The sequence below is a fragment of the Leptothoe sp. EHU-05/26/07-4 genome (assembly GCF_043421015.1).
Classification (GTDB): Bacteria; Cyanobacteriota; Cyanobacteriia; order Phormidesmidales; family Phormidesmidaceae; genus Leptothoe; species Leptothoe turfae.
This window is the reverse complement of sequence record NZ_JAXSQV010000005.1, coordinates 518337-576007: the sequence shown is the minus strand read 5'-3', so window position 1 is coordinate 576007 and position 57671 is coordinate 518337. Positions and strand designations below refer to the sequence as shown.

Here is a 57671-nt window from a genome sequence, read left to right as displayed (position 1 = left end):
CTTGACATAGCCAGTCACCTGGGTAAGCCGAGCGGCCATCTCTGGCGTTCTGAGATCGTCAGCGTCTTCTTCACCGACAATGGGATCGTTGGGGAAGGCGTCTTTAAGCATTTTGCATACAATCGCCTGGGCACCAAAGTCGGCGACAGTTACCGGGCTTTTATCAGATTTTTCAATCGCTTCAGGTACCATTTCAGCCCGTACTTTTTCACATATAGTGGCCGCAGCTTGTACTGCTGCGATCGCAATTTCTTTTTCCTTTTCGTAGGCCATAATAATAACGCTAAAGATTTAACAAAAAGTTAGACGACTCCCTGTACAGTTTACCGAACCATACTGATGCCCTCAGTAGAGAATCTATGAATTTGTCTGGATTGACTCACCATAATCACGAATCCATGTGCGGGTACCAAAGGTTCGACAGCTAAAGCTAGCCACCCGAGTCGCCTCTGCCAAAGCCCTTGGGAAATCGCCTGCCCAAGCATAGCAAAATGCCCCATGGAAAATATCCCCTGTCCCCAAGGTATCCACCACGGTTGTCGTCGGCACCGGTAGCTCGCCCACCCGCCCCTGCTCGCTGAAGACAATGGGTCGCTCACCATGGGTAATGGCAATATGGGGTATCCCTAGTCCTTGTAGGTAAGTCAACGCATCTTGGTCACCCGGCGGTTTAAAGTTTGCCGACGCAATCACCACCGTGGCCAGGGCAAGCACCTGGTCAAACCCCGGCTTCCAACTACCTGCATCCACAACAACAGGAATACCTAACGGCTGAGCAGCTTTGGCAATTTGTTGCCCCAATGCCATTTGATGACCATCCAACAGCACAACATCTATACCTGTCAGATCCACTAGATCCACGGTTTGAGGGTCGACCTGCAATCCCACCGCATTCCGGGAGATAACAGCACGTTCCCCTGAGGCTTTAGAAACAACAATGGAAGACATCGGTGGCGGTTCTTGTCGCTCAGGCGTCAAATCCTGAATGTTCACCCCCACCTGAGCCATATCCTCCCGCAGCAGCGTTGTGACGGGGTGTTGCCCCACTGAAACCATTACCTTGGCCTGACCGCCTAAGGCTGAAAACGCCACCGCCGCATTCGTTGCCGGGCCACCTGCTGCCATCACTGCGGACGCAGCCACCAGCTTTTCATTCGCCTGGGGTGGTCGCTGCGCTTGATAGATGCAGTCGAGGGTCATGAGCCCAACAAATAGTCCACGCATATGGAAATAATCAGTCAATCGCTGGCATATCTTGCAGCAAGCTATCCAAACTCATCAAAAGTGCAGGTAAGGTGTTCTGAATAATCATCCAAAGTAATTTGTAATTTACCCGCTCATAGCGATGGGCAATAATATTCCTCAATGCAACCGTATTGCGCCAATCGATTTCAGGATGTGCCTGTTGAAACTCTACCGATACTCGTCGACAAGCTTCTCCTAAAATTTCAAAATTACGTTCTACCACCCTTTTTATCCAGAGTGTTTCCAAGAAACTGTCTTCAGAAAAATCAGCTGTAAATTCCTGGATTTCTCGAATCGCTCGGGCCATATCCCAAATGGCAGCAGCATCTCGATTAAGATCGCTCATAGATAATACGATTTGTCTTTAGAATTTCTGCCCGTCGATAAGGATTCTCCAGAAGGTGTTTTTGTACTAAATCAACTTTGCGTTTAAAAAGTTTTTCAGATGTTTCCTGTAAATCTAACCATATGGGCCAAGTTAGCTTTTGTTCCGGAGCAAATTCTATTAAAAGATCTACATCGCTGGGATTTTCCCCATCTGGTCGGAAATCATCCCGTAAGACTGACCCAAACACCCCTAGTTCAACGATGTCAAACTGCTCGCAGAATTTGACTATTTGGTCATAGTCCACCTGCAAACGTTTTTTGAGAATGTCCAATACTGAACTTTCTGATATTGAGCTTTCAGAACCAGTGCTTTGCATGGCAAATTCGAGAAAGTTGCAGTCAGGATATACGTTTAGGCGGCAATGAACCTGTATTTCAATTGTATGGTTAAGGAAGACTTGTAACCAATACTGACGTTGTCTACTGCTGGTACGCTTTACCTGGTTGCCACCCCCATTGGCAACCTTGAGGATATTACTTTTCGGGCTGTTCGTATCCTGCAGGAAGCGGATCTAATCGCAGCGGAAGATACCCGGCACACGGGTAAGCTGCTACATCATTATCAGATCGAGACGCCGCAGATCAGCTATCACGAGCATAATGCTCAGGCGCGAATACCTCAGCTAATTGAAAAACTGCAAGCAGGCCAAACCATTGCCCTGGTAAGCGATGCGGGTATGCCAGGGATTTCGGATCCAGGCTATGAACTGGTGTGTGCCTGCACTGAAGCCGGAATCGTTGTCAGTCCAATTCCAGGGCCTGTGGCGGTGGTGAGTGCGATCGCAGCCTCAGCATTACCCTCAGATCGCTTTACCTTCGAAGGATTTCTGCCAGTTAAAGGGAAATCAAGAGCTGAACGACTGACGCAATTAGCAACAGAACCACGCACCATGGTGCTTTACGAAAGCCCCCATCGGTTGATCAAAACCCTGGCCGATTTGCAAACCCATTTGGGGGGCGAACGTCGGGTCACCCTAGCCAGGGAATTAACCAAGCGTTATGAGGAATTTTGGCGCGGCACTGTCGATGAAGCGCTTGCGCATTTTACCGTCAACGAGCCGAGGGGAGAGTTTACGGTGGCGATCGCAGGTCACATACACACCCCGAAACCGATCTCTGAAGCCGATCTCATCCAACAGCTAGAAACCCTTATCTCCCAGGGACTTTCTCCTTCTAAAGCCAGCCGCCAGCTCGCCCAGGCAACCGGTCTTTCCAAACGAGAGATTTATCAACTCAGCCTCACAATGAAACAGGAATAGGAATAAATTTTGAAATCAATTTTTAGGGGCTCCATAAAACGCCTCTACAAATTGATTTTATGGAGTTTTACCGTTTTGGCAAAGCGAACCAATTGTCCCAACTCAAATCCCGCCCCGGAAAACCGACCGATGCAAACGGCCATGCATCGTCTAACCATTGACGCACAGTAGCCAACAAACGATCTTCTAGGCCACTAACCAATTCACTTTGCCGTGCCCACAGCAGAGCATAGGCATCATAGCCCTGGCGATCTGAGGGATAAAAATACACACAGCCCAGGCAGCGGCTTTCATCCGGACTCATCATTGTATAAGCAAAAGAGGTGCGCCGCTGAAATTCTTTTTGATGCCAGCCCAGGTCAATTAAATCCTGCTCTAAGGTCAAACCATCTGGCCAAGTACTGGGGGGCGGAAAAATCCCCTTCAGATGGTCAGCACTGGTGATAACTGCCTCAAAGTCTTTCACCACATCATTAACCGTCAGCATTCGTAGACGATACTCATCGGTTTCCAGCACCGCTGGCACATCAAAATCTGACGGAACAAAGGAAGAAGTCGAAGTACCCACGTTAAAACTGCTGTTTTAGTACTTTTAGAATTTTTAGCACGCTGTAGAGCTGATTGCAGGCCCAATTAAAAATTACAACTGCTATCTCAAGCGTTGTTCAATGGATTGGAAATCGCGGTTAATTTCAACCCAGAGAGATTTATTTAAAGGGTCCGTTTTTAGAGCTTTATCTAAATAAATGCGGGCTTTTCCTAACTGGCCTTGGGTGATCAGCTGACGGCCCCAACGTTGGTAGGTGATGGCCTGCCACTGACGAACTTCTGGGTCTTGGGTGATGCGCTGAGCAAGGCCCTCCACAAGTGCGATCGCACGCGGATACTTCTGCTGTTTGAACAACATCTGCAATTGCCGATAGGAATCTTGCTTCAGCTTTTGCTCATGATCCGATAATCCTGGATTCGTTTGAACCGGACTAGGTTCTTCTTCTACCGGAGTCTTTGCCACCACAGCGTCCTCTTCTTGAGGTTCCTCATCAGGCTGCAATATCTCCAGCAATGCGTCGTAGGCTTTAGTCACCTTGATGAAACGATCTTGAGCCCCTTGATCATCAGGATTAACATCTGGATGATACTTACGCGCCAACTTACGATAGGCGGCCTTGACATCATCAAATGATGCCCCCGTTCGTAACCCTAATGTGCGGTAATGATCAGCTAGCCCCATTTCACCCAATAACTGCTTCAGATTCTGCCATTAAAACGCAGAACATGACGAATATTACGCCACGCTTGGAAATTTAGGTGAGAACCTAAATTTTTAGGCGTGGCCCATGAGTGTGGTGTGCAAAATGAAAATTAAGAGGCGCATCTATTACACACGCTCTTCAATTACCCGATCAATCAGACCATAGGCTTTTGCCTCTTCCGCCGACATAAAATTATCCCGGTCTGTATCCCTTTCAATTTGCTCAATCGTTTGGTTAGTATGCTCAGCCATCAAGCTATTTAAGCGACGCTTAATCTGAACAATGTGATTAGCCTCAATTTCAATGTCTGTTGCCTGACGCTGACCAACACCGCCCAATGGCTGGTGAATCATGATACGAGAATGCGGCAGCGCTAGACGCTTACCGGGAGACCCGGCACATAACAAAAATGAGCCCATGGAAGCAGCCAGCCCCACACAGATCGTAACGACCTCTGACTTGATATAGCGCATGGTGTCGTAAATTGCCATGCCAGCTGTAACCGAGCCACCTGGAGAATTGATATAGAGGTAAATCGGCTTGCTGGGATCATCAGAATCCAGATACAGCATATAAGCCACGATGGCATTAGCGATACCGTCTGTAACTTCTTCAGTTAAGAAAATGATGCGCTCACGAAACAGACGCTCGTATATGCTGATCCATTGTTCATAGGTGCTACCAGGAAGGCGATATGGAACGCTGGGAATACCGATAGGCATGGGGTTATAGGGGGTAAGGGGTTATTTCAAAAATTAAGCAGGTTTCTCAATCACCCGGTCGATCAAGCCATACTCAATGGCTTCTTGGGGGGTGAGGTAAAAAATCCGCTCCATGTCCTTATGGATCTTTTCTTCAGGCTGACCAGTGTTCTCACTTAGCAGCTGAGTGATCAATGCTGATTTACTCAGGACCTCGTCAGCATTGAGTTCAATATCCGTGGCTTGACCGCGGGTACCACTATAGGGATGCACTAGCGCGATAGACGAATTTGGCAGACTGGAGCGCTTGCCTTTGGCTCCGCAAGATAGCAATACAGCAGACATGCCAATGGCTTGGCCCATGCAGATAGTAATCACATCAGACTTAATATGACGCATGGTGTCGTAGATAGCCAGCCCCGAGGTAATGGACATCATGCCCGCTGAGCCGTCGGCCATTCCAGCCATAACGGGATCACCGAGGGAGTTTATATATAGATAGATAGGCTTACCAGGGTCTTCAGAATCCAGGTATAGAAAAGCCGATATCAGCGAATTTGCCACACCGTCAGTCAAAGGCTGATTTAAAAACAAGATGCGTTCTTGACTCATGCGGGTGTAAATGTTCACCCAAGTCCAACGTTGACTGCCAGGCAGGTTGTAGGGTACTCGAATAGGACGTTCTACAGACATGGCTACCCAATACCCGCTGGAATTTGTGTTGGCAAATCTTTCGTACTTTCTAGGACCCGATCAATGAGGCCATACTCCTTAGCTTCCGCAGGAGTCAGGTAGAACATACGATCCGTATCTTTCTGCAATTTTTCGGGCGTTTGTCCAGTGGAACGGGACAGAATATCGAGGGTTGCCTCACGGTTAGCCAGGACTTCCTTTGCACGAATTTGAATATCGGTAGCCTGGCCACGGGCACCCGTACGGGGCTGGTTTAGAACAATGGTTGCATTCGGCAAACTCGCTCGAAATCCTTTGGTACCCGCCGCCAAAATCATGGATGCTGTACCCATGGCTTGACCGATACAAATGGTATGGACCGGTGGGCGAATATAGCGCATGGTGTCACAGATGGCGAAGGCTTCGGTTTCAAAGCCAAGGGCATCACCGGTATACCAGGATGTTCCAGTGGAATTGATATAGAAATAGATAGGTTTATCGGGATCGTCAAATTCTAAATAGAGCAGCTGGGCAATGATCAGTCTGGTGACGTCCATACCCATTTGACGCTTGTAATCGTCTGACGACACTAGGGGCGTACCCAAGTAGACAATCCGCTCTTTCAGAAGAAGCGATTGTAGATCGGGAGGGGGAGTACGAAACGCGGCATCCCCGCCATAGTAAGGAGCCTGTACGGCTTTAATATTAGAACTCATAGACCCAGTTAGCCCTCTGCGGTGTCAGCTGTTCACCGTTCAACGTTTTAATTCAATGGGTGCGATGTCACGTCCCATTGACGTCTACATAGTGTAACTCGCTCTGAACAAGCTAGCAGGCTAGGAATTTGGGGGATATCCGCCCATGGAATGGGTCTTTTTAAGGAATTTTGCGTCAAGTTATGTAGCCCTATCTGCACGTTCCCCACATCTTGCCATCACACTATGTTTATCCCGACGGGAACATTAGCGTTTGAGATTGACTAGAGCGTTGTCTTTGGCAGTAATTTTTCGGCAAATTACGTCAATGCTTTAAGCACATTAGGGTGATGTATTTAGGGTGAATCTCCAGAACCATATCGATAGCACCATTGGTAGGGAAACGAATGTATGAAAGCTAACGTGCAGTGGTCCATTAGCGATCGCAACCTAGACACCGCTCAAACCAATAGCCAGCGCCACTTAGCCATTTCCGTCCAGGCCGCATCCAGTGGTGACCGTCCCCCCTTAAACCTATGTCTCATCCTCGATCAAAGCGGCTCCATGGGCGGCACTCCCATCAAAACCGTCCGCGCTGCTGCCAAGAAAATTGTCGATAACCTATCTCCCCAAGACCGCATTTCGGTGGTGTCGTTTGATCACGAAGCGCAGCTAATTGTCGCCAACCAGCCCACAACGAATCCGGATGCCATCAAACAAGCCATCGAAAGCATTCGCGCCGGTGGTGGCACCGCCATCGACGAAGGCCTGAAACTCGGCATCCAAGAAATCTCCAAAGGTAAAAGCGGCACCGTTTCTCAAATTTTTCTGCTCACCGACGGTGAAAACGAGCACGGCAGCAATGATCGCTGTCTCAAACTAGCCCAGATTGCCGTTAGCTATAGCTTTACCGTCAGCACCTTGGGCTTCGGTGACCATTGGAACCAGGATGTGCTGGAACAACTGGCCGATGCAGGAAACGGTAGCCTGACTTACATCCAAAATCCTGACACCGCCATTCAAGAGTTCAGCCGTCTCTTTAACCGTGTTCAGGCCGTCAGCCTTACGAATGCGTACCTGGTGCTGACATTACAACCTCAAGTACGGTTAGCAGAACTCAAACCCATTGCCCAGGTATTGCCAGAAACGATTGAATTAGACGTCCGTCGAGAAGGCGAGCAAGCCATCGTCCGTCTCGGAGATTTGATGGACAATACCCCCCGCGTTATTCTGGCGAACATCTACATTTCCCAACTACCCGCAGGCACCCATACCATTGCCTATGCTGCCATCCAGTATGATGATCCCACCTTAGGCAGCTCTCTATCCACTGATAAAGCCACTATCAATGTCACCGCTCAAACCGTTTATCAGCCCCAGAGCGATCCTCAGGTGCAGCAATACATCTTGGCCCTAGCCAAATATCGCCAAACCCAGATTGCAGAAACTAAGCTACAGGCAGGCGATCGCAGCGGAGCCATCACGATGCTTCAGTCTGCAACCCAAACTGCCCTGCAAATGGGCGACCAAAACGCCGCTACGGTCCTGCAAGAAAACGTCACTCAGCTCCAGACAGGTCAAGACCTGTCAGAGCAGGCCAAAAAGAAAACACGCATTGCCTCTAAAACCATTTTGCAATAGTCAACGAAATACACGTGAGGTTTAGTTTGCCAGCAGGGGAGATCGGTTGGGAGATTAAGTTTAGCGGCTCTATTTGTCGGGTAATGGCAAAATCAACTGCTCAGGGCTTGCCCCCCTGAAACCCCTTATCTGGGGAACTCAACTTCCCCAGGCCCCTTGCACAGGAGTTGGGCTGGTAAGTAGTATCTTATGGTGATTGCACTAGTGGCCGGTCAGGTAGTTACGCTGCTCCGCATTCGCTCCACACCGTAAAAGAAAAGTCATCCCCTTTCCCTTCAGAACCTTTCAACTAGAAAAATTCGACAAGGAAAAAACTATTTGAGGTAAAGCATAGATACCCCATGCTTTTTTAATTTTTCTGTGGCATGCCACAGAAAAATTAAAATCCACTCTACCGACCACTCCCTTTTCACGCATATCGGGACAACGTAATTATTTTTACGAGGGTTGTAGGGCGGCGTCCCGCCCTGCCCATAGGGGTGTGGGGAACTCGGAGGAGCCCCACGCAGGATCTAACACCTTTCGAGATACCCTAAAATCCCAACCCTTCAAATACCCCTTCAAAACCCACCTATGCACATCACCTACCACCCCATCACCCTCCACAAAAAAGTCCCCCTCACCATCAGCCGCGGCACCCGTTCCCAATCCACCAATCTCTTCATTCAACTCACCGACGACAACATCACTGGCTACGGCGAAGCCACTCCCTTCTCCATCGGCGACCAAACCCAAACCCCTGAAACCATCACCCACTCCCTCGACCAAATCATCGAAGGCATTTCCTTGTACCATCCCCTCGACCGACAAATCATCGAAGAAAGCCTCGACCAAATCGCCCCCTGCTCAGCCGCCCGCGCCGCCATCGACGTCGCCCTCTGGGACTGGCTTGGCAAAAAGGTCGGTCTACCACTATGGCAACTATGGGGATTAGATCCACAAAGAATTGGGCCAACCGCTGTCACCGTGGGCATTAATACCCCAGAAGGAGCATGCGATCGCATCCGCCGCTGGCATGCCGACTATCCTGATCTCCGCTCCATCAAAATCAAGCTGGGCAGCCCTGCTGGTATTGAAGCCGACCAAGCCATGCTCAGCGCCCTACAATCCGAATTTCATCCCCACGACAAAATCAGCGTTGATGCCAACGGCGGCTGGACTCTCGACAACGCCAAAACCATGGCCACCTGGCTCGCCGAGCGTAACATCACCTATCTGGAGCAACCCCTCCCCGTCAGCGCCAACCACCAGCTAGCCGAGCTAAAACAGCACTCACCATTACCCATTTTTGTCGACGAAAGCTGCTTCACCAGCCAAGACATCATGCCCTTAGCGCAGCATATCGACGGCATCAACATTAAACTAATGAAATCCGGTGGCCTCACCGAAGCCCATCGCATGATCCACACTGCCCGCGCCTGTGGCCTCAGCGTCATGTTTGGCTGCTATTCCGACAGCACTCTCTCCAATACAGCCTTAGCTCAGCTATCGCCCCTCGCCCATCACCTCGATCTCGACAGTCATCTTAATCTCAAGGATAATCCCTGCTGCGGAGCCACCTTGGAATTAGGTCGCCTCATGCCGAATAACCAGCCAGGCTTAGGAGTCACACACCTGGTTACTTAATCACCACACGCATGGAATAAACCGCATCCGCCCAGGTTGGCCGCACATGGATACGATAACGCCCCGTACTACTCTTAGGCAAAGGGCCAGACCAATCTGTTGATGTCGCTCCAACATAATCACCGATCAGATGTAGCCAGTAGTCAGCTTCTTCAGAATAAATCTGGAAAACAGCATTCTCATCCCCGGCTTGTAACGAAACAGACAGCTCTTGTCCCGCATCTGCAAAAAAGAAATATTCATGCTGAGAGCCTTGGGTCACAGTTTTCTCCCAAATCACCGCCTCATTGGTTCCTGGAGCAAACTGAAGCGTTTCACTACTGCTAACTGGCGCATCGACATAGGTTATGCCAATGTCTGCAGCTGTATCAATATCGGACCGATCAATCTCGATCACATCATCTCGGACCCAACCCTCTACCCCAGACTGAGTGAACTGTACAAAATACCAAACATGTCCCTGGTACCTGGCTGTGGCTTCCAACACCGTCACCTCATCTCCTGGAAGCCCATAGTGAGGAGACGCTGATGCTGTGGTTGGCTGTGTTCGAATATTGATGCGGCTATGATCATCCTGACTGCGTAGAACCCCTTGACGCTGGGGGACCATCACATAAACTTTGATGCCAGGATCTTGAACAGACAGCTGTTTTGCGATCTCTGTGACGCCAGGATCTTGAACAGATGACTGTTTTGCGATCGCTGTCTGGGCTGCTGACTCAGTTGGTGGGTCTTGAGTCTTAACGCTAACGGGTAGTTGCTGACTGGTAGCTTGTACCGTTGCTGCCACTGAAGCCTCTTGATCAGCCGTTGTTGAACGACTGGCAGCTACCTGGGTTGACGCGTTTCCCTCAGATAGATGGGTCTGACAACTGACAACACTCAAACAACAAAATAAACAGCCTACCCCTTTGATAACGCCCATCAAAACACTCGTAGTATGCGACTGTCTCAAAGTGCCCAATGGGGGCTGCTGGCTATAGGATAAAGACTGTCTCAAGGTGCCGGAGGGCTGCTGACTATAGGATGAAGACTAGCCAGCAAAGACCCCAATTAATGTGATCACTCCCCCCATGACCATCAGCCCAGCAGGCATAAACTTTTTAGTTTTTACCAATCGAATAATAAACACGATTAAGAGCAACAGGGTGACAATCTTGACCACCCAAAGACCGCTGGCAATGCCTTGCGCGGCTCGCAGTGCCCCGATCAGTAAAAGTAGCCCACTGACAATGCCAGAAATTAACGACGGCAAACTACGAGCCTTAAGGTAGCCAACAATACCACCCACTACAGCAAGGATTCCATAGATCAATGCGATGATAAGTCCTAATGACATAGTGCAAAGGGATTGAGGATGAAGGAATTTGGGGCAGCAACCATCGCTCAGTACCGACAGCAGACGGCCTCGCTCTTACTGTATCAGGCTGTTCTCAACGATACCGTAGGTCAAACATTCTTATCGTTGTTAGAAGCCCTCAGCACCAGCAAAGGTCTGACCAACGAACGAGCCCAGTGCCTCACTGCCTATGGCAAATGGTTTCAAGCATTGGCCAACACAGGCAAAAGCTGGGGAGGCCATCTAGTTGAGCGGATGTTGATTGCCGATAATGCGTTTACTCAAGCGGCACAGCGCTTAACGATGGCGAAACTACCCGTACCTCTCATAGCAGCAGCCCGCCACGATCTAAACATTCTCCAAAATCTATACGGCCTATCTCCCAGCTATGTCAGCCAGTGTGTGCAAACCGCCTGTCAGCTTCCCCAAGCACCGGTTGTATGGTCTTTAATGCCCGAACCGTTGCCAGTGGACTTGTCACCAGATTGGTCAGCAGGCATCGACAATCTCGTGACTTATTATCAACATCAAGGCACAGGCAAGTTTGGTCAGTTCCGTGGCTTTCGTTGGCAGCAAGGTCAACTCCTGGGCATCACTGAGCCAGATCCCATTCGCTTGGAGGATTTGGCTGCCTATGACGGCCCTAAAGATGCTCTAGTGAAAAATACCGAATTTTTGCTGGCCGGGTTTAACGCCCTCAATGTATTACTATACGGCAGTCGAGGAGCCGGTAAGTCATCCTTAGTCAAAGCATTGCTCACTGAGTATGGTGACCGTGGCTTGCGTCTGATTGAGGTTGCCAAAGCAGACCTGTATGACCTGCCGACGATTGTGGAATCCCTGAGACCCCAACCGCAAAAGTTCATTATTTTTGTCGACGATCTTTCCTTTGAAGAAGACGATGATGCATTCAAAGCACTCAAGGTTGTACTAGAAGGTGGTCTGACTCGACGTCCCCAAAATGTAGTGGTTTATGCCACCTCAAATCGACGCCATCTCGTGCGAGAGTTCTTTGCTGATCGGCCCCGTCCTCGGGATGCAGATGAGCTCAAATCTTGGGATACAGTCCAAGAAAAGCTCTCCTTTAGTGATCGTTTTGGCCTTACCCTGACGTTTGAAGCCGCTGACCAACCGATGTATCTAGACATTGTGCATCACTTAGCAAAACAGGTTGGGCTAGACCTATCGCTGGAGGATTTGGACTATCGAGCGAGACAATGGGCCACCCGTCACAACGGACGTTCCGGACGTAGTGCTCGACAGTTTATAGACTTTCTATCGGCAGAACTCGCGTTGGATACGGAGAAATAGAGGCATGGGTAAGTGGGGATGCTGGGGGTTAGGTCTCGTGGTTTTGGTGAGTGTAGGGGTTGCGATCGCATCCATCACCAAACTCATCCAAGAACAGAACCGTATCTACACCATTCGCCTGGCCACAGGCAGCCCTACCGGTGAATACTACGCCTTTGGTCAAGCCATTGCCCAAGTCACTGAAGCGAACGAACCTAAGATCCGCGTTGAAGTCGTCGCATCTCCAGGGTCAAATCAAAATATGGACGATGTCCACACCCATACCGTTGATCTCGCCCTGGTACAAAATGACACCCCCACCCAACGCAATGTGCGCGCCATTGCCCAGCTGTACCCTGAGATGTTTCATCTCATTGCCAACAAAGATGCCAACATCAACAATCTGACCGACCTAAAGGGCAGACGTATTGCCCTAATGCCTGAAGGCAGTGGTTCCTACAATCTTTTCTGGCCCCTCAGTCAACACTATGGCCTCACCAAAAACGATTTTCAATTTCAACCCATGGGCGTCACTGAAGCCCACACCGCCCTGCAAAACGGGACCGTCGACGCCTTGTTCCGTATTATTGGTCTGGGCAACAGCAGCGTTGCTCAACTACTGTCCAATGAACAGTTCAAGCTAGTCCCTATAGACCAAATCGGCGCGCTACAGCTAACTCAACCCTACCTAGAATCCACCATCATTCCTAAAGGTAGCTACGATGGCGGCACTCCTATCCCGTCTGAAGATTTACCTGTCGTTTCTGTCAGCGCATTACTCATTGCCAATGTGGATGCCCATCCTGATGTTGTTAAAACCATCACTCGCATTCTCTACGAACATCGCAGTGAGCTAATCCGCATCAATCCGCGGACGGCTAATATTCAATCTCCAGAAAACAGCCAAAACCTTGGATTTCCACTCCATGAAGGTGCTCGCGCCTATTACACCCAAGACAATCCTAGTTTTTTAGTCACCTATGCTGAATCCATTGGCCTGTTAATGTCTATTAGCATCTTAATCTGCTCTAGCCTGTGGCAAGGTCGACAATGGTTCATCAGCAATCAAAAGGATCGCGCCGACCGCTACAACCTAGAAATTCTGGACCTGATTGAAAAAATAGAACAGGCCCAAGATTTTGATGAACTACAAAACCTACGACAACAACTCCTAGAAATCCTTAGAAAAGTTGTCGTCGATCTCGACATTGACAAAATCTCTCCAGAATCCTTCCAATCCTTTACGTTTCCCTGGGAAGTAGCTAATACAGCCATTCGCCACCAAGAAATCATCTTAAGTGGGCGTACTGCCCACAACTCCAAGAATTAAGTGACAGATATTAACCTACAGCCATCTAATCTCCATAGGAGTCAGCCGTTAGTTCTTTAAGTTCATTATCAACCATTGCCTCAACTAATTTAGAAAAAGAGTAATTGGGCTGCCATTGAATTTCGCGTTTAATCTTATCAATGGCACCAGCCAGCACAACGGGCTCATCTGGTCGATAAAAAGCAGGATCAATGGAAACGTAATCTTGCCAATTTAAACCAACGTAAGAAAAGGCACAGTCTACAAGTTCTTTAACCGAGTGGGTCTCACCACTAGCAATAATATAGTCGTCCGGCTTCTCCTGCTGCAGCATCATCCACATGGCATTAACCACATCTTCCGCATGGCACCAGTCACGCCGAGCCTCCAGGTTGCCCAGCCGCAATTCATTCGCCAAACCTAACTTAATCTTTACTGCACCGCGAGTAATCTTACGAAACACAAACTCTGCCCCCCGCCTGGGTGACTCATGGGTATATGTAATGCCACAGCAAGCATAGAGATCGTATTTCTGACGATAGTTAATCGTCATCCAGTGGGCATAGGCTTTAGCTACACCGTAGGGATTACGGGGTCGAAATGCCGTACGTTCGGTCTGTGGAGACTCATCCGGCTGCCCAAATACCTCACTACTGGAGGCTTGGTAAAACCTTGCATCCGGCTTACAACGGCGGATCGCCTCTAACAACCGAGACACACCAATAGCTGTATATTCTGCTGTCAGCGCAGGTTGTGTCCAAGACAGCGGTACATAGCTCTGGGATGCAAGGTTATAAATCTCATCTGGCTGCGCCTCATCAATGGCGTCCATCAACGAAAACTGATCGAGCAGATCACCTGAAATAATTCGGACCTTATCAGCAAAGTGACTAATACGTCCAAAACTACTAGAACTGGAACGACGCACCATTCCGTATACGTTGTATCCCTTACTAAGCAGTAGCTCTGCCAGGTAAGAGCCATCTTGTCCCGTCAATCCGGTAATCAGCGCTGTTTTAGCCACTACATCTCCCATGCACAAAAATTGCAACTATAAAAGCATGGCTAGGTTGCCCACAACCATGCCCATATTGTACGCAGGCATGCCCTTAGGATTCTGATTGCTCTACTCGGTCTCCATATAGGGCTGCATAAAAGAATGTTGATACATATTAAGTCGAAACGCTTCCAGCAGGGTAAACGTACCCACTACATTAGTTTACACAAACGCTACAGGCCCAGGTATGGAAGGAACTACATGGGATTCAGCGGCAAAGTGCACAACAGTATCGATTTCATGAGTAGTTAGGAGATCGTCTACTAGCTGCTGGTTACAGATATCTTCCTGAGTCAGCTGAAAATTCGCCTGACTCTCAAAGTCTTTTGGTGTGGAACGATTACCTGTATAAGTCAAGGCATCTAAAACTATTATTTTCCCAGATTCGCCATGGAAATGATGCACAAAGTTAGAATCAATAAACCCTGCACCACCGGTAATGAGTATTTTTTTGTTCCACAGACTCCATTATTGGACTGATTATTTTGCTATCTGAGCCTGATATATCTCATTAAATATTGCCTTTAAGTCATATTGATACCCCCAATCAGGGTAGTGTTTTTTGAACTTACCCACATCAGAGATATACCAAATATGATCACCAATTCGGTTTTTTTTCGAATAGGAGTAAACCATTTTATTACCTGAGATTTCTTCGCAAAGCTCTATGGCTTCTAACATGGAGCAGTTGCTATGGCGCGAGCCACCAATGTTATAGACGTCCCCACACCTAGGGCTTTTATAAAAATGATAAAAGGCATTCACGAGATCATAACTATGCATATTATCTCGCACTTGTTTGCCCTTGTAACCAAAAACTGTATAAGGCTCCTTAGTGATGGCACATTTCATCAAATACGCTAAAAATCCATGCAATTTAGCTCCTGAGTGTAATGGCCCCGTCAAGCATCCTCCCCGAAAACTAACAGTTTGCATATCAAAATAGCGGCCATATTCTTGAACTAGAATATCAGCAGCTACCTTGGATACACCAAAGAGTGAATGCTTGGAGTTGTCAATGCTCATGGACTCATCAATTCCATTGGCAAAAGCATGATCAGATGCAATTTCCCAGCGCTTTTCAGTTTCTTCTAAAGGCAGATAGTTGGGCGTATCACCATAGACTTTGTTGGTAGAGGTAAAGATAAATGCGGCTTTTGGGCAAAACTGTCGCGTTGCTTCTAATAAAACCAGGGTGCCGTTGGCATTGACTGTAAAGTCTGTATGGGGATCTTGAGCGGCCCAATCATGGGAGGGTTGAGCGGCAGTATGAATGATTAGAGCAATGTCAGTAGAATACTCTTGAAATAAGGATTCAATTTGGTTGCGATCGCGAATATCAATGTTTCTGTGAGAGTAGCGCTCACCATAATTATCAACTAACAGTTGACGATTCCAGTCTGTTGATGCCCCATCTCCAAAGAAAACAGAGCGCATATCATTGTCAATGCCAACGACGTTAAATCCTTTTTCTATAAAAAAGTGAACCGACTGAGAACCAATCAGACCCGCAGAACCAGTTATAACAACAACACTCATATATGTCCCCTTAATCACTTAGGTTTAGAGGCTTTTAGAAACATCTGCCCACCGAAAAAATTCCATAAAAATGGAACCTTAAGATATAGCCGAAGCATCCAAACTGAAGCAGGTCTACCTTTAGTTGAAAAAGGTAGAAACCTAGGTATCACTTCATCAATTTTGAAGTTTAATGCCTTTAAAGCCTCTGAAAGTGATAGGTGAGTAATAGGTAAGTAGTGATCAATAAAGTCATAGTACTCCTTATATGAATATTTATAGTTTGGTTGAATTACTAGCAAACTACCACCAGGTTTCAGCTTTAAATAGCAAAAGCGAAGTACTTCAAAAAGCTCATCTTGGTCTTTTAAATGTTCAAAAAAATTCGATACGAATATTCGGTCAAAATGATGATGGGGAATACGTTCATACTGACCCTTATCAAGAATATTCAAGCGAAAAACACTCACATCAGGATTTGCAAATGTTTGAGCATCAGGATTTAAGTCAATCAAACACTTAGAAGCAGCAGAAATTTGATTAATGAATTCACAATAGCCTCCACCGATATCTAGAACTATACTGTCAACGGGTATGTACTTCTGAAGGAAATCCCTAATCAAAGCTTGCCATAAAGCACGTTTTGCCATCTGCTGCTCATGACTGAACCGGTTCTCATACAGCTGCCTGAGATATTCTGACTTATCAAGTAATTTATTCAAAGCAGGTTCATTCACGGCAAAAGTATTGTTTATCCTATAAAGTAATTCAACATAAAACAAGTAATTGAACGCTTATACCTAAGCAAGCCAGGGTAGAAAAGCTAATTTAAGTTTCGAAATATAAATAAAATACGATTAAATCCTACGTGAGACCAGGTTTTCAACTGAGTTAACAAAGGAAACCTTAATTAATCGTTTTAAGTCTGCCCTACTTAGATTTAAAAGATGATTCTCATCTCTGAGTCATCCGTTCGTCAAGCCAGTATAGATAAAAGCATAGACTCATTGTCTACAAGCCATTGATAAATATCTGAAATGATAGTTTCTGGATTGTACTCAGGGCTCCAGCCAATCTTACGCTGTATGCACGAGGAGTCCATAATAAATAAGGGGACATCTCCTGGGCGTTCTGCTGGAACGGGAGTGATGTCTATGGTTTTACCTGTTACAGCACGACAAAGCTCTGTTGTCTCTAAAAGCGACAGGCTACAAGCGGAGCCACCGCCAACGTTCAGGACACTTCCATCTAGGATATCAAAATGCGTGACTTGATACTCAATCAACTGGAGTAAATCTTGAATATGGAGTAAGTCACGCACTTGTTTACCACTACCTCCATATCCAATGTATTTAAGCGATTTCTCAAAGTAATGAGCCGCCACCCACAATACAAACACACCCTGATCGACTTTACCCATTTGCCAGGGACCCGTTACAACTCCGCAGCGATTGACAACAGCCTGTAGACCATAAGCATGACGATATTCTTCAATTAGTAGTTCAGAGGCTAGCTTAGTGGTCCCATAGAGAGAGCGATAGCCCTCTAAAGAGAACTTTTCCGATACTCCTAAATTGGACAATCCTACTAGTGTTTGTTCAGGCGCTATTTTATATCTAGTATCTGCCTCCACCAGACCAATAGCCTTGAGTTTTTCAATGGGGTAAACCCGACTAGTGGACAAAAATAACAGTTTGGCTTGGAGTTGACGTGCCAACTCCAAAATATTGATGGTACCCACCAAATTGGTTTGCAAAACATAGTCAGGGGATGAAAACCCTGCTAACACTGATGGTTCCGCAGAGCAATCGATGATGGTAGTCACTTCAAATGCACTGGGATCCAGATCACTAGAACAGCGAATATCTCCATGAACAAAATCGATACCTGCTTCGCGTAATCGAGAGAGATTCAGCTCTGACCCTCTTCGCTTGAGATTATCTAGGCAGATTACTTGCCAGTCAGAATGATGAGACCTAAGCCCTATTGCCAGGGAACTGCCAATAAACCCTGCACCACCACATACTAAAACTCTCTCAGCCATTGACCTTAGCTCTCTGTTTAAGATTACTGCGGTGATAGTCACCCCTAGAAAGATATTTTTCTAGCCAGATATAGAGAACTATAAACAAGTAACGACTCCCCATCTCCTTAATTTTGAGCTTCGAAACCCCTGTTTGACGGTTACGCCAGGTGATCGGGATAGCCGCGTAGGAATAACCACGTACAATGGCCTTCAACGGAATCTCAACCGTTAGGTTGAAGTGATGAGAGATGAGGGGCATAATCCCCTCAATAACTTCTCTTCTGTAGATCTTAAAGGCGTTAGTGACATCGTTAAAACCGAGACCAAAGGCTATCTGGATAAACAGATTAGCTAAACGATTGACTAGTAGTTTATGGATCGGATAGTCAACGACTCTGCCACCCTTTATAAACCGTGAACCGAGGACACAGTCATACCCTTCTTGCAACTTGTAGTAATATCTCACAATGTCTTCAGGGTTATCAGAGCTGTCGGCCATGACAATGGCAACGGCATCGCCCTTAAAGTTTTCCAAACCGCAACGAACAGCAAAACCAAAGCCATTTGGGTAATAGTTGTTAATGTAGCGAACATTACTGTTATTTATAATTAACCCCTTTAAGAGATCTTCGGTACGGTCGTGGCTGTTGTCATTGACAACTAAAACTTCACAGTTAATATTTTCAGCAGCCATTTTTTCAGTAATGGCCGTGACTGTAGAAACGATACAACCTTCCTCGTTATAGGCGGGAATAACCAAGGACAGTAGTCCGTGACTCTTGCCCCAATAATACTGAGTTCTAGTCGAACTACATGACTTTTCCACAACAGGACCTAGACCTTCTGGTGGATAAAAATCCTCCTGCTCTGGGGTGGCTCTATCGCTTTTTTTAAATACGATACTATCACTGACGATGTAGTTTATCGCAGCACTCGTTAACACACCTACTAATGTATTAATCAAATAGTTTACACCCAGCCAATCAAGAACAGGAAAAATGACTAAAGTTCTCAATAGGATCGATAAACCAGCAGACAGATGATAGAGGGGTAACTGATTGAAGAGTATCCGCTTAATTTTCCAGGAACCACCAGGCCAAACCCAGATTCTATAGATAAAGAAGCTAGCAACAAGCGAAATCTCCATAGAGATGATGTTAGCTAGATTTCGCAGCACAGCAGAATCAAAGCCAACATTATCTACAAGGATAAATATTAGCACCAGGTTGAGAGCTGCAGCTAAGCCACCACCAAGCAAAAACCTAGTTATTTTAAGAGATAAAAAAGCAGGCATCATTAACTTTTTGTTGCTAACTTTTTTTCTGATTTTTATGTCCCTAGCGTAGTTAAACGTGACTAACTATTAGTTTTGTCAAGGGAGTAATTATTAAACTCCAATGCCAAACTCTTTTTATAAAGAAGCGAGTTGGAATTAGAGAATTCAAGCGTCCTAACTTTATTGCTATTGGAGTATGATTCTGTTTCAAAAAATGTCAAATCAAACATCTCACTAGATGAAGGTAGAGGATTGATAACTAAACCACCTTGAGCATTTTCAGGAATGAATCTGTACCGACTTGTTGAACCATTATAATATTGAACTTCTATATATGTAGGGGGAGCTCTAAAAAGTAGCTTGTATAACTTACCCAGTAACGTGTAACCAACTTTCACCTTTACAGTAGTGAAGCCGGAATCCATCTCGTCAATTGAAATTGGCACATTCCATTCTTTAGCTTGAGATATTGGTAAGCCATCAGTTGCACATCGACTATCGAGCGAACGGTTCTGTAAAATTAAAGAGCTACTCGATTGTTTATCTAAACTTACCTTGTCATAATTACATAATACATACCTTAGTGTTTTAGGCTCATCAAAAAATGGATGCCTTCCATCGATGGATTTAAAATCGTAGAGCAGATACTTGCGAGGATTAAGTTGAAAGCTCTCTAAATTTTTAGTATCTAAAAAGTCTGTATAAACAGCATATGACTGAAAAATTGGGCGCGGCTGCCAGTTTAAATTATTTTTTTCAGCTCTAACGATATCCCATGGAATAATATCTACACTTTCAGAACCAAGAATATTCCGCACAGAATCCCCTAAATCCTCCGGCTCTAAGTTTCGTTGAGATTGTTTTTGCCCAATCAAATATTTGCCATAAATATCACTTGTATATTGAACTCGTCTAATGACTGAAAGTGGACTTAATGAGGTTAAGTTTACTTGACCGAACTCTCGACCAAATAAACTTGGATTAATAAGATAGAAGACTGTAAGGAATGCCATAATCCAAAGGACAAACGGTCTTCTATAAGGTCTTTTGATTGGAGGCGTATTGCCAGAAGTTTGTAATGAATTTCGATGCACCATCAGAATAGTACATATGACTATTAGAAGGGTGTGAAAGAATAGAAACATATGTCCATCTTGACGAACAAAACCATGTTTAAAAGAAAACCAAGAAAACAAGAATACTGATAGGAAGTAAGCTATGAGTCGAGGGTTTTGCAGAGATAATCGTGCTTGCTCTAGGCAGTAAAACAAAATCGAAACCAGACAAACTAATCCGAATAATAGTTCTGGCATAGGGCCAATGACGCTCATGGCACTTGAGTATCCTGAGGTTATCTCTAGTGCCGTGTGAAGGTACCGATAGATATCTCGATTAAGTAGCGAGAGTAATAGGGTAGATATGGCAAATGAAATAACCAGAAGACTATGCCAAGCTGGCCAAAACCCTCTAGATTCTCTTTTCTTACTTTGTTTACTAAACTCTTCTATGATTTTTAAGAAATTGAAACCGTATGTACGGTTTAAACCTAGAGGATTATTTGCCTTGAAGAAAGTTACAATAATTGTTAGTAATAGAGATACTAAGACAAAGAACAGCGAAAATCTTATACTTTTCTGAAATAACTCCGCAGGATAAACGAATAACTCACCAGCTAATAGGAAAGCACTTATAAAAACAATTAAAAAGCTAATGTTAGGAATGAATCTAGCAAGGTAACTCGTTTTTGGACTTTCACCATTAGCAAGCTTAGGGTATAATAATGGGAGAAATAAAAGAAATGCTTTTATACCAAGAGAGAGCTTGGTTAAGCTTAAAAAACCTGCTAATCCCCCTAACAAAAGTATCCAGAAAGAATTTAATTTTTTGTGCAATAGCAGAGTAACCAAAGCTAACAAAGTATACGCTAATTCATAATCATGTGATAGACCTCTGCAATAGATTAAGCCAATAGAAAAAATAGCCAGGTACTTATATAGAATGTGAGATTTGTCCGTGGTAAGTATGAAACGTGTAAAAACCACCCAAAACATTAGGTGAACTATCGTGCGAAATAGCCAGATCTGCCACCAGACAATCTCCATCGAAACACCATGGGTCAAGAATCCCCAAGGACCAAAGGTAAATATAATGTCCTTGCCAAACTGCATTCCAGATTGAGCAGCACGGGTTATACCATATGACCAAGATGGATCTAGACCAATGTTAATGGGCCAGTGTAAGGGAAGAAATGCTAAAAATAGATAACCACAGCCAATCATAAAAATAGCTCTTGAATTAGCTATTTTAGCTATGAATTGTTTCATTTCTAAACAAGCCCCACAAAACAATCACCACCAATCATAAATCAATATTCTAGTTCAAGACCTCCAATAGGCTAATGCATAATATAGGTCTTGCTGAATAGTCAGAAACATCAACATTAAGACTTTGTTCAGTGTACATCTAACATTGAATATAGATAATCTCCTGTCCAAGTCTAGGAGTTTGTCTCAACCCTTACTCAACGCTAGAAATGCTAGATCATTAAACTGAGATGCACCATCCCATACCTAATAAAAGCTCTGCCAGGTAAGACCCATCTTGTCCGGTCAATCCGGTAATCAATGTTGTTTTAACCACCACATCTCCCAGGCACAAAATTACAACGAAATACGGTTAGGTTGCCCACAACCGTCATCATATTGTACGCAGGGATGCCACGAAGATTACGATTGCTTTACGCGATCACCATAGAGAGCTGCATAATAACGCTGATAATCCTGTGATAATAGCGGTTGCCACCAACCAAGATGGGTCAGATACCACTGCACCGTTTGCCTTAAACCGGTAGCGAAGTCATACTCAGGCTGCCAATCCAGATCGCGTTGAATTTTAGAAATATCCATCGCATAGCGTCGGTCATGCCCAGGTCGATCCTTCACAAAGGTGATTAATTGCTTAGCCGGTCGAGTGGGCAAGTCTCCACCCAACTCATCCATAAGCTCACAAAGCTGTTCAACAATGTCAATATTTTTGACTTGGTTGTTACCACCAATATTATAAGTTTCTCCAGGTTTAGCCTTCAACAAAACCGTTTCAATAGCCCGACAATGATCCTCCACATGCAGCCAATCACGAATGTTTTGGCCATCTCCATACACTGGCAACGATTTACCTAAAAGAATGTTGACACACATCAGTGGAATCAACTTTTCAGGAAACTGATATGGTCCATAGTTGTTAGAACAGTTGGTAATCAGCGTAGGTAAACCATAGGTGTGAAAGTAAGCCCTGACTAAATGATCGCTACCGGCCTTTGAAGCTGAATAAGGGCTGTTGGGTGCATAGGGTGTTGTTTCACTAAATGCTGGATCGTCCACACGTAAACTACCAAACACCTCATCCGTCGACACATGAAGAAAGCGAAAATGGTCGGGTTTTCCTTGGGCTTCCCAATGCTGACGAAAGGCTTCTAGCAGAGTAAACGTACCTACCAGGTTGGTTTGCACAAAAGCAGCAGGCCCAGAAATAGAACGGTCTACATGGGACTCAGCCGCAAAATGAACAATAGTGTCAATGCAATGATCAACTAGAAGTTGAGACACTAGATGCGTATCACAGATATCACCAGTAACAAGAATAAAGTTATCTTGAGATTCCAAGTCCTTTAAAGTGGCACGATTACCAGCATAGGTAAGGGCGTCAAGAACAATGATGTTGACCGAGCTCTTGTAGCATTGGCGAACAAAATTTGAGCCAATAAACCCGGCACCACCTGTGATGAGTATATTTTTATTGTTCAATTCTTGCTCCTTAAACTAACTCAATCTGGCAATCATCCCCAATCATAAAGCGGGAAGCTTTGGGACGCTTAGGACTATGCACTAACTTGGCTCGCCGACCAATTAAACTGTCAACAATTCGTTGATGTAGCTGCTGGATAACAGCATCTTCTAGCACCACGCTATGATCCATCTCCACATCAATTAGCTTCACACCATTGGCAATACTGCTATAAGAACCGATAAAACAGTTTTCAAGATGGCAATTCTCTCCTATCACGACAGGGCCACGAATAGTGCAGTTGGAAATTTTGGTACCTCGACCAATACGGACTCGCCCGCTAATTTTAGTCGTGTCGTCCATATCACCTAAAATCTCACTCGACAGGGTGGCATCTAAGATAATTTGGTTAGCTTCTAACAGGTCATCCTTTTTACCTGTATCTAACCACCACCCTTGCAACTGTTGAGCGGTTACAGTTTTACCGCTATCTACCAGGGATTGAATAGCATCAGTAATTTCTAATTCGCCTCGGGCAGAGGGCTGTAGCGTAGCAATAATCTCGTGTACAGCTGATGCAAATAAATATACCCCCACGAGGGCAAAATCAGATGGTGGTTTTTGGGGCTTCTCTACTAGTTTGATCACCCCTCCCTGTTCATCTAATTCTGCAACACCAAAGGCTGTTGGATTCGGGACTTGCTTGAGCAGAATCATGGCATCAAGCTGTTGCTGATGAAAATCTTTGACAAATCTCATCAGACTGTCTTGAATCAAGTTATCACCCAGATACATTAAAAAGGATGAGTCACCAAGAAACGGACGGGCAATTTTAACAGCATGGGCAAGTCCATCTGGGCTGCTTTGTGGAATGTAGGTGATCTTGCAGTTAAATCGCTCACCATTACCGGTGACAGCCCGAATTTCATCGCCAGTTTCTGGGCTAATAACAATACCAATATCGGTAATGCCTGCTGCAACAATTTGTTCAATACCGTACCAGAGGATGGGTTTATTAACTACGGGCACTAGCTGCTTAGCCCCGGTGTGGGTCAATGGACGTAGGCGGGTTCCTTTACCGCCTGATAGAATGAGTGCCTTCATACCCCAAACCTATGATATTCTTTGAGCATTTTTCGTAAACTAGTACGCCAGTGGGGGGCAGTCTGATTAATAACCTTGGCTATTTTTTCACCTGCCAACACCGAGTAGGCAGGTCTTTGTGAAGGGGTTGGATACTGCTCACTGGTAATCGGTTGCACATGGCTCAGTTGAATAGGATAGCCTAATGTTCTAGCTTCTTCAAAGATAGCAACGGCGAAATCATACCAGCTGACAGCACCACTATTGGTGTAATGATAAACACCAAAGTTGTTTTTTTGGAGATGCGGTATTAGGGTTGCGATCGCTTGGGCAATATCATAGGCCCATGTAGGGGTCCCTACTTGATCATAGACAACGCCCAACTCATCTCGTTCTGCTCCCAAACGCAGCATCGTCTTAACAAAATTACCCTTGCCTTTTGCTCCGTAAACCCAAGCTGTACGAAAAATTACAGATTGCGCTGTGATGGCTTGAACGGCTAGTTCTCCATCACGTTTGGAGTGACCATATACCCCCAGAGGATTAGTCTCTGTGTCTGGCTGATAGGGACGGTTTTGCTGACCATCAAATACGTAGTCTGTGGAAATGTGGACTAGACTCGCTCCACACGCTACTGCTGCCTGAGCCAGCTTTTCTGGAGCCGCTGCATTGATGCGATGGGCTAAGTCAGGTTCACTTTCGGCTTTATCGACTGCTGTATAGGCGGCGGCATTAACAATGACGTCAGGCTGTTGGTTAACGACAGCGGGGACAATACTTTCCAAGTTAGTCAGGTCAAGATTAGTTCTGTTCCAGGCTATGACTGCCCCTAAGCTAGGTAATGTTAGCTTTAGCTCTTGTCCTACCTGTCCCTCACAGCCCAACAGTAAAATTTTCATCAGTCAAACACCTCAGCGATCGCAAATTGAACAGCTTGCTGATCTTTTTCTGATAGCACTGGAGTCGGACTAACTAATGGCCACTGAATGGCTAAATCGGTATCGTTCCATAGAATGCTGCGCTCATGCTGTGGCGCATAATAGTCAGTGGTTTTGTAAAGCACATCGGCTGAATCTGAGAGTACATAGAACCCATGGGCAAACCCAGGAGGTACCCATAGCTGTCGTTTATTCTCAGCACTGAGGGTAGCTCCTACCCAATGCCCAAAAGTATCTGAACTACGCCGGATATCGACTACCACGTCATAGATTTCACCCAGCACAACGCGAACTAACTTGCCCTGCACTTGCTGAACCTGGTAGTGCAAGCCCCGTAATATATTTTGCCTGGAGCGTGAATGATTATCTTGGACAAATTGACAATTCAAACCGGTTTCATCAGAAAATTTTTTTTGGTTAAAGCTTTCCAAAAAAAAACCGCGCTCATCGCCAAATACTTGAGGCTCAATTATGAGAACGTCTGGGATATCAGTGGGAATAACGTTCACAGTAAACCGCTCAAAAAACCTATCTCTTGAAGCACTGTATCATTCACTAGGGCTAAAGATAATGCCGATGGTAAAGCGGATAGGGTGCGATCGCACACCTGATAGGTCGTACTTTAATAGAATGGGATGATACAACGCAAAGGCTCAACCAGCTATTTGCATTTTACAGACTGGATTACGACTGACTCTTGATGGATGAACAAAGGTAGATAGCTATGGCTTATTTTTTATCCATCAATTACTATTCCACTGCCCTGTTACGTCATCTATTACGGTCTATAACAGAGTTATCGTCTTGTTCGTTACCCTATCAAGTCATTATTGTCAATAACTCTCCTGATGACGATTCTGTTTATGACTTACAGCAAGAATTTGAAAATATAACTATCATCACAGCGACCGATAACTTAGGGTTTGGTGGTGGTTGCAATTTAGGATTGGAACATGTTTACAAGCACAACCCAAATGCTTGGGTGTGGCTGATTAATCCAGATGCTTTGTTGATGCCCCAGGCGCTTAGCTACATCGAAGACTGCTTTAGATTGCACCCCAGCCTCAGCATTCTTGGCACCCGTATTCGGGCTAGCAAAGACGATTTATGGTTTGCCCAAGGTCGCTTTAATTGGTGGACAGGCTCTCTCAAGCATCGTTTACCAGATGCCGACACCACAGAACAACCGGTCAAAGTATTACCTAGCCGCTGGGTATCGGGGTGCAGCATGATTTTTAATTTGCAACGGTTTGAGAGCTGTCCTCTATTTGATCTCAATTTTTTCTTAGACTACGAAGATATTGAAATCTGTGAGCGATATTATCGTCAAGGGCACACCATCGGTGTAACCCAGGCAGTGTTGGTAAACCACGAAGTGTCAGCGATTACGCATCGCAACCGCCGAGCCAAATTTCGCCATGCCACCTTTAGCAAACTGTATTTTCTGCACAAACATGGTTCTCTACTAGCCCTGACATTAAACCTGGTTTACATGCTGGTGTGGAGCATAAAGCTTCTGCTGAGCGATATAGAAGTGGGGATTGGTCGTTTGCTGGGCTGGACTGATTTTCTGGGCTGGCAGGCTAAACGTTTGACTAAACAGCTCTCGTCAGAGCCGTTCCGTCCATCCACGGCGTTCACCCAATCGCAACAGACGTCTAGCTAGGGAGAAAATTGTTTGCGGATAGGTATACCAGGGACAATAGCGCCAAAGAATGTAAAGAATTGCTGGTGCAAACAGATGAGACCTGGGATGAAAGAAGGCGTATTTTAGCCCCGCTAAACTCTTGAAATTTTGTTTTTTTTGGTCTGCGGAAAAATCGTCTTGTAGAACAATTTTGGGAGCAACGTAGGCCTGGAAACCATGATTTTTGGCTCTGAGAACAAGTTCTGAATCAGCATGGTAATGGGGTAAAAACTTAGCCTGATATAGACCAACTTGTTCAAACACACTGCGATGAATGAGTACACCATCTCCGGGTAGCGTGTCTACTGGTAGGATGTCTTGGTCCATAATACTGGCGGGCAGATGCTCAACGGCTGTCGCGTGGTACCGTAGGCGCAAAAAGCTCGGTGTCCCCCAGGTGAGCTGAGTGCCTAAGGCCCAGACTTTGCCCGGTGAGTCTAGATAATCAATGCGATTGCCTAAGAGCTGGATATTATAGCGTTGAGCTAAGACAACCAGCCTGTGGACATGCTCAGGGGGCACAACTGCATCATCGTTGATGGTGAAAATATAGTCATAATCATGAGCTAAAGCATAGCGAACACCTGTATTGGTTGCCCCTGCCCAATACTGATGATTATCAACTCGCAACAACACAACATCAGGATAGTATTGCTGTACCTTAGTAGCGGTGTCATCTGGAGAATTGGCATCCACCAAAACAACAGTGAGATTGGTATACGTCTGGTGGCTAAACTGTGCTAAAAAACGCTGGGTTTTTGGCCAACGGTTATAGGTAGGGATAACTGCAGCAACGCGAACATGAGCACTAGCGTTGGTTTCCATGGCCAAGAAAAACGTTTTCTATTGACTAAAATTGTGTTTGCTAGCTAATGTTTTGCGCCGTCTCCGTCGCTCGCTGGGCCATGCTAGTTGAAAGAACGGTTTTTTGACAGATAAGTTGGGGTTGTAGTAAGGATCATCCACCATGTATCCGCTATTTGCAAATTTTGCATGAAGACGTTCTAACTCCCCTGGTTTGAGCCCACTGCCTCTACTGATAGATTCATAGTGAATGAGTTCAGCATAGGGGGTAAAAACATTGCGGTAACCGGCTTGATGGACGCGCAGACATAGGTCAACGTCGTTGTAGTTTAGCGGAAAACTTTCGTCAAATCCTTGGAGGTCATTAAAGACACTCCGACGGATCATCATGCAGGCTCCGGTGACTCCAAGATAATTGCGATGGACGATATTAGAGCAATAGTAACCGTCGTATTTGCCTGGGGTATTGTGAAATGCGTGGCTTGGATTACCAGCCAAAATGAGGACACCTGCATGTTGTAAACGACCATTGGGATAAAACAGTTTGGCTCCAACAGCTCCAATCTCCTTTTGTTGGGCTAGTTCTAACATCGCCTCTATCCAACCAGGCGTGATCACTTCTGTGTCATCATTGAGCATCAACAGAATATCACCCTTGGCAGCTTGTGCCCCCAGGTTCATACGCTGGGAAAAGTTGAATGGCTGGTTACAACGCACGAGAGTGAGCTTAGGTCCCCTAACGGCTTGTAGTGTGGCCTCTGGAATATCGTAGCCGTCTACCAGAACAATTTCATAATTTTCATAGGTACTAAGGCAAAGAATGCTGGCAATACATTGCTCTAGCAAACATATGGATTTCCCTTTGATTTTTAATCGAGTAGCAGCACTAGGGATAATAATACTAATCAGTGGATTGCCTTGAATATGGCGACGGACTCGAAAGAAACCAGACTTGTTCGGTAAAGGCTCTGCAATGCCAGGATAAGGACTACGGTCTATGAAGGCCTGCAAAGCGTTGTGGGCAGATTTTAAAGTTTGATTATGACAGTCAAGCTGACTCCTTGAAGCTTTAGTATTAGGCAAGCGTCGCTTATGATAAAGGACTTTAGGAATATGGCAAATGCGACTGTTCTTCTCAGCTAGACGCAGCACCAGTTCCCATGCTTGGGCCCTCCCATATTGGCTACAAAATCCCCCAATCTCCTGGACAAGACTGGTACGATAAGCCCCAAGATGACAGGCATACATACAAGCTTGGTAATAGTCTGGAGACCAGTCAGGCTTAAAAAAGGGGGTTTTTCTTTTGCCTTCCAGCGTAATTTTATCCTCGTCAGTATAAATAAAATCGGTATCTGGATATTGCTGAATATACCTTGCAACCTCATAAAGGGCCCTATTAGATAGCTCATCTCCTGGTTCGACAAGAACAAAAAAATCTTCTTTTACATTCCTTAAAGCAATGTTGTAGTCATCATCATCTGTCTCACAACGAACAACGTTAATACGAAAGTCTTCTTTTACGTAGCAATCTAGCGTTGAAGAAAAGCGATAAAAATCATTAATGCTAGTCAAAATCAACAATTTCCAACGAACATGATGTTGAGCTAAAAGTGAATGTATTGATTTCCTTAGCAAACCTGGCTCAGTATTACTGAAGACACGTAATATAACAGCAATCAAAATTTGAGGAGCGTTTTCATCGCTGATGATCTGCTGTGTATCAAGATCATGCTCTTTGCAGAGTATATTTTGATACTTTGGTGAAGTTACAGCGATTCTTAGCAACTGAAACTCAACAGCAAAAGTTTCAGCAATCCAAGCAAGAGAAGATTTGATTATTTGCCACCATGCCATAAGACTTTATGTCAACAAACCAATATAACGCTGCGCAACTCTGCATTTGAACAGTATAGTGACGCACGTACATCTTGAAACCTCACCGACGCCAACCTACTAAAGTTGAGTCTTTTAGCTAAAAAGCATAAAAAATAGACTCTATATACAGAGCAAACAGTTGATATACAATAAAAAGACAAAGAAATCCTTTTTCTATAGACCCATAGATAAAAATCAGAGCACTTTCATTGCGCTATTAACTCGTTCTAAATGTCTTGCATTAACTTCTAAAGAAACAAAAATCATCATTCAGTATGTCAATTAACAACTTAAAAGCAAGTTCTATTAGCTCTCAAAATCCATCTAATGTTAGCAAAAAGCTAACTTTTATCTATGCACTAAAAGGGTTAGCTTCATTAGCGATTGTTTTATTTCACTTAGTGGCAATACCTCAACCCAACCTAGAGATTCCTGTTTTTTTGAATGTAATAAAAACTCATTTTGGTCTAGGTGTTACTCTTTTCTTTGTTATAAGTGCTTATACATTATGCTTGTCTGCAGAAAATAGAAAATTTGAAGACAAAAAAACTTTAAAGTTCTATATTAGAAGATTTTTCAGAATTGCTCCACTATTTTATGTAATGTTAGCTTTTTGGATGGTAATTCGATTATTAATTTGGTCCAAACAAACAAGCTTTCTAGAATTTTTATCCAATGTGACTTTCATCTTTAATTTTTTTCCTGAGTATCATACAAGCATTGTTTGGGCAGGCTGGACTATTGGAGTAGAAATACTTTTCTATTTGATATTTCCCTTTTTATACTCTGCAATTAATAATTTCAAAAGACTATTCATTTTATTTCTCTTTACTCTCGGCATAGCCATCATATCTGTTCATATTATATTGACACTGCCAAACTCACCAAACAGTTATACATATATGTTTTTTCTATCGAGGTTTCCAATATTCATTTGTGGGATGATTGTTTTTTGGATACAAAAAAAGATCTCTAAACTCAAAGAATCAAGCAAAGGAAACATAGAAAAGTTCAGTTTCGGATTATTTATTTTATTTATTGGACTTTCCATAATTTTGGTTCATTCTCAGCCTCTATTCAATGCACTTCCAGGAGCAATAGTAAGGATCTACACCTATATTTGGGCAATTAATTTCGGCATTCTAATTAATTTCTTATTCCTAAATAGCCATCGATTAATTGTGAATAAATTCACCTGCTTTTATGGAAAAATCAGTTACAGCCTGTATTTGCTTCACCCTTTTCTAATTTATGCTTTGATTCCTACCTATAAAAGGATCTACGCCCTAAATCTTGATTCACAACTCGTGAAGCTATCTATTTGTATGTTGATCACACTAGCAATATTGACTCCCTTGTCAATGTTAACCTTTAGATATATTGAGAAACCTGGCCTCAATTTTGGAAAACGTTTAATTTCTAGAATATAAATTAAACTAACATTATTAGCCATGCAAATAATGTCATCAAAAATGCTTTACCTTAAAATCAGTCAAATTTATGCAGCTAATTATTCATCCTGGGTATGGAAAATGTGGAACTTCTTCAATTCAAGCATTTCTCTACTCTAATCTTCAATATTTAGAAAAAACTGGTATATACCTTCCAGATTCAAATTTTAATTTTTCCTTTGAACGTAATGTTAAGTCTTTCAATTTTTCTGCTCCCAATCCTTATTTTCAAGATTTGATAACTTCTCGTAAGATCAGTGTCTTTGAGAAACGCATAAAACAAGTATTATCGCAAGCAAAAAAGGTCCAATGTAAGGCTATACTAATATCATCCGAAGTTTTAGGACACGAATGGTCATTTGCCTCAGCTCGGGAAATTCATGCTGTATTTGCAAAATACTTTCAAGAAAGAACGGTCTGTTTTTATATCAGAAGGCAAGATGACTATTTAGTATCTAGCTGGGAACAGTGGTATCACAAAGTAGGGGAAAGCTTAGAAAGCTATGTTAATGAGTCTCTTCAAAATCATTCACCTAACTATCTAAAAATCGTAAGTTTTCTAGAAGAGTGTTATGGACCTAGTTCCTTACAAGTGTTTCCCATTAATCGAGAAGTACTAATAGGTAAAAATTTAATTTCTGATTTTTGTCAACGAATAAATTTGAGTATTCCTGAATCGTTAGTGACCGATATCCGTACAAATGTAGGGTTAAACCCATATCTGTGCGATATTTTGTATCGCATACCTCACTTATATAACGGACATCACGATTACTCAGTCAAAAATCTCCTCACAAATTTTATTGGTGAAAAAGATTTATTGCTTAGAAATGGCAAAAGTATCTTATCTATGTCTTTAAGAAGACGCGTAGTAGAACACTTTAGAAGTGACAATGAATTGCTCAAGACTAAATATTTTAATAATCTATCGGTTGATGAGATATTTGGTTTAAATGCTTACGCTCAAGAACCATTAGATAATGGAGAATTAAGGCTTCAGATTGAAGAACTTAAGAATGTAATAGCTATTCAAATGGAATTAATTATTCATCTACTAAAAGAATCAGACAAAACCCGATAGACGTATAATCGACATTTATTGAGTTGTATCTGATTCATATTTATCTTCCGTAATTAGATATAGACGTTAGATCAAATTCATTTCTTTTTGAAAAACATAGTTGGATGAAATTTGGTTGTGTCAAAGTTATGTAGTTCAAATAACTGCTTGTAGGCGTCTCTAGCGTATGCTTCAGGTATAAACGTTTCTCCATAAAATTCTGATGTCATCGCTCCACCACCAGATACTTCTTTTTTATTTGAGTGCACAAATTCGCCTCGATTATAAGCAGACTTAGCAGCCTCAAAATCTTCAAAAAGAGTACTTAAGCCGCTTGAATAACTATCAAGATCAGTTCGTCCCTTTAAACTCTCACAGTATCTAAAAAACGGATTGCCCCGAGTGGTTAAAGCTAATGAACCATTAGGCTTTAGCAAGCGATGAAACTCTTCCATCCAGAGTCGACATGCCTCCTCGGACAAATGTGAAAAGACAGAATATCCAACAATATGTGTAAATGTGGACTCTGCTAATTGAGTTGGTGGATAAGCAGAACAAACAAAGAAGTTATTTGTGCCAAAACATTCTTTACAAATTTGAATGGACTCTGCCTCTACATCTAAACCGTAAATATTATTGAGTGGTGTTTCTTTAAGGAAAAATCTAGCTATTCTTCCCCAACCAACACCAAAGTCAAGTACCACGCTTTGTTCAGATAAAGCGTTATTCATCCCATTAAAGTTTTGTGCACAATCACAGTAAAACTTAAAGGCCTCCTCAAGAGTTGCTTTACCTGATATACCTGTTGTCCTTTCTTGATAGTCGCTACTTGGAAAAGATGGAAGAGGATTACCTCTGATGACTAAGTTTTGTTTCTCGAGGCTTGAGCAAATTAGATTAAACCATTGATTATTTGATAGTTCGCTAGGCGACAATTCAGATGTAGTTTTTTCCCTTCTGAAAATGTTCCAGAGACCCATAAGTACATTCAAATAACTTACTAAGGTCTAAAATATATGTTGCACAATCATGATTTGTCAACCAAGGTTAACTGACGAACGACGTCAACCACCTACATACTATTTACAAATTAAATGAGGTTTGACCAATTACCTTAACAAAAGAAACTTTAATCCTGAAAAAGCACCTTAACTACCTAAGAAACATAATGATTTGCCCATATCTTTTTTACAGATTTTAATGTTTCACACATTCAAGCCAATACAGCGTTTTTTGTAACCCTGCCATCCAATCTATCGCAGGTTGAAAACTCATTAACTTTTGGGCAAGGGTAATATCTAAAACATTAGCAGGGACATCTACCTTTCGTCCTGACTGATAGCTTCTTGATAAAGGTCTACCTAACAGGAGTACTATATCATCAATAATTTGATTAATACTCTTCCCGACACCACTACCAATGTTAAAAATACGTTGCTCACCGCTGTAGTCAATTGCCTTAATTAATGCCGTAACAACATCATCAACAAAGATATAGTCACGCACAACGTTACCATCTCCCCAAATTTCTAAAGATTCCCCTTTGATAGCCTTAGCTAGAAAGGCAGAAACCACTCCCTGATTTTTTCTTGAAGTTTGAAATTGGCCATAGGGATTACTCACTCGCAAAATCAAATAATCTAAACCATAAAGGTGATTGTATAATGCCAGATACTTCTCAATCGCTAGTTTAGAGATACCATAAGCGCAGATAGGGTCTGTCGGAGCAGTCTCAGAAATTGGTAGACATTTAGGAATCCCATAAACAGTACCACCAGAAGAGATAAAAATAACTTTTCGGACAGTGTCAGAGTACCTGCACAGATTCAACAGGTTTAAGCTACCAAGAGTATTAACCGTTAGATCTAAAGCTGGGTCTTGATTCGAAGTAGCAGGTGAAGTGTTGCTGATCAAATGAAAAACTATTTCACAACCCTGAATCAGTTTGGCGAGTGCGGAAACGTCTTGAAAATCCCCTGTCGTCCAATCCACTCCCGCTAAGGCGTCAGGGAAATTAGCAGAACGGCCAAAAGCTTTCACGTTGGCTCCTGCGGTTACCAACGCCTGACAGAGGTTGGTTCCGATAAACCCACCACCACCTAAAACAGCACACTTGAGGCCATTCAGTACTAGCCCATTCAGAACCTGAGGATAAACGTAGTTCCTAAAAGAGATCACAAAGGGAAAAAATTACAATAATTGAAACAGCTTGGAAAATAGCATTGTGGCTAGCATAAGTCAGACCAGCTCTATAAGAGATATGAAACATTATCGCCCCCAAAGCTTAACTAGTCGATGCTTTAGGCTATCCAGATTGAGACCAGTGAGATTGTTGTCGTGGGTCTTTGACTCAGATATGTTTTCTATATAGGCTCTTTGCCATTCCCAACAACGCTGCAAAAAAGTAAACAGTGTTTGAACCCGTGTCAGCTCATCTGCACTGATTACATCTAGGCCGTAATCTAATACCTTTTGACCTTCAAGCCATTCCAGAGTACCAGCGTTGGGTACCCTGGCATTTGAGCTATCTTGCCGCCAATAGTTAAGCGGATTGGCAACAAAAGCAATATCCGACTGTGCTAATATGCGCATCCAGTACAGCCAGTCACCACATAGACGATAGTTAGTATCTGGTAATGACACACGACGAACAACGGATTCTCGTAATAGAACGGCACTGGCGTTGGGAATACAATTCTTCTGAAGCAAAAACTGTTCAATTTCAGCTTTGCCACTATTAACATAATTGTGCTGCCATCGTTCAGGATCCAAGTCATTAGTCCAAACAGTGGAATCGCCAAGAATTTTGTTCGTTGAATTAACTAACCACGAACGACTATAAACTAAACCTACAGAAGGGTTTGCTTCGAGAATAGGGACTAACTGCTCCAAAAATTCAGGGTCTGCATAATCATCTGATTCAGCAATCCAGATAAATTCACCTTTGACCTGAGCTAATCCTTTACGCCACTGGGCAAAGGGTGAGCCTGTATTTTTAGCGTTAAAAAGAATATGAGTGTTGGGCCGCTCTCGATAAGCGTTGATAATCTCTCGACTATTATCTTTAGAGCAATCATCTAGAATAACTACTTCAAAATCCTGAAATGTTTGTTGATAGATTGACTCCAACCGTTTCGGTAGATAGGCGGCATGATTATAGTTAGGAACAATGACAGAAACTTTTGGCATAGCGGGTAATCACGATGAAGCCTGATTGAGAAGCCTTATTAATGTTCTCTATCCGACAGATTTAGGCTGCGTTGGATCAGAGATATTGATGACCTAAAGAGCCGCCTGCTGCTGTTCTTCTGAACATTTGGGGACCGTGGTGATACCACAATCAAAATCAGTATTCATTACAGCCACAAGATCCTGAATATATCGAGACCACTGGTATTGGGCTTGTGATTTTTTCATAGCAGCGTTACTAATTTGATGACGTACCTCAGGATGATGTAGCAAGTTCATAAGCTCCTTAGCCATAGCACCTGAATCAATGTAAGGAACAACAACTCCAGCTTCTGGAAATAGCGCTTCTGGAGCACCGCCTGCTTCTGCAAAGGCAATAACAGGTAACCCATGGGACATCGCAGTTAGGTTAACAAGGGGGAAGGGATCTTCACGGGATGTCAACAAGAATGCATTTGCTGCTGCAAAATAGGGATCTAATTTTTCTTCTGGCCGTTCGCCAATAAAGAGTACAGTTTCTGTAAGGTCTCCAATCCGAAGGTCATGTTCACACCATTGACGCACCAGAGGGCCTTGTTGGTCAGCACCTATCCAAATAAACTTGACATGGCCTGTGTCTGGATAACGCATAACCTGTTGGGCAACCTGAACAAAGATATCGGTGCCTTTACGAGGATGGATAGATCCACATCCGAGTACTAAAAAGGTATCTTCAGCAAAGTTGAATTCTCTTAGAATTGCCTTTCTAGCCTCTAATCTGTTGTTATAGACATTTCTTTGCTGTCGAATACCTGCATGAATGGAAGTTAGCTTACTGGGTTCAAGATTATAAAAATCAACTAGTGCTTGCTGTACATAATCTGATGCCACAATAATGCGTCTGGCAAACTCAATAATTTTGAAAAACTGTTTTTTGCCAACATACGCCTCAATTGAAGCAGGCAATTCATAAATACAGGACATGACCGGTATTTGGGCGCGATCGCAAGCTTCTACAACATCTGCAGTTACCACCGTATTGCAAAAAGCCATGAGCGGTGATCTTGCCTGGATATCTTGAACAACAAGATTAATTGCGGCTTGTCGTGAGAGTCCTGTAGTCGTCAAATTTTCAAGATTAAAAGTTTTGACAATTTTTTTGAACTTTGACTCTAATCGGCCACCTCGACAGAGTAGAAGGTAACAGTCAATTTCTTTGAAACGAGTAAAGTGCTTTAGGTTTTCTAATATAGCTAGCTGTGCACCAGCCAGAGCAGCATCGTGAGAAACAAAGAGGATAGCCCTAGCACTTGAATAGTTAATGCCATTTTGGTGATGGTCTTGGCTCCAAGCAACTTGTGGAAGTGCTACTTGAGTTTGATCTTGGAATTTGCGCTGTAGACGATCCACAATTAAGGACACGGTTGCCTGTGTACCTCGGGTAGTTAAACTCTCTTTAACCCTAGAAAGTTTAGATTTGAGCTTTGTAAACTGACGTAATGCTTGTGTAAGCTGACCGGTTGTTTGATGTACCAGACGACCTGGCTCCAATGACTCAGGCAAGGAGGGCATTGACTGCCGAGATAGAAGGTATGACTGGTGAGCCATCTGATCGATCAGGTCTGTTGGGTAGTCTGTAAAATTTTTGGCTTGCTGTGTTGCTTCCAACCATGCCCTTCCAGATTTTTGACTAGGTTCAAGAAATGCCCCCTCAGCCCATTCATTCCAGGCATTAATAAAAACAAAGCCTTGGTCCTCCTTGGCACATTGAGCGGTGTCCTGAATAACATGGCGCAGCCATTGCCGATAAATCTCAGGAGTCGCATGCTGAAAAATCGTGCCTCGCTCACTCCGACGAGCCGTATTATCCCAAGACGGCATTACCCCTCTGTAAAATTTAAAGGAGGGCCTTAAACGCTTGATTGTTTCCTGAACGCCCCAGTAATAATCAAGCACAGTACCTGAAAAATCATGGTTTAATTTAACAACACTATCGGTAATATTCTTCTTGGGAAATTGATGGGGCGGAAACTCTACCAGCGCATCAAAGCCAACGGTTTTTGGATCAAACACTCTAAATTCAACCGCGCATAGATGTAAACCAGGTAATCCAGCCTCTAAACATTTGTTACGCCAGAATTTTGCGGTCTCTACAGGATTTTCTAGTAGTTCAGGACGATAAACCAACAGCACAGGCTTACCATCAACTCTTATGTAGCGCGGATCTTGAAGTATTGGAATAGCATCAAAGATAAAACGATTATCTTCAGAAAGAATATGGTTTTGCTCAAGTAGAATCTCTTTTTCTAGACCATCCCAACGACGTGTCCAATTTTCATTTGCCCAACAAATACAGAAAGGAAAATCAAGATCTCCAGACTCAAGGACATCATTCAGTGGCCTTTCTAAAACGCGACGACCATTGAACCAATAAAAGTAATAGCAAAAACCATGTATCCCATATTCTTTTGCCAGCTTGGCCTGTTGTTGCCTGATATCTGGTAGGCGCAGATCATAGAAGCCTAAATCGGCAGGTAAACAAGGTTGCTTGTGTCCCACAAATTGGGGCACTGCCTTGGTTACATTAGTCCATTCAGTAAACCCTTTTCCCCACCATTCATCATTTTCAGGGATAGGATGATACTGAGGTAAATAAAAAGCAATAAGCTTTGGTTGTTCCATAAGGAATTTTCCCAAGGGGACTGTTTCTAATCTAGGGACATGCTAATCTTGTATGAATTAAGCTTAAATCATTTGAATGATTTAACGAATAAGAATTAGTTTCAAATCTTTTGCTTAAGGAACATAGTTACCCCCGAAGAGTTAAGAAGTATTATCCACCAGCCCACCAAAGAAGTAATAAGATAATCGCTGAAAGACATGTAAAAACTTGGTTATCCTCATCTAGATTCATGCCCTTTAGAATTCAGAATTACGCACAAAACCAGCACAGTTTAAACTTTTTAATTGCTGAGAATTAAATTCTTTATACATCAAGTCAAACCTTGTCAAATCTCTCCAACACAATGAGGAAGATAGCTCATCAAAAAGATATGAGAAACTCACAAAGGTGCAAAGAATACCTGGAGTATCTCGTTCCGCATGCAAAAAATTCTAACGTCAGGAGGAGTTAACTTGCTGGCAAGATAAGCCAGCACATCACTCAATATCTCAAAATTTGATAAAAATAAATTCATACATCATAAGTAAGCTATCTAAAAATACGACGGATCTTCTTGAGCAATTTTTTATTAGTCATTTTTACTATGAAAAAAAAGTTTCTCTCTAGTTGTTTCTGAGTGTCTTGTAACTTAGATTGAGTGTCTTGTAACTCAAATTGAGTATCTTGTAACTTAGATTGAGTATCTTGTAACTTAGATTGAGTGTCTTGTAACTTAGATTGAGTGTCTTGTAACTTAGATTGAGTGTCTTGTAATTTCAGCTGGCTCTCATTAGATTGTGTCTGTGTCCGCTTGAGTTCAGCGTTTAAATTTCGAGCAGTTATAGAAATTTCACGACATGTATCGCTTAATGACATTATTTGAGCTCTAGTTCTCATATACAAATCATCTTCGTCTCTATATAAAGATGATTTCAGGGGTTCAAAGTGACTGTTGGAACAGATAACCAAAAAATAAAGTGGTGAGGGAATTGATATTTCTTTTCGAATTAATTCTTTAGATTGACTTGTAAAGGAAGCTAATAAATCAGAAGAATCAGCAGCAGATTCTAAAGAAGTAATGAATGAGGAAACCCCCATTTTTTGGCCATAGGTAGAAATATAATTAAAATGCTTGTCAATAAGTGCCCTTAGTTCCTCGTAATAAAGCTCTTTGACATGATAGGGATTTTGGTAATTAGGCTCATCAGAATAGGTTAATTTATTGGGCGAGGAGAGAATAAGAATGCCATCATTAGTAAGTACTCTACTAATTTCAGCCAGCATTTCCTCATGCTTATCATGATGTTCAATAGTTTCAAATGAAACAACAACTTCCACTGAATTATCATCAAGAGGAATCTTATCGCAGGAACCAAGTAGAAACTTTAAGTTTTCTTTATGAGCATACTCCTTTTGAGCATGAGCTATGGACTCAGGATCTATATCTACTCCAAAAACTGATTCAGCTATATTCGACAGCATAGCTGAGCCATATCCTTCTCCCGAAGCTATATCTAAAACAGTTCTATCTTTACAAAAATCTTTAGCTATTGCATATCTGTGTAGATGCTCGTACTTGATTACACCATCCTCACTTGGGATGTATCTTTCTCCAGTAAATTCCATACAATTTCCTCAGATTATGCAACTCCTACCAGGACATTAGATGCAGGGAAGTCATGAGAAATTATTCTGCATTCACTAAAGCCAGCCTTAATAACCTGTACCCACGCATCAGCACCATATTCTGTAAATACTAAGTGATCATTTTGTAAGTTTGATTCGACACCATGATAACTTGGCGGCAAGCCATATCTTGTCCTTGTCAGCCTATCAACAATAAGAGGGACGGTAAAGATACAATAGCCAGTTCCTTTTTGTAGAACTCTTCTACACTCTGACAGACCTCTAATGGGATGTTCTACATGTTCTAACGTGTCTGAATGAATAACAATATCAAAAGAAGAAGATCTAAAGGGCAGATTCATCATGTCATACTCCGGATATTCAATGAGTCTATGGCCAGGCAATTGTAAAAGCCATGATGTTAGAGTTCCAGCCTTGTTTATCTCTAGAATTTGCAATTTATGAAATGAATCGTCTTGTATGAAATCCTTCAGCAATCCCTGAAAACCAAGGAGTTTCATCAGTGAAGCAGCCAGTGCAATAGATCGAATATTAGCACCACATTCTAAGCAGCAAAGACCCTGCTGCTGGTTAATATAATCGATTTCGTACTGAGCTAGTTGCCAATCATCAATCAACTTTTTCCATAGAACCTTATTATCTTTAAATCTATCTGAACCGCAGCAACAACATGAAGAAATACCCATAGTTAAGATCGGAAGCATAGTCTTTAAACTATCTCTAATCAGTATTAGAAATTCACTTTTCAAAGAACTCTAAAACTAGTTTCTTTTATCAAAAAACTGAAAAGATAATATTAGAAGCCTACTTCCTGACAATTGGTTTTTCAGAATTTAATTTGCATATTACATTAACATCTTCCATTCTTAGAAAACCAAATGTTAAACCTTTTTCGCCAGACCTAAATGTAAGTGGAGTGAACAACCAATCTAGCATTTCATGATTTTCTTGATTGCCATCTGCAACAGCAGGCTCTAGGGCATAATTATCACTTTTAATATGTGGCCAATTCATAGTAAATGAAACCCTTACAGTTTCACCTATATGTAATGGATTAAGCTTGCAGCCATACTGAGCAGTATTCCAGCCAATCATAGGAGCTCTTAGCCTGTCAAACATCTGCACTCCAACGATAGGACTTTCCACCCTGTCATGAGCCACACACTCGATAATGATGGAAAACTTATCGCCAGGCATGAAAAAGTTGGTTTCACTCCCTCCTTTCCCAAGAAGACGAATTTGAGTAATCTCACATCGTCCTGTGCCACATCGATCACTAGCTGGGAAACTCATATATTCTTTTTGTGTATATGAATTCAAGACAGGTGATGTAGAGGCACTTTGCTTATGGTCTAAATCTATGTCTTTATGTATTTCTTTGCCATCTAACTTGTCAATTCTTTTAGACTCGTTTGAAGGCTGCTTTATATGCTTTGAGTTCAGTTGATTCTTTTCTAACTCCGTATTTATTTGCTCATAGGTCCATGCCTGGTATGATTTGCTGACATTGACAGGTAAACCTATTTCAGCAACGTGTCCATCTTTAAGCCAAACACAGTTTGAACATAATCGATTTACACTCCCAGTATCATGGGAAACGAATAGAATAGTGCCTCCAGAGTCTTGAAAACTCTTGACTTTACCGATGCATTTATGAACAAAAATACCATCTCCAACAGCTAAAGCTTCGTCTATGATGAGTACATCAGGATTAACATTTATCGCTACTGCAAATGCTAGTCTGACAAACATCCCACTAGAGTATGTTTTAACTGGTTGATCAATAAAATTTCCAATATCTGCAAAGGCAGCAATTTCTTCAAATCGCTCCTCAATCTCTACCTGACTCAATCCCAACAAACGACCGTTAAAAAACACATTCTGTCGCCCTGTAAATTCAGGATTAAAGCCACTCCCTAATTCTAAAAGTGCAGATACTCGTCCATTCACTTGAACTATGCCGGAGGTTGGCTGCAATGTCCCGGCAATGATTTTTAGCAGCGTGCTTTTGCCTGCGCCATTACGACCTATGATGCCCCATGTTTCGCCTCTTAGAATTTCTAACGAAATATCTCGCAATGCCCAAAACTCTTTTGCGTAGGTTTTCCCTGGCAGGAGAATTTCTTTCAGCCGATCAGCCGGTCGTTGGTAGCGCTTAAAGACCTTCGAAACATTTTCTAGAGAAATTGAGATATTGTCAGCCATAGAAATGAAAAAAATGCTTCATAGCACATCTGCAAATGATGGTCTAAGTTTTTGATAAGTCAGATAGCCCAATAAACACAGACATCCTGAAACGACCGTTGCTACTGACCATACTTGCCAATGTCTAATCTCACCAACCAACACAATGTCACGGTACATTTCAGCGATCGCAGCTAAAGGATTGAACCAAAATACCAGTGTGCGAATTGGATTGGGAATTAAATCTGCCGGATATAAAACTGGCGTTGCATAGAACCACAGATTGAGCACGATGCCTAAAAGCTGTGGTATATCTCGCAAAAAAACAGTGAGGGCTGACGTCAAATAGGCCAATCCTACGGTGAGCAATAGCTGAGGCAACCATATAATAGGCAGCAGCAGCAGAGTGGCATGGAGAGTTTGGCTGGTAATAGATACAAATGTAATCAGTGCCATTAGTCCAAACATACTTTCTATAAAAGCTGTCAAGACAGGTACTAACGGCAACAGCTCCAACGGGAAAACAACCTTAGTTACCAGATTTTTTTGCCGCAGCACAGAGGTCATCGCCTGGGTTAAGCCGTTTGTAAAGGTAATCCAGGGAATCAGACCAGCAAATAGCCATAACCCAAAGGTGAAATTGGCATTACCACCTGGCAAGCCTTGAGCACTGAGCTTAACATTCAGTACTACTGAGAAGACATATGTGTATATCAGTAACTGTGATATTTGTCTGACCAATGCCCATAGGTTCCCTAATACAGAACCCTTATATCGAGTATCGAGGTCGCGTTGGACTAAGGTTTTTAGTAAACCTAGCTTGGTCCACTGGGCTTGAGTCAGGGGAAACAGTCGTTTTAAACTGACTGTCAACCGCCATAGAAGACGCTTTAGCACTTTTAGAGATGTTTTGATTGGCCCTACTACTATTGTCACAGAACTATGGTCGCAGCCTCTTCTTTCCTAGTCGATTACCGCATTAATCTATCAAAAAGTTAACCCCTATAATATTTGGGTTCTAATGGGATAGGGCCTGTTTCAAAGTTGTCGTGACATATTCTAGCTGATCCAAACTGAGCTCTGGCCACATGGGCAAACTCAGTACTTCTTGAGCTAGCTGATCGCTCACGGGATAGTCAGGATACTCACCAGCATATATAGGCAATTTATCTTGGGGAATAGGGTAGTAAATCATTGCCCCAATGCCTGCTTCTGCTAAGGATTGTTTGATGCGATCGCGCTGCCCACCCAGCAGTCGAATCGTGTACTGATGAAATACATGGCCTGCTGAAAACGCCGGAGGCACCACCCCATCTACATCAGCCAGCAATCTGCTGTAGGTTTCTGCCACCCAACGACGCTTTGCATTCCAGCTATCAATATGGCGCAGCTTAACCCCTAAAATAGCTGCCTGCATAGCGTCAAGCCGTGAGTTATAGCCCAACATCAAGTTGCAATAGCGTTGCTTAGACCCGTGCATCCGCAGCATCTGGGCCACTTCAGCAATGTCATCGTCGTTCGTAGTAATCAAACCACCATCGCCATAGGCCCCAAGATTTTTGGTTGGAAAAAACGAAAACGCCCCCACATGGCCCAGGGTTCCGACATATTTACCCAGTAGGCCATCGCGACTTGATTCCTGACAACCACAGCCCCTGCAATCTCCTTTATAAACAGCACCAAAAGCCTGGGCACAGTCTTCAATCACCTTCAAATTATGCTGGGTGGCAATCTCCAGAATTTGTCCCATGGCGGCTGGGTTGCCGTACAAATGCACCGGTACAATGGCCTTGGTTTGCGGAGTAATCGCCGCCTCAATCAAATTGGGGTCAATGTTGAACGTATCGGCACAGATATCGACAAATACCGGTTTTGCCCCCACCATACTGATGGATTCTGCCGTAGCAAAAAAGGTAAATGGTGTCGTAATCACCTCGTCCCCTGGCCCAACCCCCAAAGCTCGCAAACCAATGACCAAGGCATCGGTGCCAGAGTTCACACCAATGGCGTGTTTGACGCCCAGGTAAGCGGCTGCATCCGCTTCAAACGCTTTTACCGTTGGCCCCAAAATAAACTGTCCTGAATCCAAGACCTGGTTGATAGCCGTTTGAATTTCATCCTTAATCGCCTGGTACTGAGGTTTTAAGTCAAGGATAGGGATTTTGATTTGGCTCACGGTAGTTATGTTTTAAGGGTCTGATGTTAAGAGGCTCTGCTCTAGAATCTTAGGACGATTTGTGTCGTCAGGTTTGATATGCGTGTTGCCGTTGTGCATGAGTGGCTGGCTAGCCATGCAGGCTCTGAAAAGGTTGTGGAACAAATTCTGCAACTCTATCCAGACGCCGATCTATTTAGCCTGGTGGATTTTTTGCCGCCAGAACAGCGTGATTTTATTGGACATCGTTCAGTCACAACGTCATTTATTCAGCAGCTACCGCTGTCTAAACGAGCCTTTCGGCAATATCTGCCCCTGATGCCACTGGCTGTGGAGCAATTTGATTTATCCGACTATGACGTGGTGATTTCCAGTAACCATGCTGTGGCAAAAGGGGTATTAACAGCCCCCCATCAATTGCATATCAGCTATGTTCATACTCCTATTCGCTACGCTTGGGATTTGCAACATCAATACTTGCAACAGGCCGGGTTAGAACGAGGGTTGAAGGGGGCTCTGACGCGCTTGATTTTGCACTATTTGCGATTGTGGGACACCACTAGTGCCAACCGTGTTGATCGATTTGTGGCCAATTCTCATTTTATTAAGCAGCGCGTATGGCGAGCCTACCGGCGACCAGCGACGGTGATTTACCCCCCCGTGGATATATCCCGATTCGAGTGGCAACATCCCCGTGAAAATTTTTATTTAACGGTGTCCCGGTTTGTGCCTTATAAACGGGTCGATTTAACAGTGGCAGCCTTTAACCAACTAGGACTGCCCTTAGTGGTTATTGGTGATGGTTCAGATTGGTCAAGAATTAAGGCGATGACTGGCTCGAACATTCGCTTGTTAGGACAGCAGCCTGATAGCGCCGTGGCAGATTATATGCAACGATGCAAAGGATTTATTTTTCCAGCAGAGGAAGACTTCGGCATTACCCCTGTGGAGGCTCAAGCAGCCGGAGCACCAGTGATTGCCTTCGGTCGAGGTGGTGTGGCTGAAACAGTAATACATGGCCAAACCGGCATCTTGTTTCCGGACCAGACAGTTGACAGTCTGGTCCAGGCCGTAAAATCCTTTGAAATGGGTATGTATGAATTAAACAGGGATAATCTGCGACACCAGGCAGAGAAATTCTCGATCGAATGCTTTCGAAGTCAGTTTCGTGACTGTGTTGAGCAAACCTATACAAGTTTTCTTCAAAGTCATCCCTTAGAGTAGTGAGGTTAGCGACCTCGGCATCGTGTGCACATGACTCTTTCTCAGCCGACTAAACCTGCGATCGCACCCCTCAAAGTGCATGCCCACCCCGGCTACATGGTGACCGCTCTGATCACGTGTGATGCCTTATGTTTAAGCTTAGCTGGCATTATTAGCGTCTACGTCCGTCTATGGTTCAACGGCCAATATGAACCTTCCTTATATTGGGAGTTATGGCCGTTCCTGGGTCTGTTTTTACTGGGCTATGGGTTAGCAGGGTTATACCCAGGTCAAGGTATCGGGCCAGTGGAGGAACTTCGCCGCTTAGCCCTAACCACCACACTGCTTTATCTCACCCTGGGGTCTGCCGTCTTTCTTTTCCGAGACTTAGAGCTTTACTCCCGTGCCGCATTTCTGATGGCCTGGGGTCTGTCGATTATTCTGCCGCTACTGGGTCGCTATGGCCTCAGGGCCTTGGTCGCAAAACGCTCTTGGTGGGGTTATCCAGTATTGGTACTCGGGGCAGGCAAAACAGGGGCCCTAGTCATTCGTACCTTACATCGCCAACCGGCCCTAGGCCTCAAGCCCGTAGCTGTACTCGATGATGACGTCAACAAACACGGCTATCTTGAAGGCGTTCCCGTAATTGGCAACTTATCTCAGGCTCCGGTATTGGCTGGTCGTGACCAGATTCCCTACGCCATCATGGCCATGCCAGGGGTCCATCGAGATCGGTTACTGTATGTTGCTCAACACTACGGTCGTGCCTTTCCCCATCTCCTAATTATTCCTGACCTGTTTGGCATGGCTAGCCTGTGGGTTGCTGCCCGTGATCTCGGGGGTGTGTTGGGTCTAGAGTCTCAACAACAACTCTTACTCCCTGGTCCAAAACTCACTAAAAGCCTTCTAGATCAATGCCTGACCTTAATTGTCGGCCTGGTTTCTTTTCCCTTAATTGTCTTAATTGCTCTGGCCATTCGCATTGATTCACCCGGGCCTATTCTCTACCGACAGACCCGCATTGGTCGCAACGGTCATCCATTTAAAGCCTGGAAATTTCGCACCATGGTCCCCAATGCCGAGCGGGTGCTCAAGGACTATCTACAAAGCCAACCTGAGCTACAAACCCACTGGAGCAAAGACCGCAAGCTCAAATACGATCCACGGATCACGCGCCTAGGGCGATGGTTACGACGCACCAGCCTCGATGAACTCCCCCAGCTCTGGAACGTTCTGCGAGGAGAGATGAGTCTTGTTGGTCCCCGTCCCATTGTCCATGACGAAGTAAAACTGTATAAGGAAAAATTCCAACTCTATACCCAGGTGTTGCCTGGCTTGACGGGTCTGTGGCAGGTCTCAGGACGCAATAACATCACCTACCAAGAACGAGTGAATCTTGACGCCTATTATGTTCGCAACTGGTCGGTCTGGCTAGATATCTACATCCTAATTCGAACTATTTGGGTAGTAATTGTGGGGGACGGTGCGTATTAATTCAGTCCAATCTACCAATGGCAGTTTTTTAGGCGGGTCCTGGCATATTTGGCTGTGGCTAGCAGCCCTAGTAATTCTGCCGTTTGCCAGCTATCTCAGCTTGGTTATCTTAGTTGGCCTCATGGTGGGCGCACTTTGCCAAAGATTTCAGGCCATTAGTCAGGTACTGTGGCAGCAGGGGTATGGACTGCTGACAGCAGGGTTACTACTCAGCGCTTGCTTTGCCGCCAATGCTGGCGACGCCTGGTTACAACTCGCTAATTTTCTACCCTATTTCCTTCTGATTGGCGTACTTTCGACTGCCCAACGTTTTCAACCGCCAAGGCCCACATTGACGATGGTGGCCCAAGCCATCGTCCTGGGCTCTTTACCCTTCAGCATTTTGGCCTTGGTTGAATACATTGTCAGATTTCCAGGTATCACAGCTCACGTTGGCGACTGGTCAATCTTTCAGTGGGTGTTCGATGTCAGTTTCACCGGGCATCGTGCCCATGCCAACCTGAGCCACCCCAACATTTTGAGCAATTATCTCACCATTGTATTGGGACTGGGCCTAGGGTTGCTGGTCGGGCAAATGTGTGGGACTACTGCACAGCCATCTGCTGATACGAGAGCTTCAGCACACTCACCATTGATGACAACGACTTTAAGCATCGCTGTGGTCCTGGCTGGTATAGGCATCTTTTGCACCAGCTCTCGCAATGGCCTCATAGCCGCCGTTATTCTGCTATTGATTGCCGGTTATCTAGTTCGACGCCATCGCTGGGTATGGTTGCTGGGTATCGTGATTCTGAGCGCAATTGGCACAGGATTACTCGTTTTAGGATTTGGTGGTCGGCATCTCAGTCTTGCTCTCTTTACCGACGACCCCCGGGTTAAAGCCTGGCAAATTGCCATCGATCTCATTCGCCAGCGACCCTTATTGGGCTGGGGTTTAGGGGGTTTTAGTCATCAGTATGTCCCCTTTAGTGTGACCGATCACGAACGTCTCTTTCATCCCCACAACCTTTGGATATATCTAGCCTGTGATACCGGTATTCCCACTATGGTGCTCTTTTGCTGGGTGATTGGCCGAACCTATCTTGCGGGTCTCCGTCGGCTAGTGAGTCACCTCGACCCAACGTTACTCAGTTATATCCTTGGGTTCACTGGCTGTATTCTGTTTAGTCTGTTCGACGTCACCCTCTTCGATGCTCGCATTAATGTACTTAGCTGGTTTCTTATAGGAGGCATCAGTATTCTGGCAACCCCAGCCTGGAAAAACCAATAAAAAAACTGCGGGCGCAGACCATTATGTCCGGTTACCCACAGCCATTTTAAACCTGCGGGCACAGGCCATCATGTCCAGTTACCCACAGCTATTTTCAAATGTTTGAAATATCAAAAATTTAAGAAACAGTAGTCATCAAGATTTGGCCTTTGGATATGCAGACAATGCCATACGAAAATCATGTCTCTCCGGCGGCAAACTTTCTAATTCCTGATCAATCCTTGGTTTTGGATGAGCTTAGATGAGCTTTGCAGCTTTGAGACCGTAGTACATGCCCATGCCAGCGGCAGCAGTGCCAAACAAAATCACTAAATAAACTAGTGCTGCGGTCATCACTAACACTCCTTTCTATAAAAACAAATAAAGTCCTGTATCTTTTTATTGAAACATGTTCGCTGACCGTTTGTCGTCAGCAGCTGGCCTTTCATACCTTTGATAGATTGTCCACCAGACATTTAATGTGAGCCTCTAAGGCTAGAATGGAAAGCCTAGCGATTTTTGTTAGATAGAGACAGCGCATGAGTAAGGGCACATTATTCGACAAAGTTTGGGATCTGCATACGGTTACAACACTGCTTTCTGGTCAGACCCAGCTTTTTATTGGCCTACATCTGATCCACGAGGTCACCAGTCCTCAGGCCTTTGCTATGCTGCGCGATCGCAACCTCACGGTGATGTTTCCAGAACGCACCGTCGCCACCGTCGATCACATCGTGCCCACCGACAGCCAAGCCCGTCCATTTGCCGATAGCCTGGCAGAGGAAATGATCGTTGCCCTCGAAAGCAACACTAAGACTAACGATATTCGCTTTTTTAATGTAGGGTCTGGTCACCAGGGCATTGTCCATGTCATCGCCCCTGAACAAGGTCTCACCCAGCCTGGTATGACCATCGCCTGCGGTGATAGCCACACATCTACCCATGGAGCATTTGGAGCGATTGCCTTTGGCATTGGCACCAGTCAGGTACGGGATGTGCTTGCCTCCCAAACACTCTCCCTCGACAAGCTCAAAGTCCGACGCATAGAAGTCAATGGCACCCTGGCACCTGGAGTCTATGCCAAAGACGTTATTTTGCACATTATCCGCACCTTGGGCGCAAAGGGTGGCGCGGGCTATGCCTATGAGTATGCTGGCAGCGCCATCGAGGCCATGTCGATGGAAGAGCGCATGACCCTGTGCAACATGTCCATTGAGGGTGGGGCTCGTTGTGGCTATGTCAATCCTGACCAGATTACCTACGACTATCTCAAGGGACGAGAATTTGCCCCCCAAGGTGACGCATTTGAAAAAGCCGTTGTTTGGTGGGAAAGCCTACGCAGCGATACCGATGCCGATTACGATGATGTCATCGTATTTGACGCCCAAGACATTGCCCCCACAGTCACCTGGGGCATTAGTCCTGATCAGGCCATTGGTGTAGATGAAACCATTCCTAACTTGGCATCATTCTCCTCAGAAGAACAAGCCTTAATCCAAGAAGCCTATACCTATATGGACTTGGGCCCTGGTCAGCCCATGTTGGGCACCCCTATCGATGTTTGCTTCATTGGTAGCTGCACCAACGGTCGCCTGAGCGATTTACGAGAAGCCGCCAAGGTAGCCAAAGGGCGTCATGTTGCCTCAGGCATCCAAGCCTTTGTCGTTTCAGGTTCTGAGCAAGTCAAACAGCAAGCCGAAGCCGAGGGATTAGATAAAATCTTTGTCGAGGCTGGCTTTGAATGGCGAGAGCCTGGCTGTTCTATGTGTTTAGCCATGAACCCCGACAAACTACAGGGACGTCAAATCAGCGCATCCTCTTCAAACCGAAACTTCAAAGGTCGGCAGGGCTCTGCCTCAGGAAGAACATTATTAATGAGTCCGGCGATGGTGGCTCTAGCCGCTATCAATGGCCAAGTGAGTGATGTGCGCAGCCTACTCTAAGAGGCTTCTCACGTCCTAAAAGAACTCCCTGAACAGCAAAACTGTAGATTTTCTCTGCTCAAGCATAAACACCTGCCACCAAAAGGTTTCGCTTTTCTTAACCTTTTGATTACCTCACGTTAAGTTTTTGCTTTAATCATGTCGGTATTATCGACTAAACAAATTTAACTAATGCTGCCAAATCAAGGATTAACCTTGGCGATTTGACAATTTATCCACCTACTTTTCCATACTGAAGGGTTATTGAGAAAAGCAGCAGTACTAGTTTCATATTTAGCAGAGTTATTCAGACGTTGCCGTTGGCTAAAATACATCTCTGCTGTCGATACTTACACAAACGATTGCTCATAAAGCATTCACAGGGGCCTAGTTCTTTCTATGTCAGTCTCACAGCTCACCCAAAGAAGTCGCACATCAGATCACTATATTGCTCTACTAGAGCAGCTTTACCACGAGAGAAATCTTACACAATTTACAGCAGCGCATAGCATTCCCCTCAGACGTAGTGAAATCTATGTGATTTGCCGAGGTATTGTCCAACTCCACACAATTCATCCAGATGGCAGTGAAACATTGCTGGGATTAGCAGGTCCTTCCATGCCCTTTGGTCTGAGCTTAACGGGCGTTAGTCCTTACTGGGCAACAGCGTTAACACCAGTTGATGTTTTGCCCCTATCTATGGCAGAGCTAGAAAATTCACCCACCCTGATGGCAGGATTATTTACTCACCTATCACGACGTCTTCAGCAATCAGAAGCATGGCTTGCCCTATCTGGTAAGCGTCTGGTAGCCGATCGATTGCGTCAGCTTTTGATTATGCTAGCCCAGGAGTTTGGCCAGGTCGAACCTCAAGGTGTAAGGCTGACAATTCGTCTCACGCATCACCAACTAGCAACCACAATTGGTACCACGCGTGTTACGGTAACACGCTTGCTCAGAGATTTTCGCAAAGAAGGATGGCTGACAATTCATCAACGCTATCTAATTTTGCCGTTGAGCATGCTTTCATAAGTTTTGGCGAAATTTAATTCACACACCATTAGTGAACTTAAACTTGCTCTGAGCCATCAGGATGATAATTCATGAACCAACCAAGGGTTTTAGCTATGTCTTGATTACATCACAGGCCCTTAAATCACATACGGGTATCTGGCAATCTACCAGATACCTTTTTTATTTTTTCTGAGTATCCTCACAATTCCACATTTTAGATAGGCTTCAGAGTTTATTTAAAGATATGAAGCATCCCCGATATTTGTACTGACATCCAAACCTTTCGAAAAAACCAGTGATAACCTAGTTACTCATAAGAACAAATCCCACAGATCAATTATTGAATTCTACTGGTATCCAATATTAGGCAATTCTTTTAGGTGGTGAATTATCCAACCACCTGGGTTAAGCTGTCCCAAATAGACCTTAATTGATCTAGTTATTCAAAAACTCGCTAGACATTCACTCATCAGGAATATTTGAAAAATTGCGGGATCAAGGTTTTTTACCTTGGGCCTTAAGTTTATTTGACTGCATCCGCTTTTCTGCACCTTTGGTGCCTGCCAACGCAATACACATCAGACTTTATTCATGCTGACAACGTCTAAAGCTGCAATATCCTTCGAACGCTTTACAGCTAAGGTTTATCCCCTTCTAAAGAGGGTCTATGCCGAGAAACAAATCGATAGTCTGCTCCCTCGGCTCTACGACATGATCCAGGAGGAGCTTAAGTCACACTCCCAGGAGGATTTAGGTAAATGGGATCAGGATAAAATTCTACTCATTACCTACGGTGATAGTATTTGCAGCGAGGATGCATCCCCTCTACAAACACTAAACCAGTTTCTCAATACTCATTTGGCCGACACCGTGACAGGGGTTCATATTCTGCCCTTTTTTCCCTATAGCTCTGATGATGGCTTTGCTGTCATAGACTTTTTGGAGGTTAATCCTCGTCTGGGTAATTGGGCCGACGTTGAAGCCATTGGACGCAACTTTAATCTCATGTTTGATTTGGTTGCTAATCACGTCTCTAGCAAAAGCGACTGGTTTGAACAGTTCAAACAGGATCAGTTACCAGGTCGCAACTACTTTATTAATCTGCCAAAAGATACACCCACTGCTGATGTCGTGCGGCCACGCAGCAGCCCCGTGTTAACTCCAGTGGAAACCATCAAAGGAGTCCAACATGTATGGACGACCTTTAGCGCTGATCAAGTCGATTTAGACTACAGCAATCCAGATGTCTTTTTAGAATTTATCGATATTATTCTGGCCTATGCCCGTCATGGGGCCCGTTATATTCGCTTAGATGCGGTTGGCTTCCTATGGAAATCCCCAGGCACTTGTTGCATTCATTTGCCTGAGACCCACGCTTTAATTCAAACATTTCGCGAAATTTTACAAATGGTAGATCCAGGGATTGCCCTGATTACCGAAACTAATGTCCCTAATCGCGAAAACCTCAGCTATTTTGGGGACCGCAACGAAGCCCATATGATTTACAACTTCAGCTTGCCACCGCTGCTGCTGAATGCGTTGATGCAGGGTCGTGCAGATCACCTCAAAACATGGATGATGAGTATGCCTCCAGCTCCCATTGGCTGCGCTTACTTCAACTTCACCGCATCCCATGATGGTATTGGTCTGCGGCCTACTGAAGGACTGTTAGAGGATGGAGAATTTCAAACACTCATAAACACCATGCGAAGCTTTGGTGCGCAAATTAGTATGCGCAGTAAAGCCGATGGTAGTGAATCTCCCTATGAGATCAATATTTCTCTATTTGATGCACTGCAAGGGACGGCTCAAGGGCCAGATCAATGGCAGATTGAGCGTTTTATCTGCTCCCAAACAGTCATGATGTCCCTAGAGGGAATTCCTGCGTTCTATATCCATAGTTTGTTGGCCACACCTAACGACATCGAAGGCATGGAAGCCACTGGTCACAATCGCTCGATCAACCGTCACTGCTGGGATAAACAGCGGTTAGATACTCTTCTTGAAAATCCTGAATCTCCCCAAGCAACTGTATTAGCAGAGCTATCACGTCTTATTCAAATTCGTCGTCAGCAGAAGGCATTTCATCCAAATGCAACTCAATACACTTTGCATCCAGACAATCCAGCTCTTTTTGCCTTCTGGCGTCAGAGCCTAGCTCGCGATCAGAGCATTTTTTCGATTCATAATCTCAGCAACCACCCCCATACTCTGCATCTGAACGAACTCAACTTAGTAAATACTGATAGTTGGATGGATCTCATTAGCGGCGAAAGCTTTGATGATCTACATGGGGTTTACAAGCTAAAACCATACCAGTCAGTCTGGCTGACCAATCGTCCTTATTACGATGCTGCCAATACGCCTGATCATGTCGATCTTGAGTTTCTCTATCGGACTTAAAAAAGGGGGCATCAACCCAAGCCTCAAAATCTAGGTTGAGTGGGAGTTTAAAGGTACAAATTATGCCTCTGCTCGCAGCCAACTCGGATTTTAAGTGTTGAGTTGACCAATGGGCGTGACAAGACCATCAATGCTCACACTCCCTTTTTCGACCTGATACTGAGCAAACCATCAGGACCTTTTTTCTCAGCCCAAGCAGACAATGTGGGGCGTTGTCCTTGGTAGTCATACAGGGGCATGCCATAGCCGCATGAGATTTGAACCCGGTGGACATCAATTATGATGATCTGCCGGGTTCCCACTATGCTGGGAAATTTGGGTGCTAAGTCTTGCCATTGCTCATCACTGGGTAGCATCAAATTTTCGTGACCATATAGTCGCAGAATTAACGAGAGAACGTTTGACATCACGTTACCATGGTGGACTAGTAACGTATTACACAGTAGTGCCTTAAACACATCCAAGGTTAACCACCTGGCTTATTGAGCCTTGCGGCTCTTGGTTTGAATATGGCCCATCAGCACACCAGGATAGTTTCTCTATGGTTCAGACAATGTCTCAAATCATGTCGGTCACCGGTCGCGGTATTCCTCTCCTCGGAAATGACATTGATACCGATCGGATTATCCCGGCTCGCTTTCTTCGCTGTGTGACGTTCGACGGATTAGGAGAGAACGTTTTTGCCGATGATCGCGTCCAGGGTAACGGCACCCATTCATTTGATCAATCTCAGTATCAAAACGCCAAAATTTTGGTAGTAAATAGTAACTTTGGCTGTGGTTCGTCCCGTGAGCATGCACCTCAATCTATTATGCGCTGGGGCATCAAAGCGATTATTGGTGAAAGTTTTGCAGAAATTTTTCTAGGCAATTGTGTTGCGATCGGTATGCCTTGCGCTACAGCTACCCCTGAAGTTGTTGCCAGCCTGCAAGCACTCATCGCAAAGTCTCCTGACAAGGAATTTTCTCTCGATTTGGAAAATCAGACTGTCGCTGGGGACAACTTCAGGGAGTCAGTTGCTATCAAAGAAGGTAACCGTCAAATGTTTATCAACGGCACTTGGGACGCGTGCGGTCAACTGTTAAATCAAGCAGTGCAAATTAAGGCAACAGCTGCCAATCTTCCCTATGTCAACTGGGACAATGCATAGATAATCCTAATTGAGTCAAGCATAGGAGGGGTAGCTGTTACACAAAACCGTGTAACAGCTACTTCGGGCACGATCAGTCAGGATTTCGTATGAGACATCTAATATGCCATGGTCATCATCTCTCGGGGATGAAGATTAGTGGCACCTGAGTTCACCACACCTCGTTTGGCATCCACTGTGATGATGGTGCCGTCGCGAATAATGCCGGTAGCATTGGTTACGCCCACTAAAACTGGAATACCAAGACGCAGACCAAGCACTGCTGCATGACCTGTATGGCTCGGATCTTCAGTAATGATGCCGCCAGCGTGGCGAATGATATCAACGTAATCAGCACTAGTACTGGGAACAACCAAAATCTCACCAGGATTAAAGTTGCTCACAGCTAAGGCTTTGTTGACCACACGGGCTCGACCGCTGACCACACCCTCACCAATGCCTTTGCCATGGCCTAACACAGCGGTCACTAACTCCACCTTAATCAGGTCAGTGGATCCCGACACACCTTGCAAGGTGCCCGCAGTCATGACCACTAGATCACCGTCATGGAGTAATTCTTTTTCTTGGGCGACGTTGACTGCCGACTGGAAAGTTTGACTGCTAGAAGGTAGATCCACCACTAGCAGAGGTTTAACTCCCCATACCAACTGCAACCGACGAGCTACCTCAACATGGGGTGTGACTGCCAAAATGGGCGTTGGTGGCCGAAATTTGGAAACGTTACGAGCCGTTGCTCCGGTTTTGGTCAACGACATAATTGCGGCGGCATCCAGCTGGGAAGCAATCTGCCCCACTGCCCGACTAATGGCATTGGGAATGGTACGACTGGTGGCGGCATCAGAGTCTGGAGAAATTTGTTCTCGTTCAGTTCGCATGGCAATCTTGGCCATGGTAGCTACGGCTTCCACTGGATATTCACCCACCGCCGTTTCATTCGATAGCATCACAGCATCGGTGCCGTCGAGAATAGCATTGGCGACATCGGAAACTTCTGCCCTGGTTGGCCGAGGATTGCTGACCATACTGTCGAGCATCTGAGTTGCGGTAATCACTGGAATACCTAGACGATTAGCAGTCGCAATCAGGCGCTTTTGCAGAATCGGGACATCTTCAGCTGGGAGCTCTACTCCTAAATCCCCCCGAGCCACCATCACACCATCGGACAGAGATAAAATAGCCTCCATCTGCTCAATGGCCTCATGTTTCTCAATTTTGACAATGACGGGGACCCGCTTACCAGCGTTCGTAATGATCTCTTTAATCTCTAGAACATCTTGAGGGTTGCGCACAAAACTTAGGGCAACCCAATCCACGCCCTGATCAAGGCCAAAGGCAAGGTCTACTTTATCCTTTTCAGTCAGTGCCTTGATAGATAGATAAACCCCAGGAAAGTTAACACCTTTACTGTTGGAAAGCTTGCCACCAACCACCACTTCACAGTGGAGTTCGCGCTTTTCCATGTCTTTGTCAACCACCCGCATTTCCACCTTGCCGTCATCCAGCAGAATAGTGGCACCGGTTGGCACTTCTTCTACTAGAGCTTCATAGGTGACCGAACTGATTTCCTCAGTACCCGGCAGTTGGCGACTAGTCAGGATAAAGCTATCGCCTGTTTTTAGGTGAATAGAACCCGCTTCAAATTTACCCAGGCGAATCTTGGGACCCTGAAGATCCTGTAGGATGCCAACGGGTTGATTAAGCTCGAACGAGATCTGGCGAATCAACCGAATATTGCGTTGATGATCGTCGTGAGTACCATGGGAAAAGTTGAGGCGCAGGGTAGTGGCCCCAGCTTCAATTAGCGATCGCAACGTTGCAGGATCCTGAGTAGCTGGACCAATGGTGGATACGATCTTAGTCCGACGCAGGGCGTGGCGCAGTGGCATAGTGCTTTGTCCGTGGGCTAGCCGATAGTGGGTTAGTCAACACCCAATAGTGGGTTAGTTAACACCCAATTTAAACCTTCCGTTCTACTCGACGAAAAACAGTGGTTTTGGATGTGAACATGTGTTAACAAACCACCGGATAGTATCATGCCAGGGCTCGATTGTGCTTCAAAAACCCTTGAATTCTATGGTTAAGGCCTACCTGAAAGCTTAGAGACTCAATCCTTTCTTAGACTCTCCAACGATGTTGGCTAGACAACCGTCAGAAAAAACGTTGGCACTGATTATCAGGCAGTAGATTGTTTTGAGTCAGTTTGGAAAGTGTTAAGCAGTAAATGAGATAACGTCACAAAACTTTATTATCACCTCTAGGTAGCGTATACTTCGAAACATAGGTGTGAAGGAGTATTACTGTGGTTTCGGTGCCAACACATCCGGCAGTACTTAGACGAGTACCCAAGGATCTTTTAGACGCGGACGGTGGTGTTAGCCCAGACTTACTCATATTCGTAGGAGCAGTCCTATTGGTGACTATTGCTACGTTTGGGTATTTTGCCTGGAGCTTTCCCCACTGGATTTGTTTTGTTTTAAACACGGTGGGCTTACACCTAGTGGGAACGGTTATTCATGATGCATCCCACAATTCAGCCCACAGCAACCGCATTATCAATGCGGTTTTAGGCCATGGCAGCGCATTAATGCTGGGTTTTACATTCCCCGTGTTTACACGGGTACATCTACAGCACCATGCCAATGTCAATGATCCGGAAAATGATCCGGACCATTTTGTATCTACCTGCGGTCCTTTGTGGCTGATTGCACCGCGCTTTTTTTACCATGAGATTTACTTTTTCCAGCGACGACTGTGGAAGAAGTATGAGTTACTGGAATGGTTTTTAAGCCGTCTAGTCGTAGGGGGTCTAATTTACTCCGCCTATCGCTTTGGCTTTTTGAACTACTTTGCAAACTATTGGTTTGCACCAGCCTTGGTTGTAGGCGTGGCTTTAGGACTATTCTTCGACTATTTGCCCCATCGTCCCTTTGAGGAAAAAAATAGATGGAAGAATGCACGGGTCTATCCTAGTCGGCTATTGAATGTGCTGATTATGGGTCAGAATTATCACCTGGTGCATCATTTATGGCCATCCATACCTTGGTATAAATACCAGCCTGCTTATGAGGTGATGAAGCCTCTGTTAGACGAAAAGGGGGCTCCCCAATCATTAGGACTGCATCACCGCAAAGACTTCTGGGGATTTGTTTATGACATCTTTTTAGGCATTCGCTTGCACCACAAGAAGTAGCGCTTGGCGCACTAGATAGATAAGAATTCTTTGAATGTTTTATACAAAGGGGTTCCAGCTTTGGCTGGAACCCCTTTGTAATAGATTATTTCTGATTTATGATAGCCCCGCCAAGTTATCGAATGCTCACTATTGAACATGGGCTGAGGTGCTGACACTGGACCAATCAGGGCGCAAACCACTGGCTCCTCGCAGATAAGGATGATAGATATCGGCTTTAGGCAGAGTCATGTAAGCATGGATCAAAAAACGAAT

The 57671-nt window shown here is 44.4% G+C and carries 53 protein-coding genes (2 of these 53 cut by a window edge); 16 read left to right on the top strand and 37 right to left on the bottom strand.

The features are described from left to right. From U2F10_RS21175 to U2F10_RS21160, 4 genes are all read right to left on the bottom strand, one after another. Window positions 1–273, bottom strand: partial view of a 3'(2'),5'-bisphosphate nucleotidase gene (locus U2F10_RS21175; protein ID WP_163662299.1) — the 5' portion only. It extends 681 nt beyond the left edge of the window; 273 of the gene's 954 nt are visible here — the first part of the coding sequence; its start codon is at window positions 271–273; its stop codon lies beyond the left edge, outside the window. A gap of 84 nt (window positions 274–357) precedes the next feature. Further along, the gene (locus tag U2F10_RS21170) at window positions 358–1224 is read right to left on the bottom strand and encodes a PfkB family carbohydrate kinase (protein WP_499873187.1); all 867 of its coding nucleotides are present in this window, start codon (window positions 1222–1224) and stop codon (window positions 358–360) included. Between the two features lie 10 nt (window positions 1225–1234). Further along, on the bottom strand, window positions 1235–1591 hold the full coding sequence (locus U2F10_RS21165) for a HepT-like ribonuclease domain-containing protein (RefSeq protein WP_163662303.1): 357 nt from the start codon (window positions 1589–1591) through the stop codon (window positions 1235–1237). Beyond that, window positions 1578–1949, bottom strand: coding sequence for a nucleotidyltransferase family protein (locus U2F10_RS21160; protein ID WP_163662305.1), 372 nt, complete (start codon window positions 1947–1949; stop codon window positions 1578–1580). Before U2F10_RS21160 ends, U2F10_RS21165 begins: the two co-directional genes overlap by 14 nt. A 99-nt stretch (window positions 1950–2048) precedes the next feature. On the opposite strand from U2F10_RS21160, the gene rsmI reads away from it, so the two are divergent. Further along, window positions 2049–2891: a 16S rRNA (cytidine(1402)-2'-O)-methyltransferase gene (gene rsmI, locus U2F10_RS21155; RefSeq protein WP_499873186.1), complete on the top strand. Its 843-nt coding sequence runs from the start codon at window positions 2049–2051 to the stop codon at window positions 2889–2891. A 67-nt stretch (window positions 2892–2958) separates the two neighbouring features. On the opposite strand, the gene U2F10_RS21150 is transcribed toward rsmI, so the two are convergent. The 5 genes from U2F10_RS21150 to U2F10_RS21130 form a co-directional block, all read right to left on the bottom strand. Continuing rightward, entirely contained in the window at window positions 2959–3459 is a 501-nt protein-coding gene (locus U2F10_RS21150; RefSeq protein WP_499867562.1) for a GNAT family N-acetyltransferase, read from the bottom strand. Window positions 3460–3540: 81 nt separating this feature from the next. Continuing rightward, the gene (locus tag U2F10_RS21145; RefSeq protein WP_499873185.1) at window positions 3541–4122 is read right to left on the bottom strand and encodes a J domain-containing protein; all 582 of its coding nucleotides are present in this window, start codon (window positions 4120–4122) and stop codon (window positions 3541–3543) included. A gap of 147 nt (window positions 4123–4269) precedes the next feature. Next, the gene (locus tag U2F10_RS21140; protein ID WP_163662312.1) at window positions 4270–4866 is read right to left on the bottom strand and encodes an ATP-dependent Clp protease proteolytic subunit; all 597 of its coding nucleotides are present in this window, start codon (window positions 4864–4866) and stop codon (window positions 4270–4272) included. 33 nt (window positions 4867–4899) lie between these two features. After that, on the bottom strand, window positions 4900–5538 hold the full coding sequence (locus U2F10_RS21135; RefSeq protein WP_499867565.1) for an ATP-dependent Clp protease proteolytic subunit: 639 nt from the start codon (window positions 5536–5538) through the stop codon (window positions 4900–4902). 2 nt (window positions 5539–5540) lie between these two features. Beyond that, the gene (locus tag U2F10_RS21130) at window positions 5541–6233 is read right to left on the bottom strand and encodes an ATP-dependent Clp protease proteolytic subunit (protein ID WP_163662316.1); all 693 of its coding nucleotides are present in this window, start codon (window positions 6231–6233) and stop codon (window positions 5541–5543) included. A 390-nt stretch (window positions 6234–6623) separates the two neighbouring features. Between U2F10_RS21130 and U2F10_RS21125 the strand changes: the two genes are divergently transcribed. Then, the gene (locus tag U2F10_RS21125) at window positions 6624–7853 is read left to right on the top strand and encodes a vWA domain-containing protein (protein WP_499873184.1); all 1230 of its coding nucleotides are present in this window, start codon (window positions 6624–6626) and stop codon (window positions 7851–7853) included. A 573-nt stretch (window positions 7854–8426) separates the two neighbouring features. Beyond that, window positions 8427–9479: a dipeptide epimerase gene (locus tag U2F10_RS21120; protein ID WP_163662320.1), complete on the top strand. Its 1053-nt coding sequence runs from the start codon at window positions 8427–8429 to the stop codon at window positions 9477–9479. Here U2F10_RS21120 and U2F10_RS21115 read toward each other — a convergent pair. Beyond that, complete coding sequence (locus tag U2F10_RS21115; protein WP_499873183.1) at window positions 9472–10404, bottom strand: SH3 domain-containing protein; 933 nt, start codon at window positions 10402–10404, stop codon at window positions 9472–9474. The genes U2F10_RS21120 and U2F10_RS21115 overlap by 8 nt on opposite strands. 108 nt (window positions 10405–10512) lie before the next feature. Further along, complete coding sequence (locus U2F10_RS21110) at window positions 10513–10818, bottom strand: TMEM14 family protein (protein WP_163662324.1); 306 nt, start codon at window positions 10816–10818, stop codon at window positions 10513–10515. 18 nt (window positions 10819–10836) lie between these two features. Between U2F10_RS21110 and U2F10_RS21105 the strand changes: the two genes are divergently transcribed. Together U2F10_RS21105 and U2F10_RS21100 are read left to right on the top strand one after the other, a co-directional pair. Continuing rightward, window positions 10837–12129: an ATP-binding protein gene (locus U2F10_RS21105; RefSeq protein ID WP_163698638.1), complete on the top strand. Its 1293-nt coding sequence runs from the start codon at window positions 10837–10839 to the stop codon at window positions 12127–12129. Between the two features lie 4 nt (window positions 12130–12133). Beyond that, complete coding sequence (locus U2F10_RS21100; protein ID WP_163662328.1) at window positions 12134–13438, top strand: TAXI family TRAP transporter solute-binding subunit; 1305 nt, start codon at window positions 12134–12136, stop codon at window positions 13436–13438. 25 nt (window positions 13439–13463) lie between these two features. On the opposite strand, the gene U2F10_RS21095 is transcribed toward U2F10_RS21100, so the two are convergent. The 11 genes from U2F10_RS21095 to rfbC all read right to left on the bottom strand — a co-directional run bounded on the left by U2F10_RS21095 (window position 13464) and on the right by rfbC (window position 25607). Then, on the bottom strand, window positions 13464–14441 hold the full coding sequence (locus U2F10_RS21095) for a GDP-mannose 4,6-dehydratase (RefSeq protein WP_163671574.1): 978 nt from the start codon (window positions 14439–14441) through the stop codon (window positions 13464–13466). A gap of 195 nt (window positions 14442–14636) precedes the next feature. Then, window positions 14637–14915: a GDP-mannose 4,6-dehydratase gene (locus U2F10_RS21090; protein WP_499873310.1), complete on the bottom strand. Its 279-nt coding sequence runs from the start codon at window positions 14913–14915 to the stop codon at window positions 14637–14639. A 39-nt stretch (window positions 14916–14954) separates the two neighbouring features. After that, a complete protein-coding gene (locus U2F10_RS21085; protein WP_163662330.1) occupies window positions 14955–16013 on the bottom strand; it encodes an NAD-dependent epimerase/dehydratase family protein in 1059 nt (352 codons plus the stop codon). A 14-nt stretch (window positions 16014–16027) separates the two neighbouring features. Continuing rightward, window positions 16028–16642 carry a class I SAM-dependent methyltransferase gene (locus tag U2F10_RS21080; protein WP_163703484.1) on the bottom strand — a complete coding sequence of 205 codons (615 nt, stop codon included), beginning with the start codon at window positions 16640–16642 and terminating at the stop codon, window positions 16028–16030. Window positions 16643–16968: 326 nt separating this feature from the next. Then, window positions 16969–18036: an NAD-dependent epimerase/dehydratase family protein gene (locus U2F10_RS21075; protein ID WP_499867573.1), complete on the bottom strand. Its 1068-nt coding sequence runs from the start codon at window positions 18034–18036 to the stop codon at window positions 16969–16971. Further along, window positions 18029–19315 (bottom strand): glycosyltransferase, encoded by a 1287-nt coding sequence (locus U2F10_RS21070; protein WP_163662334.1) that lies wholly within the window; start codon window positions 19313–19315, stop codon window positions 18029–18031. Before U2F10_RS21070 ends, U2F10_RS21075 begins: the two co-directional genes overlap by 8 nt. Before the next feature lie 59 nt (window positions 19316–19374). Next, complete coding sequence (locus U2F10_RS21065; RefSeq protein ID WP_499873182.1) at window positions 19375–21618, bottom strand: hypothetical protein; 2244 nt, start codon at window positions 21616–21618, stop codon at window positions 19375–19377. 402 nt (window positions 21619–22020) lie between these two features. Continuing rightward, window positions 22021–23097 (bottom strand): dTDP-glucose 4,6-dehydratase, encoded by a 1077-nt coding sequence (gene rfbB / locus U2F10_RS21060; RefSeq protein ID WP_499061147.1) that lies wholly within the window; start codon window positions 23095–23097, stop codon window positions 22021–22023. Window positions 23098–23107: 10 nt separating this feature from the next. Beyond that, on the bottom strand, window positions 23108–24181 hold the full coding sequence (locus U2F10_RS21055) for a glucose-1-phosphate thymidylyltransferase (RefSeq protein ID WP_163696281.1): 1074 nt from the start codon (window positions 24179–24181) through the stop codon (window positions 23108–23110). Beyond that, window positions 24178–25059, bottom strand: a complete 882-nt coding sequence (rfbD, locus tag U2F10_RS21050; RefSeq protein WP_163662342.1) for a dTDP-4-dehydrorhamnose reductase — start codon at window positions 25057–25059, stop codon at window positions 24178–24180. The genes U2F10_RS21055 and rfbD overlap by 4 nt, the downstream gene beginning before the upstream one ends. Continuing rightward, entirely contained in the window at window positions 25059–25607 is a 549-nt protein-coding gene (gene rfbC / locus U2F10_RS21045; RefSeq protein ID WP_163662343.1) for a dTDP-4-dehydrorhamnose 3,5-epimerase, read from the bottom strand. Before rfbC ends, rfbD begins: the two co-directional genes overlap by 1 nt. A gap of 215 nt (window positions 25608–25822) precedes the next feature. Here rfbC and U2F10_RS21040 point away from each other — a divergent pair, with 215 nt between their 5' ends. Then, window positions 25823–26764 (top strand): glycosyltransferase, encoded by a 942-nt coding sequence (locus tag U2F10_RS21040; protein ID WP_163662345.1) that lies wholly within the window; start codon window positions 25823–25825, stop codon window positions 26762–26764. Here the strand turns inward: U2F10_RS21040 and U2F10_RS21035 are convergent. Next, entirely contained in the window at window positions 26708–27610 is a 903-nt protein-coding gene (locus U2F10_RS21035) for a glycosyltransferase family 2 protein (RefSeq protein ID WP_499873181.1), read from the bottom strand. The genes U2F10_RS21040 and U2F10_RS21035 overlap by 57 nt on opposite strands. An 18-nt stretch (window positions 27611–27628) precedes the next feature. Next, window positions 27629–29161 carry a glycosyltransferase family 2 protein gene (locus U2F10_RS21030; RefSeq protein WP_163696277.1) on the bottom strand — a complete coding sequence of 511 codons (1533 nt, stop codon included), beginning with the start codon at window positions 29159–29161 and terminating at the stop codon, window positions 27629–27631. Window positions 29162–29739: 578 nt separating this feature from the next. Between U2F10_RS21030 and U2F10_RS21025 the strand changes: the two genes are divergently transcribed. Both U2F10_RS21025 and U2F10_RS21020 read left to right on the top strand, forming a co-directional pair. Beyond that, complete coding sequence (locus U2F10_RS21025) at window positions 29740–30894, top strand: acyltransferase family protein (protein ID WP_163662350.1); 1155 nt, start codon at window positions 29740–29742, stop codon at window positions 30892–30894. 70 nt (window positions 30895–30964) lie between these two features. After that, on the top strand, window positions 30965–31996 hold the full coding sequence (locus U2F10_RS21020; RefSeq protein WP_163662352.1) for a hypothetical protein: 1032 nt from the start codon (window positions 30965–30967) through the stop codon (window positions 31994–31996). Window positions 31997–32073: 77 nt separating this feature from the next. Here U2F10_RS21020 and U2F10_RS21015 read toward each other — a convergent pair whose 3' ends face one another. The 9 genes from U2F10_RS21015 to U2F10_RS20975 all read right to left on the bottom strand — a co-directional run bounded on the left by U2F10_RS21015 (window position 32074) and on the right by U2F10_RS20975 (window position 43812). Next, window positions 32074–32955 (bottom strand): class I SAM-dependent methyltransferase, encoded by an 882-nt coding sequence (locus U2F10_RS21015; RefSeq protein ID WP_163662354.1) that lies wholly within the window; start codon window positions 32953–32955, stop codon window positions 32074–32076. A gap of 217 nt (window positions 32956–33172) precedes the next feature. Further along, window positions 33173–34153, bottom strand: coding sequence for an NAD-dependent epimerase/dehydratase family protein (locus tag U2F10_RS21010; protein WP_431732017.1), 981 nt, complete (start codon window positions 34151–34153; stop codon window positions 33173–33175). A gap of 90 nt (window positions 34154–34243) precedes the next feature. After that, window positions 34244–35164: a glycosyltransferase family 2 protein gene (locus tag U2F10_RS21005; RefSeq protein WP_499061142.1), complete on the bottom strand. Its 921-nt coding sequence runs from the start codon at window positions 35162–35164 to the stop codon at window positions 34244–34246. A 93-nt stretch (window positions 35165–35257) separates the two neighbouring features. Continuing rightward, window positions 35258–37825 carry a glycoside hydrolase family 99-like domain-containing protein gene (locus tag U2F10_RS21000; RefSeq protein ID WP_499873180.1) on the bottom strand — a complete coding sequence of 856 codons (2568 nt, stop codon included), beginning with the start codon at window positions 37823–37825 and terminating at the stop codon, window positions 35258–35260. A 529-nt stretch (window positions 37826–38354) separates the two neighbouring features. After that, entirely contained in the window at window positions 38355–39431 is a 1077-nt protein-coding gene (locus U2F10_RS20995; RefSeq protein WP_499873179.1) for a methyltransferase domain-containing protein, read from the bottom strand. A gap of 14 nt (window positions 39432–39445) precedes the next feature. Further along, on the bottom strand, window positions 39446–40138 hold the full coding sequence (locus U2F10_RS20990) for a class I SAM-dependent methyltransferase (protein WP_163671578.1): 693 nt from the start codon (window positions 40136–40138) through the stop codon (window positions 39446–39448). Window positions 40139–40256: 118 nt separating this feature from the next. After that, a complete protein-coding gene (locus U2F10_RS20985) occupies window positions 40257–41657 on the bottom strand; it encodes an ABC transporter ATP-binding protein (RefSeq protein WP_499873178.1) in 1401 nt (466 codons plus the stop codon). Window positions 41658–41675: 18 nt separating this feature from the next. Continuing rightward, window positions 41676–42533: an ABC transporter permease gene (locus tag U2F10_RS20980; RefSeq protein WP_499873177.1), complete on the bottom strand. Its 858-nt coding sequence runs from the start codon at window positions 42531–42533 to the stop codon at window positions 41676–41678. A 121-nt stretch (window positions 42534–42654) separates the two neighbouring features. After that, the gene (locus tag U2F10_RS20975; RefSeq protein ID WP_499061137.1) at window positions 42655–43812 is read right to left on the bottom strand and encodes a DegT/DnrJ/EryC1/StrS family aminotransferase; all 1158 of its coding nucleotides are present in this window, start codon (window positions 43810–43812) and stop codon (window positions 42655–42657) included. A 78-nt stretch (window positions 43813–43890) separates the two neighbouring features. Between U2F10_RS20975 and U2F10_RS20970 the strand changes: the two genes are divergently transcribed. From U2F10_RS20970 to U2F10_RS20960, 3 genes are read left to right on the top strand one after another with little or no spacing between them, the layout of a single operon-like run. Then, window positions 43891–45015, top strand: a complete 1125-nt coding sequence (locus tag U2F10_RS20970) for a glycosyltransferase family 4 protein (RefSeq protein WP_499873176.1) — start codon at window positions 43891–43893, stop codon at window positions 45013–45015. Between the two features lie 30 nt (window positions 45016–45045). Continuing rightward, complete coding sequence (wbaP, locus tag U2F10_RS20965; protein WP_499867581.1) at window positions 45046–46488, top strand: undecaprenyl-phosphate galactose phosphotransferase WbaP; 1443 nt, start codon at window positions 45046–45048, stop codon at window positions 46486–46488. After that, window positions 46478–47758, top strand: a complete 1281-nt coding sequence (locus U2F10_RS20960) for an O-antigen ligase family protein (RefSeq protein ID WP_499873175.1) — start codon at window positions 46478–46480, stop codon at window positions 47756–47758. Before wbaP ends, U2F10_RS20960 begins: the two co-directional genes overlap by 11 nt. 237 nt (window positions 47759–47995) lie before the next feature. Here the strand turns inward: U2F10_RS20960 and petL are convergent, their stop codons facing one another. Further along, window positions 47996–48091: a cytochrome b6-f complex subunit PetL gene (gene petL, locus U2F10_RS20955; protein WP_163662370.1), complete on the bottom strand. Its 96-nt coding sequence runs from the start codon at window positions 48089–48091 to the stop codon at window positions 47996–47998. Window positions 48092–48276: 185 nt separating this feature from the next. Here petL and leuC point away from each other — a divergent pair, with 185 nt between their 5' ends. The 3 genes from leuC to U2F10_RS20940 all read left to right on the top strand — a co-directional run bounded on the left by leuC (window position 48277) and on the right by U2F10_RS20940 (window position 53076). Next, a complete protein-coding gene (gene leuC, locus U2F10_RS20950; protein WP_163662372.1) occupies window positions 48277–49680 on the top strand; it encodes a 3-isopropylmalate dehydratase large subunit in 1404 nt (467 codons plus the stop codon). Between the two features lie 378 nt (window positions 49681–50058). Further along, window positions 50059–50691 (top strand): Crp/Fnr family transcriptional regulator, encoded by a 633-nt coding sequence (locus U2F10_RS20945; RefSeq protein ID WP_163662374.1) that lies wholly within the window; start codon window positions 50059–50061, stop codon window positions 50689–50691. Window positions 50692–51264: 573 nt separating this feature from the next. Then, on the top strand, window positions 51265–53076 hold the full coding sequence (locus tag U2F10_RS20940) for an alpha-amylase family glycosyl hydrolase (protein WP_499061134.1): 1812 nt from the start codon (window positions 51265–51267) through the stop codon (window positions 53074–53076). 134 nt (window positions 53077–53210) lie between these two features. On the opposite strand, the gene U2F10_RS20935 is transcribed toward U2F10_RS20940, so the two are convergent. Continuing rightward, window positions 53211–53483 carry a hypothetical protein gene (locus tag U2F10_RS20935; protein ID WP_499061133.1) on the bottom strand — a complete coding sequence of 91 codons (273 nt, stop codon included), beginning with the start codon at window positions 53481–53483 and terminating at the stop codon, window positions 53211–53213. A 146-nt stretch (window positions 53484–53629) separates the two neighbouring features. Here U2F10_RS20935 and leuD point away from each other — a divergent pair, with 146 nt between their 5' ends. Next, window positions 53630–54226 carry a 3-isopropylmalate dehydratase small subunit gene (leuD, locus tag U2F10_RS20930; RefSeq protein ID WP_499061306.1) on the top strand — a complete coding sequence of 199 codons (597 nt, stop codon included), beginning with the start codon at window positions 53630–53632 and terminating at the stop codon, window positions 54224–54226. 98 nt (window positions 54227–54324) lie between these two features. Here the strand turns inward: leuD and pyk are convergent, their stop codons facing one another. Next, window positions 54325–56112: a pyruvate kinase gene (gene pyk / locus U2F10_RS20925; protein ID WP_163662380.1), complete on the bottom strand. Its 1788-nt coding sequence runs from the start codon at window positions 56110–56112 to the stop codon at window positions 54325–54327. A 413-nt stretch (window positions 56113–56525) separates the two neighbouring features. On the opposite strand from pyk, the gene crtR reads away from it, so the two are divergent. Beyond that, complete coding sequence (crtR, locus tag U2F10_RS20920; protein ID WP_348917908.1) at window positions 56526–57416, top strand: beta-carotene hydroxylase; 891 nt, start codon at window positions 56526–56528, stop codon at window positions 57414–57416. A 129-nt stretch (window positions 57417–57545) separates the two neighbouring features. Here the strand turns inward: crtR and aroH are convergent, their stop codons facing one another. Continuing rightward, window positions 57546–57671, bottom strand: partial view of a chorismate mutase gene (gene aroH, locus U2F10_RS20915; protein WP_163662381.1) — the end only. 288 nt of this gene lie beyond the right edge of the window; only the last 126 of its 414 coding nucleotides appear in the window; the start codon falls outside the window, past its right edge — the gene reads right to left on this strand; its stop codon occupies window positions 57546–57548.

What these genes read in the sequence shown, in the direction of transcription:
- leuC (WP_163662372.1), top strand. Translation starts at nt 48,277, where the DNA reads ATGAGTAAGGGCACATTATTCGACAAAGTTTGGGATCTGCATACGGTT.
- U2F10_RS20995 (WP_499873179.1), bottom strand. Translation starts at nt 39,431, where the DNA reads ATGGAATTTACTGGAGAAAGATACATCCCAAGTGAGGATGGTGTAATC.
- leuD (WP_499061306.1), top strand. Translation starts at nt 53,630, where the DNA reads ATGTCTCAAATCATGTCGGTCACCGGTCGCGGTATTCCTCTCCTCGGA.
- U2F10_RS20985 (WP_499873178.1), bottom strand. Translation starts at nt 41,657, where the DNA reads ATGGCTGACAATATCTCAATTTCTCTAGAAAATGTTTCGAAGGTCTTT.
- U2F10_RS20945 (WP_163662374.1), top strand. Translation starts at nt 50,059, where the DNA reads ATGTCAGTCTCACAGCTCACCCAAAGAAGTCGCACATCAGATCACTAT.
- pyk (WP_163662380.1), bottom strand. Translation starts at nt 56,112, where the DNA reads ATGCCACTGCGCCACGCCCTGCGTCGGACTAAGATCGTATCCACCATT.
- wbaP (WP_499867581.1), top strand. Translation starts at nt 45,046, where the DNA reads ATGACTCTTTCTCAGCCGACTAAACCTGCGATCGCACCCCTCAAAGTG.
- U2F10_RS20990 (WP_163671578.1), bottom strand. Translation starts at nt 40,138, where the DNA reads ATGGGTATTTCTTCATGTTGTTGCTGCGGTTCAGATAGATTTAAAGAT.
- U2F10_RS21140 (WP_163662312.1), bottom strand. Translation starts at nt 4,866, where the DNA reads ATGCCTATCGGTATTCCCAGCGTTCCATATCGCCTTCCTGGTAGCACC.
- U2F10_RS20940 (WP_499061134.1), top strand. Translation starts at nt 51,265, where the DNA reads ATGCTGACAACGTCTAAAGCTGCAATATCCTTCGAACGCTTTACAGCT.
- U2F10_RS21130 (WP_163662316.1), bottom strand. Translation starts at nt 6,233, where the DNA reads ATGAGTTCTAATATTAAAGCCGTACAGGCTCCTTACTATGGCGGGGAT.
- U2F10_RS21125 (WP_499873184.1), top strand. Translation starts at nt 6,624, where the DNA reads ATGAAAGCTAACGTGCAGTGGTCCATTAGCGATCGCAACCTAGACACC.
- petL (WP_163662370.1), bottom strand. Translation starts at nt 48,091, where the DNA reads ATGACCGCAGCACTAGTTTATTTAGTGATTTTGTTTGGCACTGCTGCC.
- U2F10_RS21000 (WP_499873180.1), bottom strand. Translation starts at nt 37,825, where the DNA reads ATGGAACAACCAAAGCTTATTGCTTTTTATTTACCTCAGTATCATCCT.
- U2F10_RS20970 (WP_499873176.1), top strand. Translation starts at nt 43,891, where the DNA reads ATGCGTGTTGCCGTTGTGCATGAGTGGCTGGCTAGCCATGCAGGCTCT.
- U2F10_RS21110 (WP_163662324.1), bottom strand. Translation starts at nt 10,818, where the DNA reads ATGTCATTAGGACTTATCATCGCATTGATCTATGGAATCCTTGCTGTA.
- U2F10_RS21120 (WP_163662320.1), top strand. Translation starts at nt 8,427, where the DNA reads ATGCACATCACCTACCACCCCATCACCCTCCACAAAAAAGTCCCCCTC.
- U2F10_RS21145 (WP_499873185.1), bottom strand. Translation starts at nt 4,122, where the DNA reads ATGGGGCTAGCTGATCATTACCGCACATTAGGGTTACGAACGGGGGCA.
- U2F10_RS21025 (WP_163662350.1), top strand. Translation starts at nt 29,740, where the DNA reads ATGTCAATTAACAACTTAAAAGCAAGTTCTATTAGCTCTCAAAATCCA.
- U2F10_RS21065 (WP_499873182.1), bottom strand. Translation starts at nt 21,618, where the DNA reads ATGAAACAATTCATAGCTAAAATAGCTAATTCAAGAGCTATTTTTATG.
- U2F10_RS21080 (WP_163703484.1), bottom strand. Translation starts at nt 16,642, where the DNA reads ATGGCAAAACGTGCTTTATGGCAAGCTTTGATTAGGGATTTCCTTCAG.
- U2F10_RS21040 (WP_163662345.1), top strand. Translation starts at nt 25,823, where the DNA reads ATGGCTTATTTTTTATCCATCAATTACTATTCCACTGCCCTGTTACGT.
- U2F10_RS21165 (WP_163662303.1), bottom strand. Translation starts at nt 1,591, where the DNA reads ATGAGCGATCTTAATCGAGATGCTGCTGCCATTTGGGATATGGCCCGA.
- U2F10_RS21160 (WP_163662305.1), bottom strand. Translation starts at nt 1,949, where the DNA reads ATGCAAAGCACTGGTTCTGAAAGCTCAATATCAGAAAGTTCAGTATTG.
- U2F10_RS21020 (WP_163662352.1), top strand. Translation starts at nt 30,965, where the DNA reads ATGCAGCTAATTATTCATCCTGGGTATGGAAAATGTGGAACTTCTTCA.
- U2F10_RS21100 (WP_163662328.1), top strand. Translation starts at nt 12,134, where the DNA reads ATGGGTAAGTGGGGATGCTGGGGGTTAGGTCTCGTGGTTTTGGTGAGT.
- U2F10_RS21015 (WP_163662354.1), bottom strand. Translation starts at nt 32,955, where the DNA reads ATGGGTCTCTGGAACATTTTCAGAAGGGAAAAAACTACATCTGAATTG.
- U2F10_RS21075 (WP_499867573.1), bottom strand. Translation starts at nt 18,036, where the DNA reads ATGGCTGAGAGAGTTTTAGTATGTGGTGGTGCAGGGTTTATTGGCAGT.
- U2F10_RS21170 (WP_499873187.1), bottom strand. Translation starts at nt 1,224, where the DNA reads ATGCGTGGACTATTTGTTGGGCTCATGACCCTCGACTGCATCTATCAA.
- U2F10_RS21035 (WP_499873181.1), bottom strand. Translation starts at nt 27,610, where the DNA reads ATGGAAACCAACGCTAGTGCTCATGTTCGCGTTGCTGCAGTTATCCCT.
- U2F10_RS21055 (WP_163696281.1), bottom strand. Translation starts at nt 24,181, where the DNA reads ATGAAGGCACTCATTCTATCAGGCGGTAAAGGAACCCGCCTACGTCCA.
- U2F10_RS21085 (WP_163662330.1), bottom strand. Translation starts at nt 16,013, where the DNA reads ATGAGTGTTGTTGTTATAACTGGTTCTGCGGGTCTGATTGGTTCTCAG.
- U2F10_RS21005 (WP_499061142.1), bottom strand. Translation starts at nt 35,164, where the DNA reads ATGCCAAAAGTTTCTGTCATTGTTCCTAACTATAATCATGCCGCCTAT.
- U2F10_RS21135 (WP_499867565.1), bottom strand. Translation starts at nt 5,538, where the DNA reads ATGTCTGTAGAACGTCCTATTCGAGTACCCTACAACCTGCCTGGCAGT.
- U2F10_RS21115 (WP_499873183.1), bottom strand. Translation starts at nt 10,404, where the DNA reads ATGGGCGTTATCAAAGGGGTAGGCTGTTTATTTTGTTGTTTGAGTGTT.
- U2F10_RS21070 (WP_163662334.1), bottom strand. Translation starts at nt 19,315, where the DNA reads ATGATGCCTGCTTTTTTATCTCTTAAAATAACTAGGTTTTTGCTTGGT.
- U2F10_RS21105 (WP_163698638.1), top strand. Translation starts at nt 10,837, where the DNA reads ATGAAGGAATTTGGGGCAGCAACCATCGCTCAGTACCGACAGCAGACG.
- U2F10_RS20935 (WP_499061133.1), bottom strand. Translation starts at nt 53,483, where the DNA reads ATGTCAAACGTTCTCTCGTTAATTCTGCGACTATATGGTCACGAAAAT.
- rfbD (WP_163662342.1), bottom strand. Translation starts at nt 25,059, where the DNA reads ATGAAAATTTTACTGTTGGGCTGTGAGGGACAGGTAGGACAAGAGCTA.